Source organism: Cellvibrio sp. ARAG 10.3 (genome assembly GCF_051846955.1).
Classification (GTDB): domain Bacteria; phylum Pseudomonadota; class Gammaproteobacteria; order Pseudomonadales; family Cellvibrionaceae; genus Cellvibrio.
This window is the reverse complement of sequence record NZ_JBPYCU010000007.1, coordinates 115,097-172,767: the sequence shown is the minus strand read 5'-3', so window position 1 is coordinate 172,767 and position 57,671 is coordinate 115,097. Positions and strand designations below refer to the sequence as shown.

The following is a 57,671-nucleotide window of genomic DNA, read 5'->3' as shown; positions in this document are numbered from 1 at the left end:
ACCGGTCGCGTCACGACGCTTCAAGCCTCAGGAATACTTGCGCGGCGAGTTGGCCGGCAGAAGTCTGATGCCGCAAAACCAGCCGGTTCACCTTACCCTGGAACTGGTCGATCCGGGCTCCGAAGCGGTGAATTACCACGTATATATTCCCGAATAATCTACCGGCAATATTGACAAACCGCTCGCCTGCACCTGCTGCTGTCGAGCGCTCAAAAAAACGCCACTTTGCGCAATTTCCACGTTCCCATCAGCGATGCAAACAGGTATCATGGCGACCCTTTTACGCAGGTGCCTTAACGCAGAAAATCCATGGGCCAGAGGTTGTGAGTCCTAGTGCGGGATAACAGCTTTGGCACGACGCTGGCGACAGCGAGATCCTCCATCATTTTTTTGCAATCTGCTCATCCTGTGGAGCGCCATGTGTTCCGGATAGGTCCCTATCAGATCGACAGCCAGGTCATCCTCGCGCCCATGGCCGGGGTAACCGACCGCCCCTTTCGGCAATTGTGCCGCCAACTGGGTGCGGGGTTGGTTGTGTCCGAAATGGTGACCGCCAATGCGGAACTCTGGGGCAGTCGCAAGAGCAGTTTGCGCCTGGACCATCGCGGTGAAGTCGCGCCGATATCGGTGCAGATTGCTGGCGGTGATCCGGAGATGATGGCCGAGGCAGCGCGCCTGAATGCGGACAACGGAGCCCAGATTATTGATATCAATATGGGCTGCCCCGCCAAAAAGGTCTGCAAGAAAGCCGCCGGCTCGGCCTTGTTAAAAGATGAACAATTGGTAAACGATATTCTGCGCGCTGTTGTCTCAGCCGTGGATATTCCGGTGACGCTGAAGATTCGCACCGGCTGGAGTATGGAAGACCGCAACGCCCTGCGCGTTGCGCGAATCGCACAGGACAATGGTATCGCCGCCCTCGCCATCCACGGACGCACCCGCGCCTGTGGTTTTACGGGGGCGGCGGAGTACGACACGATAGCCGCCGTGGTGCAGGCTGTTGATATACCGGTGTTTTGCAACGGTGATATCGACTCGGCACCCAAGGCGCGCCAGGTGCTTGAGCATACCGGCGCGCAAGCGGTGATGATCGGACGGGCCGCTCAAGGGCGGCCGTGGATTTTTCGCGAAATAGCACATTACCTGCGTACAGGTGAACAATTACCTGAACCCTCTCTGACGGAAGTCAGGGAAATTCTTTGTAGCCATCTGCGTGAACTGTACGACTTCTATGGCGATGTAATGGGGCCGCGTATCGCTCGCAAACATGTGGGCTGGTATCTGCAAACCGTCGCCGGCAGTGAGTCGTTTCGCCAACAGTTCAATCGTCTCGACAACGCAGAAGAACAACATGCCAGCGTTCAAACGTTCTTTGAACAGCTGATTACGAAAGAGGATATAGCGGCATGAACACAGCAACTTTTATGACAGAAGCCCCAGCCACCACCAGCCCCGCCAACGGCTTTGCCCAGGCAGCGCAATCACAATCACTGCGCGGTTGCGTTGAACAAGCGATGGAAAATTATTTCCAGAACCTGGACGGCCAGCCGGTGAGTGATGTCTACGACATGGTGATGGCTGAAGTGGAGGCGCCCATGTTGGAGATCGTGCTCAAGTACACGCGTCACAACCAGACCCGCGCCGCACAAGTGCTGGGTTTAAACCGCGGAACCCTGCGTAAAAAATTAAAGCAATACGGCCTGCTCTAAGGCGGTATCGCGGAGCGCGAGCCAGCGTCTCCCATAAAAGGGGTGGAATAAAAACCACCCCTTTTGCTTTTTAACAGTTTGTCGATTTCTGTTTAACCATGGGGAAATACCACCAACATGTCCAGCGTTAATCTTGTTCCCGTCAAGCGCGCTTTGATCAGCGTCTCCGATAAAACCGATATTGTGGAATTCGCACAAGCCCTGCACGCCCAAGGCGTGGAAATTTTATCCACCGGCGGCACCTACCGCCTGCTCACCGACAACAAGATTCCTGCCATTGAGGTTTCTGATTACACCGGTTTTCCGGAGATGATGGACGGTCGCGTTAAAACCCTGCATCCCAAAGTGCACGGCGGTATCCTCGCCCGTCGCGGCATGGACGATGCGGTAATGAACGAACACGGCATCAACGCCATCGACATGGTCGTCGTTAATTTGTATCCCTTCGAAAAAACCGTGGCCAAGACTGATTGTTCTTTGGAAGACGCGGTAGAAAATATTGATATCGGCGGGCCCACCATGGTGCGCGCGGCGGCCAAGAATCATGCCTTCGTGAATATTGTTGTTAATGCATCGGACTATGCTGCCATCCTCGAAGAATTAAACACCAATAACGGCAACACCACTTACAAAACCCGTTTTGATCTGGCCATTAAAGCCTACGAACACACCGCTGCTTATGACGGTGCTATTGCCAATTATTTTGGTCGCCTGGTTGAGGGTGGTAGCGAAGATTTTCCGCGTACTTTTAATACGCAATTTATCAAAGCCCAGGAAATGCGCTACGGCGAAAACCCGCATCAGAAAGCGGCGTTTTATGTTGAAAAAAATCCGCAGGAAGTCAGCATCGCCACCGCAAAACAATTACAGGGCAAAGAACTTTCCTATAACAATGTGGCCGACACCGATGCTGCATTGGAAACGGTTAAATCCTTTACTGAGCCAGCTTGCGTCATCGTCAAACACGCAAACCCCTGCGGCGTAGCCATCAGCAGCAATATCAAAACCGCCTACGACCTGGCCTATGCCACTGACCCGGAATCGGCCTTCGGCGGCATTATTGCGTTTAACCGCGAACTGGATGCGGAAACCGCTAAAGCCATCATCGAGCGTCAATTTGTGGAGGTGATTATTGCACCGAGCATTGCCGCCGATGCTATTGAAGTTGTGAAAGCCAAACAAAATGTGCGCCTGTTAGCGTGTGGTGAATGGGGCACTGAACGCATTGGCGGTCTGGATTACAAACGCGTCAATGGCGGTTTGTTGGTGCAGGATCGCGACAATGGCATGGTGACTGAACGCGACCTGAAAGTTGTGACCAAACGTGTACCCACCGAAACCGAAATGCGCGATTTATTATTCGCGTGGAAGGTAGCCAAGTTTGTGAAATCCAATGCCATTATTTACGCGAAGAATAACCAAACCATCGGCGTGGGTGCGGGCCAGATGAGCCGCGTTAACTCTGCGCGCATTGCCGCCATTAAAGCTGAGCACGCTGGCTTGCAAGTCGCCGGTTCCGTGATGGCTTCCGATGCTTTTTTCCCCTTCCGCGACGGTATTGATAACGCCGCTAAGGTCGGTATCGCGGCGGTGATCCAGCCCGGTGGTTCCATGCGCGATGAAGAAGTGATCGCCGCCGCCGATGAACATGGCATGGCCATGGTGTTCACCGGCATGCGCCATTTCCGCCATTAAAATGTAGGTCGGATTAAGCGCGCAGCGCTGTAATCCGACAAGCGGCCTATTTAATAAAAAATGTCGGATTACGCTTCGCTAATCCGACCTACGGGTAGAGAAATAGCTTATGAACGTGTTGATTATTGGCAGCGGCGGACGCGAGCATGCGTTGGCCTGGAAAGCGGCGCAAAGCCCACAGGTTGAAAAAGTATTTGTTGCGCCGGGTAACGCCGGAACCTTGCTCGACAATAAACTCGCCAATGTGTCTATCGATATCCTCGACTTCTCCAGGCTCGCAGATTTTGCCGAAGCAAACGACGTGGGCTTAACCATTGTCGGGCCGGAAGTGCCGCTGGTGGCCGGTATTGTCGATTTCTTTAATGAACGCAAACTGCCCTGCTTTGGCCCCACCAAAGGTGCCGCGCAGTTGGAAGGCTCCAAAGCCTTCACCAAAGATTTCCTCGCCCGTCACAAGATTCCCACCGCTGAATACCAAAACTTTACCGAGGTTGAGCCAGCCCTGGCTTACCTGCGTGAGAAAGGCGCACCCATTGTGGTGAAAGCTGATGGCCTTGCCGCCGGTAAGGGTGTGATCGTGGCAGAGACCCTGGACCAGGCCGAAGCCGCGGTGCGCGATATGTTATCTGGCAACGCGTTTGGTGATGCCGGTTGTCGCGTTGTGATCGAAGAATTTCTCGCCGGTGAAGAAGCCAGTTTTATTGTGATGGTGGATGGCAAAAATATCCTGCCTATGGCTACCAGTCAGGATCACAAGCGCGTGGGCGATGGTGATACCGGCCCCAACACCGGCGGTATGGGTGCTTATTCTCCCGCGCCGGTTGTGACGCAAGCGGTGCATGATCGCGTGATGCAGGACATCATTCGTCCCACCGTGGATGGCATGGCTGCCGAAGGCAATGACTACACCGGCTTTTTGTATGCCGGACTGATGATTGATGCCTCCGGTGCACCCAAGGTAATTGAATACAATTGCCGCTTTGGCGATCCGGAAACCCAACCCATTATGCTGCGCCTGCAATCCGATCTGGTTGCGTTGTGTCTTGCCGCATTGAAAGGCGATCTTGATAAAGTAACCGCCGAATGGGATGAACGTGCGTCTATTGGTGTGGTGCTCGCGGCTGGCGGTTATCCCGGTGATTACAATAAAGGCGATGTGATTTCCGGTTTACCCACTGAAGAAGTCAGTGGTGAAAAAGTTTTCCATGCCGGCACAACCAACAAAGACGGCAAGGTTGTTACCAATGGCGGACGTGTGCTGTGCGCTACTGCCTTGGGTACAACCGTGTCTGAAGCGCAACAGCGCGCTTATGAACTGGCCGCGAAGATTCAGTGGGATGGCGTCTTCTATCGCAAGGATATTGGTTATCGTGCGATTGCGCGGGAGCAGGAATAGCACGCAACCGTGGGGTCGGATTACGCTGCGCTAATCCGACCTACTTGCGACTGAGGGTTATCCGTTATAGTCTGCGCATTCCCGACAGTGAGATGCACTCGTGTCCAACCACCTTGCCAATTACCGCCGCTTTATCTTCCTGACGTTAATCGTCTGGTTGTGTGCTATGTGGGGTGGTTTGCACGGGCATTTTTGTTTTGATGGACAGGAACCGCCCGTATCGGTCCACATGGATTTATTGAGTGGTCATCCCGATCATGAGCACAGTGATGAAATCCACATCGATGCCGACGCCGAACTCGTAGAATCCATTTTATTCAAACTCACTAAAATCGACCTGCCACTACTTATCACCGCGCTGGTTTACGCGCTGCTGTTGATTGGCCCCACCCTATCTTTTCCCCGCACAGCTCTTCAGCCGTTCACTAATAAATACTTCCTGTTACGTCCGCCACTGCGCGCGCCTCCTGCTTTCTCCAGCTAAGCCTTTTCTCTTCCCGTTTTTCTCACTGAAAACCGTGGCTCTTTGTATTTGCTGAAATTTCTATGCTGGAGTTTCTATGCGTAATGTATTACTGCACGGCGCGTTGATCGCGTTGTGCTCATTCATTGTGGCGTCGGCCAGGGCTGAACAGCCCAACCAACGTTTATTGTCATTGCAGGACGCACTGCGTCTCGGTCTGCAACAACACCCGCAGTTAACTCAATTTACACTGCGCGCACAATCCTTGGCGGGTGATCAGGAAAGTGCAGCCTTGTCACCTCCTCTGACGTTATCCGCCGAACTGGAAAATATCGCCGGCAGCGGTGCGTTCAAGGACACCCAAAACGCTGAACTGACACTGTCGCTGTCATCCGTTATTGAACCGCGTTATCAACGGGATGCACGCCAAGCGATTGTCACGGCCCGACAACAGGCCCTGGCGACTGAAGAAAACGTGTTTGCGCTGGACCTGCTGACGGAGATCACGCGCGGTTTTATTGCAGTGGTCGCCGCGCAGGAATTGTTGAATATTCATCAGCAAAGTCATCAACTCTGGCAACACCGTGTAACGGATTTACAGAAACGTGTCACTGCCGGTCGCTCCCCTGCCGCCGAATTACTGCGTGCACAAGCGGCACTTGCCCAAGCTGATATTGCCCGGCTCGACGCAGAAAACACGGTGCTGCTGGCAAAAATGTCGCTAAGTAAATTATGGGGTGAACCAGATGATTTTCATTTCACCGCACAGGGCAACTTGCAACACCTCGGCGCACCAGCATCCCGCGAGCACATCCTCAGCTTATTGGATCAGCACCCCGACCTGCGCTTATTGGCTGATGAAACGCGATTGCGCACTGCTGAACTGAATCTTGTACGCAGCCGTAGCTCGTTAACACCGGAGTGGCAAGCGGGCATTCGCCATATACGCGAAAGCGACGACACCGCATTAGTGCTGGGTATCAGTGTGCCTTTGTCCAGTGGAGCTCGCGCATCCGGTGAGATAAAAACCGCGCGCGCGCAACAACAATTGGCCATACAACAACAGGACAGCGCGATCCTCGAACTGCGCAGCCAACTCTTGCAGCTGGGGGAGCAGCAGCACCTCGCGTTGCAACGGGCAAAAATCCTGCGCGACGAAATTGTGCCCTTACTATCCCGCGCCCTTACCGAGGCCGACGATGCGTTTGCACGCGGTCGCTACAGTTATATGGAATGGAGCCTGATACAGAATGAGTTGCTGGATGCACAGCTTGCGTTAATTCATTCGGCGGCCCAAGTCCACTACTGGCGAACGGAGATTGACCGGCTCAGCGGCGCCATCCTGTTTAACCAAGACCCATCTCCATCAAAGCAAGGAGTCATGCCATGAAATTTTTATCTGCCATTATGCTGTTCTGTACAGCGCTGAATGCTTCGCTAGCACTGGCATCGTCAAATCACGACCATGATCACGACAACCACAACGACAATGATGCAGCCGAACACCGTGACCATGAACACACCGACAACCAGGTCAGCATTCCTGCCGCCCTCGCCAGTCAGGCCGGAATTCGCACCCAAACAGCGACCAGCGGTGTATTACAACAACAGGTATTGTTATTTGGTCGACTGAAACCCTATCCGCAACACATCAGCCACATCCGCGCCCGGTTTCCGGGACTGATCCGTCAGGTGAATGTTCAGATCGGCGAATCGCTAAAGACGGGTATGGTCATCGCCCGCATCGAAGCCAATGACAGTCTGCGCGTTTATGACATTACATCGCCGATTGATGGTGTGGTGATTGATCGTCACGCTAACGCTGGCGAATTTACCGGCGAAGACATTCTTTTTACTTTGGCTAACTACGACCAACTGGAATTGGATCTGAGTGTTTTTGCGCGCGACAGCCAACGCATTCGCATCGGCCAGGATGTCGCTATCTTTAAATCTGATTCCCGCACCGGGCCAGTCATTGCCCAAGGAAACATTACTTACATTACTGCCGGCGATGGAAATACGCCCACCGTCACTGCGCATGTCCCGCTCGATAATACAAAACAACAGTTAATGGCAGGCGCATTGGTTGAAGCGCTGGTCACTGTTGCACAAGATGAGGTTGCAGTACTGATAGAAAAACGTGCCGTGCAACGTCACGATGGGCAAGCTGTTGTGTTTGTACAAGAGGGCAATAACCACACCGCCCGCCCGGTTATATTGGGGCGAAGCAACGCGCAATCTGTTGAAGTATTGAGCGGTTTGCAAGCGGGTGAAGATTATGTCGTGGACAATAGTTTTCTTGTCAAAGCTGACCTGGAGAAATCCGGCGCAGCGCACGTTCACTAGGAGGCGTTATGTTGCAACCTGTATTGCGCAGCGCCATTGAGCGACGCGGACTCATTATCTTTGGTGTAGCGCTGTTAATTGGTTTGGGCCTTTGGAATTATCAGCGCCTGCCGATTGATGCGGTCCCCGACATTACCAATATACAAGTTCAGATCAACACCGAAGCTGCCGGTTATTCTCCGCTGGAAGTGGAGCAACGTATCACCTTTACCATTGAAAACAGTTTATCCGGATTACCGGGGCTGGCGTATACCCGGTCACTGTCACGCTACGGCTTATCACAAGTTACTGTGGTATTTGATGAAGGCACGGATATTTATTTTGCGCGTGCGCAAGTAAATGAACGGCTTAATCAAATTGCCAATCAATTACCCGATGGCATTGAGCCGGGCATGGGTCCGATTGCCACCGGCCTGGGCGAAATTTTCAGTTACACCGTCGATGCCACGGGCACAGCCGCACAGGAATACGATATAACCGCGCTTCGCGAAATACAGGACTGGATCATCCGTCCGCAGCTGATGCGCGTCAAAGGCGTGGTGGAGATCAACACCATCGGCGGCTATGAAAAGCAATATCACGTTACGCCCGACATACGCCAGCTACTGGCGTGGCGTATTACGCTGGAGGACATCAGCACCGCACTGCGCAATAACAACCGCAATCGCGGTGCGGGCTTTGTAGAGCATAACGGCGAACAGATTCTGGTTCGCTCGCCCGGACAATTGCGCGATATAGCAGACATCAGTGCCGTTGTTGTAGCTACTCGCGATGGCATTCCGGTGCGTATCGGCGATATTGCCGAGGTAGCTATTGGCAAGGAATTACGCAGCGGTGCGGCAACCCGCAATGGCCACGAAACGGTGTTGGGTACCGCCATGATGCTCATCGGCGAAAATTCGCGCACCGTTGCGCAGGATCTGGCAAAACAATTAACGCTGGTTAATCGTTCATTGCCGCCCGGTGTGGTCGCAGAAGCGGTTTATGATCGCACCACGTTGGTAGAAAAGACCATTCGCACCGTGCAAAAAAACCTGCTGGAAGGTGCCTTGCTGGTGATCGCTGTGCTGTTTATTTTGCTCGGTAATTTACGTGCAGCACTGATCACCGCCGCCGTCATTCCGATCAGCATGTTGATGACGATCAGCGGTATGGTTGAAACGGGCGTGTCGGCCAATTTGATGAGTCTCGGTGCGCTGGATTTTGGCCTGATTGTCGATGGCGCGGTCATTATTGTGGAGAATGCATTGCGTCGTCTCGCCGAAGCGCAACAACACACCACAGGTGCACTGCCGTTAAAACGTCGCCTTGAACTGACGTTTGTAGCCACTGATGAAGTGATCCGGCCCAGTTTATTTGGGGTGGGCATTATTACCCTGGTGTATCTGCCTATTTTTTCCCTGACGGGTGTGGAAGGGAAAATGTTTCACCCCATGGCCTTGACGGTGGTGATGGCGCTGGCCAGTGCCATGTTGCTCTCGGTTACGTTTATTCCAGCCGCCATTGCCCTGGTGATGCGCGGGAAGATTAACACCCGGGAAACGCGCTTGATGCAAGGATTAAAAGCGCGTTACCGGTGGCTGTTAACGCGCGCACTACAGCACCGCTACAGCATTATCAGCAGTGCGGTGCTGCTTATTATTTTTTGTAGCTGGTTGGCAACCACCCTGGGGCGGGAATTTATTCCGCAGCTGGATGAAGGTGATATTGCGCTGCACGCGTTACGTATTCCCGGCACCAGCCTTGAGCAAGCCGTGGCCATGCAGCATATGCTTGAGGAACGTATTAAAACCTTTCCGGAGGTGGATAAAGTATTCGCAAAAATGGGCACGGCTGAAATCGCCAATGACCCTATGCCGCCCAATGTTGCAGATAATTTTGTCATCCTCAAGCCGCGCTCCGAATGGCCTGACCCGTCGATGGATAAGGCAGACCTGGTCACGCGTATGGAGCATTCACTGCGCGAGCTGCCCGGCAATAATTACGAATTTACACAGCCCATCCAGATGCGGTTTAACGAATTGATCTCGGGTGTACGCACGGATTTCGCGGTCAAAGTGTATGGCGATGATCTGGACCAGCTGTTGCGTTCTGCCAATCATATTCTGGAGGTGTTAAAAAAACTGGATGGTGTTGCCGATCCTCGGGTGGAGCAGGTCACCGGCCTGCCGTTGTTAACCATTACGCCTAAACGCCACACCTTGGCCAGTTATGGCATGGATGCGGATTTTTTGCAGAATTGGGTTGCTACAGCAATTGCAGGTGAAACAGTAGGGCAACTTTTTGAGGGCGACCGGCGTTTCGATATTGTTGTGCGGTTGCCCGAAACATTGCGCCGTGATATCGCGCGCTTCGAACAACTTCCCATCCCATTGCCGTCAGGAAGTCCGACAGATCATGTTCCGCTGGGTGAGGTAGCCCAAATAAACTGGACCGAGGCGCCCAATCAAATCAGCCGTGAAAACGGTAAACGTTTTATTGTCGTAACCACGAATGTCCGCGGGCGTGATCTGGGCAGTTTTGTTACCGAGGCGCAAACCCGTATCACGCATGCGGTGCAATTACCGCCGGGTTATTGGCTGGATTACGGCGGCACGTTTGAGCAACTGGAATCTGCCGGCAAACGCCTGGCATTGGTGGTGCCCTTCACACTCCTGATGATCATCGGCTTATTGCTATTGGCCTTCGGTTCATTGCGCGATGCCTTGATAATTTTTACCGGTGTGCCGCTGGCCTTGACGGGTGGCGTCCTGGCGCTCTGGCTGCGCGATATGCCGCTGTCCATTTCCGCTGGTGTCGGCTTTATTGCGTTATCGGGTATCGCGGTATTGAACGGCCTGGTTATGTTGTCGTTTATTCGTAACCGGTGGGAAAACCAGCAGTTCACATTGCCAGCGTTGACGCCCTCTATCATGGAAGGCGCGCTGACTCGTCTGCGCCCTGTGCTGATGACCGCACTGGTTGCCAGCCTCGGCTTTATCCCCATGGCATTCAACAGTGGCACAGGTGCAGAAGTGCAACGGCCGTTGGCAACAGTGGTTATCGGCGGCATCCTATCTTCTACACTGCTGACGTTACTTGTTCTGCCGGCGCTGTATCAACAGGTGTATGAACGACGTGGATCGCCTTAACATTTGATTGCACTTCTTAATTAATTTCATGTTCAGGGAAGAACGTTTACTTACCGCCTGCTGTTTCCACAAAAAGTCTCCCGCGCTATTCACCAATACAATTGAATCGAATGCTTTTTCTCTTTTTTGTGTGTTAACGAACACTCTTTTTCTACGATTGTGTGCGACAGTGATCATCGTACTGCATTCGTTCGTATCAAAAATTTCTTCTCACCAATACACAGATAGAAAGCACAGAGAAAGTTTATTGCCATAACACCACGTATTTTTTGTCCCGTCAGATTTACTGCTGTGAACCAGCAGCAACGGAGGAAGTATGATTACCAGATTACCCCGCCAATCGACACTCGCTCTCGCCATTCTCTCTGCGCTACCCGGCGTGGCATTCGCCTCATCATTCCAGTTACTCGAACAAAGTCCTGCTCACCTGGGTAGCGCGTTTGCAGGTACAGCATCCAATGCGATTGATGCGAGCAGCGTTTTTTTTAATCCTGCCAGCCTCAGTGAATTGGAAGGCCGCCATCTCACCCTGGCAGGTAACCTTGTCTTTACCGAATCGGTTTTTCACGACCAAGGCTCAAATACCAACGGCATCGAAAGTGAAACCAAAGAAACTGGCGTTGTGCCAAATGTTTATTATGTGCATCCGCTGAATGATCGGCTCACGTTTGGCCTGGGATTAAATGGACCTTTTGGTTTAGCCAGCGACTATGGTCGGGATTGGATGGGACGCTATCTCGCCACCTACAGCGATCTTGAAGTGGCCAGTGTCAACACCACCTTTGCTTACGAAATTGCCGATAATTTTTCGTTGGGTCTGGGCGTCAGTTATCAACGCGCCGAAGTGATTCTGGAAAGTCAGGTGGACTCCACCTTGGGTGTTAATCCCAATCCGGCGACGGATAGCAGCGCCAGGATTGAAGGTTCTGATCACGCCTTCGTTGCCGATGTCAGTGCATTTTATCGTCCGACGGACAGTACCAGCCTCGGTCTCGTGTGGCGCCAGGGGGCCGATTTTGAACTGGACGGTGATGCACGTTTTGCGTTGAATGCCGCCTGCACACCCGGCGCGGGTTTTCCAACCGGTACACCGCCAGCACCCACCACCGGCACCATTTGTTCCGCCACCTTGAACACCCTGGATGGTGACGCAGCCGCTGATGTTGAACTGCCGGATACGCTCACCTTCAGCTTTTCCCAACAATTAAACACACAATGGGCACTGCATGGTGATATTGCCTGGACCCAGTGGAGCTCTATCGACACCATTAACGTGATGAACACCGACAATGGTGTGACCGTCGATCAGTTAGAACTGCACTATGATGACACCATGCGCTATGCATTGGGCCTTACCTATCAACCGGGAAATGCCTGGACCTGGCGTGCCGGTGTCGCTTTTGATGAGGCGCCGCAAACAGATCCGACCATTGTGAATCCACGCATTCCCGACCAGGACCGTACATGGTTAAGTGTGGGCTTTAATTATGCGGTCTCCCAGAACGTATCCATTGATGTGGGTTACGCGCATCTGATGGTTGACGATGCCAGCATCGCCAATGTCGATATGCAAACCGGTCATCAGGTTTACGGTGACTTCGACGCGCAAGTTGATATTGTCGGTGTGCAAGCCAATTTTCAATTTTAGAAATAGGGAGAGCCGGCAATACCCAATGCCGGCTTCGGCGCTTCCATCAACCGGAGCAATATACCGAATGTAAAAAAAGCTAAGCCTGCTTTATTTTGCCTAGCACCTGTTATACCGTTTTTGGCCTGATGTCAGTTCATTCTGGGAGAGCAGATTATGGAATACCGCCAACTCGGTCACTCCGGCCTTAAAGTTCCCGTGTTCAGTTTAGGCACCGCCACTTTCGGCGGCACCAATGAATTTTTCAAACACTGGGGACAAACCCAGGTGGATGAAGCCGCGCGCATGGTTGATTTATGCCTCGACCATGGCATTAATTTTTTTGATACTGCTGACATTTATTCGGACGGCGCATCGGAAGAAATTCTGGGCAAGGCACTACAGGGCAAACGTCAGCGATCATTAATTTCAACCAAGGCCACCTTCACCATGGGGAGTGGCCCCAATGATAAAGGGTCGTCGCGTTACCATTTGATTCGTGCCTGCGAGGCCAGTTTGAAGCGTTTGAACACGGACCACATTGATCTTTATTTCATGCACGGTTTCGACGCGCTGACACCGGTAGAAGAAACCTTGCGTGCATTGGATGATTTAATTACCAGTGGCAAGATCAGTTATATTGGCGCGTCCAATTTTTCCGGTTGGCACCTGATGAAAGCGCTTGCCACCTCGGAAAAATATGGCCTGGCTCGCTACGTGGCTTATCAAGGTTATTACTCGTTAATCGGGCGCGATTATGAGTGGGAGTTAATGCCCCTCGCTCTCGATCAAAAAGTCGCAACCATGGTGTGGAGCCCGTTGGGCTGGGGGAGGTTGACCGGCAAACTCAAACGCGGCCAACCCGCAACAACTGGCCGCATTGCCGCTGGAGGGAGTGATGGCGGGCCGACCGTTGACGATGATTACTTATTTAATGTGATTGACGCCCTGGAAGTGATCGCCAAGAATCGCAACAAAACGGTTCCGCAAGTCGCATTAAACTGGTTATTGACACGACCAACCGTTGCCAACGTTGTGGTCGGTGCGCGCAATGAGGAGCAGATGAAACACAATCTCGGTGCGCTGGAGTGGACCTTGACGAAGGACGAAATAGCCTATCTTGATAAAGCCAGCCATCAACGGCCGATCTACCCCTATTGGCATCAAACCGGCTTTGATGAGCGCAATCCCAAACCTACGCAGTGGTAAGGATTAACGAGCCTGGCGTCAGACAATGCGCGACTGGCGCTTCGCTTGTTTTCCCAATTAAGTAGAATTTGCTCTAAGCTATGATTTTCTTATGGCTGAGACGTGGGGTGTGGTGCCAATTTTTCGTTTTTTTAAATCATTTATTTATAACCAGATTGAGGCTATATAAAAACAATCTTAGCGATCTCTGTTCTTAGATTCCCATCACGCAGAAAGCGGATCTATCTCTCATAATCGTTATGAAAAATATCCGCTTCCGTGGTAATTCCTTTTGGTTATGCTCAGCTGATCGGTCATAGGCCCAGCTGCTCCCTCGTTATACTCCTGGGCCTGCCGCCTCGATTCACACCGATGAAGAAAAAAGCGGCGCCATTTTTTTCGCACATTTTATCATTTGAAACAGTTTTGAGAATTGCATCGCGTATTTTTGTGATGTTTTGTCAGCGCATGGTTATAAACAGTCCACCGCGTTTTTTGTGATCATATTTTTACGTGATGTCAATAGTCCACCTCATCGTGCCCATGGCTGAAGCCCGGTAAGCAAGAATTGACCAGCGGCAGCGACCTGTTAATCTATTCGTCAAGGGATGCCGGTGAGTCTGAAGATCCACCACAACTTTCACGGACATTTTTGCTTTACACATCGTTTTTTCAAGATGCTATTTCGCGGGTGAATGGAGTCGAATGAATGAATAGCTCAGGGTTACTTTCAAAATTTCCTATTCATTTTTTCGCTCGTTCCTGGTCGATAGCATCAGTCTGCATTGGTATGCCTATTGATACTTGATGTGGTCTTGTCATCAGGAATTAGCGAGTTTTTCGATAACTCCTGAGGCCGATATGACTTTTTCATCAAGCTCTACCCGTTACTTCCTTTTTGCAGTATCACTCGTCACATCACTGATTTCTTTTCAGGCTGTAGCCCAAACCAACCTGGCATTAAACAAACCCGTCATTGCTTCCAGCAGCGAAAGCGCAACCTATGGTCCGAATAAAGCGCTGGATGGCAATTCCTATACCCGTTGGGCCAGCTCTTTTTCCGACAGCAATTGGATATCAGTTGACCTCGGCGGTACTTACACTGTTGATAAAGTAAAATTGAATTGGGAAACCGCCTACGCGAAAGGCTATCAATTACAAGTTTCTCTTGATAACAGTAACTGGACAACAGTTTATACAACGACAAATGGAAACGGTGGAGTTGATGAGCTAAGCCTGTCCCAGGTTGCGCGTTATGTTCGTATGAACGGTACCAAACGCGCTACCGAGTGGGGTTACTCTTTGTGGGACTTTGAAGTTTACGGTTCCGCCTACACCCAGACGCCCACCAAAATTTCCTACAAGAAAACTGCAACGGCATCTACTTATGTTGGTGCAGATTACGCCCCTGCTCTGGTTCTGGATGGCAATAGCTCTACACGCTGGTCAAGCAATCATGCGGACAACAACTGGATAGCAATTGATTTGGGCTCAAACCATACCATTACCGGCGCAAAGTTACATTGGGAAGGCGCCTATGGAAAAAGCTACCAGATCCAGACATCAAATGACAAAAGCAACTGGACGACTATCTACTCGACAACAAATGGTGATGGCGGCGTCGACAATTTGAACCTTAATGGTACAGGGCGTTACATCCGCATGAACGGTATCAAGCGCGCGACTGAATGGGGTTATTCATTGTGGGAATTTGAAGTTTTTGGTTATCAATCAAATGGAACGTCAACCTCTTCCAGTTCCAGCAGTTCATCCAGTGTTCGTAGCTCGTCATCATCCAGTGTTTCGAGCAGCGTGAGTTCATCATCCAGTGTTAGCAATTCAAGCAGCAGCGTATCCAGTACCAATCAGTCTTCCAGTTCCAGCTCAGGCGGGTCGAATGTAGGTGGAGTAACGCTGGACTGGTACGTACCCACTGAACGTGAGAATGGTGCTTACCTGGAGCTTGATGAAATTGGCGGTTACGAAATCAAGTACAAGAAAGTGAGTGATTCCAAATTTACTGTGGTTCAGATTAATGATGGATCTGTGGACCGCTACTCCCTCGGAAATCTGTCAGGTACTTATGAATTCTATATCGCCACGATTGATGTCAATGGTGTTTACAGCGAGTTTATCGAAGTAAAGCCTTATTAATTATCGACAATTTAAGTGTGTGTAAGTCCGTTTAAGCCGCATTCTGATATGCGGCTTTTTTTATATTATGCGCTCCGATTTACTGCCCTGACTGGTCATGGAACAACGAACCGCCTACACTAGCCACCTTGAATAGGTGACGTAAAAGGCTGGACTATGGTCAAGATTGGTCAGATGAACCGCTTGCAAGCGGTTAAACAGATTGATGCCGGTATGCTGCTGGCGGGTGGGGAATTCGGCAATATACTGTTGCCGCGCCGTTACCTTCCCGACGCGGTCAAACTGGGTGATGATTTGGATGTTTTTATTTATCTGGATTCCGAAGATTGCATCATCGCCACAACCTTAACGCCCAAGGTGATGGTCGGCCAGTGTGCCCATTTGCAAGTCAAAGAGGTCAACGCGATCGGCGCTTTTCTCGACTGGGGCCTGCCGAAGGATTTATTGGTACCCTACAACGAACAACACAAACCCATGGAAGCCGGCCGCTCTTACGTGGTGACTGTTTACCTCGATAGCTACACCAATCGCATCACGGCGTCATCCAAATTAAGCCATCATCTGCAGGAACGCGCCGATGGGTTGAAGATTGATCAAGCGGTAGATCTGCTGATTTGCGGACGCAGTGACATGGGTTACAAAGCGGTAATCAACCATACGCACCTGGGCCTGATTTTTCGCGACGATGCTTTTCGCACGCTGGTCTATGGCGAACGCTTGCAGGGCTATATCAAAAATATTCGTCCGGACCGCAAGATCGGTCTCAGTCTCCAGCAACAATCCAGCAAAGGCAAAGATGAACTGGCAGGAAAAATTCTCCGGTTTCTCGCTGACCACAATGGTGTTTCCACCTTGACGGATAAGAGTGAGCCCGATGCAATCTATCGGCAATATCAGGTTAGTAAGGGAAAATATAAAAATGCCTTGAGCGCGCTGTACAAGCAACGGAAAATATTAATCGACGACGATAAAATCACGCTCGTGGAACAGGAAAAGTAAATGACCCGACAAATCATTCACTGGGGCATTATCGGTGCCGGCAATGTGACGGAAGTGAAAAGCGGCCCGGGATTTTATAAGAATCCCGATTCCCAATTGCTCGCCATCATGCGCCGCGATGCGCACAAAGCGCGGGATTTTGCTGAACGTCACCATGTTCCGCTGTGGTATACAGATGCACATGAACTGCTGGCCAATGCGGACATTGACGCAATCTACATCGCCACTCCGCCGCTGCAACATAAAGATTATGCCCTAGCGGCTTTGGCAGCCGGCAAACATGTCTATATTGAAAAACCCGTGACCATGAATGCCGCCGAATGTGATGCCATTATCGCTGCGCAATCTGCTACATCCCTGAAGGTATGCGTGGCCCATTATCGCCGCTTTGTGCCGTGTTTTTTAAAATTTTTTGAGCTTATTCAACAAGGTGCCATCGGCAAACCCCTGCTGGCCCGCATCGATATGCTGCGCTCTGCCAATGACAATTTAATTGCCAAAACCGATGAAAACTGGCGAGTTAATCCAATGATTTCCGGTGGCGGTTTATTTCATGACCTGTCGCCGCATCAGCTGGATCTATTGCTGCATTGGTTTGGGCCCGTGGTAGAGGCCCGCGGCTTTGGCACCAACCAGGCGGGGCTGTATCCAGCCGATGATTGTGTGCTGGGTTGGGCGAGGTTAAAAACGGGGGTGGAATTCCAGGGTCGTTGGCATTACGCCGTACCAGCGCATCTGGAGCAGGACTTGTGTGAAATTATCGGCACCGAGGGCAGCCTGTCGATCAATTTTTTTGGTGAGCAAGTGATTCGCCTGAACAATCGCGACGGCCAGCAAACGTTTCGTATTCCCAATCCACCTCACATCCAGCAACCGATGATTGAGCAGGTTAATCGTTACCTGCGCGGCGAGCGTGATAATCCCTGCTCCGTGGCGGAGGCGAAAGCGGTAATGTCTTTGATAGATTGTTTTACTCAGAAATAGAATGTTACTTTCTCCAAAAATATTAACTTGCTCCAAAAATATTACTTTCTGCCAAAATATTACTTTCTGCCACAATGTTACTCACTGCTGAACAGATACGGAAATAATTTACGCCGCTCAGCGTCCGACAGTGAGGCAACACGCTCGCGATTACGATCGGGAATTGCCTCTACATCGGGAAAAAATTCCAGCGCTTTGGCCAAGCTGGCTTCACGAATAATATGCAATATCGGGTAAGGCGCGCGGTTAGTCAGATTCTCCGGATCATCCGGCTCTGCACCGGCAAAACAGTAATCAGGGTGGAAGCTGGCAATTTGATAAATCCCTTGCCAGTTCATGCGTTTTAGCAACTGGTTAGTCCATTGCAGAAACTGCGTGTATGCAAAAAAATCCTGCAAACTATTCGGTACAATCACCAGCGTGGTTTCTATCTCCGTGGCGGGGTGTGCATCGAGCAACTCCATCTCCCGCTGCATATCCTCCAGCACACCCTCTTCGTCCTTCGCTTCGCTCACAAAAAAACGCACGCGGTTTTCACGCGTCGGCTTGGCTGAAAAAGGGCAGAGATGTAACCCGATCACCACCTCATTGAGCCAGTGGATAACCGCAACTTGCGCCGGATGCATAACCTGATTACCTTTTTTGACTTCTGTGACCGGCGATATCTTGCTAGACTTGCTGACACAAATCCAGCCTTATTAGCCGGGCCCTGCCTTGATTGAACTGACGCTTATCAATCCTTACGAACCTGAGCGACTTGCCGCACGTAAACGTGCAAAGCACTTGTGCCAGCAGTTGAACAATCTGCGCGCTGATCAACGCAAAGCCCGTCAACTACTCTACGCGCAATTGTTTGCGGAAGCCGATAATCCCTTTATTGAACCGGATTTTTATTGCGATTATGGCAGCCATATTTATCTGGGTGAAAATTTTTATGCCAATCATCATTGCCTGATGTTGGACGCTGCCGATATCCGCATCGGCAAACGTGTGAAGTTCGGGCCCGGCGTGCATTTGTACACCACTACCCACCCTATAGATGCGGCGCAACGTGCTACCGGACAGGTGCTAGCCGCACCGATTACCATTGGTGATGATTGCTGGCTCGGTGGCAATACGCTGGTCATGCCGGGTGTCACCATCGGAGAAAAAAGTGTGGTGGGTGCCGGCAGTGTCGTCACACGGTCCATTCCCGCCGGAGTGGTCGCCATGGGTAATCCCTGCCGCGTGGTGCGCGATCTGTAGCCCTTTATCCTCATCCATCCGGTTGATCTCACTTCTCATGACACAGAGGTTGATTCTATCATGACGCATTCCCGCCCGCTGATCTGGTTGATGGTTGTTGCCAGTACCTTTTTCTGGGGCAGCAATTTTAATGCGGGGCATGCGATAGCCGATGAAGTGCCTGCATTGACTGCAGCAGCCGAACGTTTTGCAATTGCACTGGTGGGGTTTTTATTGATCCGCTTATTTCAGGGCAAGGCGGAATCGTCATTGTGCCTGAGGGATATGCTGGTGTTATTTCCGCTGGGTATCGTCGGTGTCTTTGGTTTTAATTATGCATTTTTTACCGCATTGCATTCGACCTCCGCATTGAATGCGGCGCTGATCATGGCACTGTCTCCTATGGTGTCGCTGTTATTTTCTGCCTGGTTGTTGCCGATAAGGATTCGCTGGTTTCAATATGCCGGGATTGTGATTGCCTTTATCGGTGTGAGCCTGGTGATTACCGGGGGTAACTTCGGGTTGCTGCATATTGCGATCGGTGATGCCTGGATGATGCTCGCGTGCCTGGTCTGGAGTCTTTACAGTGTGGGCTCGAAAAAATTTGCCGGGCATATTCCACCCTTGCAGTTTGCGCGCTGGACGGTATGTATCGGGGCGGTTGCATTGATTCTTGCAGCCTTGGTGATTGAAGATCCGTTGGCCACTATTCCGTCGTTGAGTGTGGGTACGCATATTATCCTGGTGTATATGGCGACTTTCGGGGCGGTGTTTGCGTATATTTTTTGGTTGCGGGGTGTGTATTTGTTGGGGCCGGAGCGGGCGACGATTACGTTTAATCTGGTTCCGGTATTTACGTTGTTGGTGAATCTGGCGTTGGGGACTGTGCCCTTGCCGTTGCAGGTGGTGGGGATGGTGTTGGTGTTGGGTGGGGTGTTGATTTCGAGTGGTTGGCGACCTCGGTATTCACGGAGAATCGCTTCGTAGCCCGTTTGTCATTAGGTATGATGTGTTTCGAAAACGCATGTATACGTCCGTGTAGCTCCCGCAAGTCATCCATGACTTGAGGGTTTCGAAACACATCACACCTAACGCCAAACTCTTTTTTCAGTAAACGGCAGCAATAAATTTTAATCGGCAATAATATGCGGTAAAAACCGTGAGCTGTCTTTGGTAATCAGTGTGCTGTCTTCACGAATAGCAATCCCTGCTGCGCTGTCTCCCACCATCCAACTGCCGATCATGGTGTAGCTGTCGGCGTGGCGGTGGTTATCGCGGAATTTTGGTAGTGGGCATAAGGCCTGGCGAATGTAGCGGCCGTCGTTGTAGGGGCCGTCGGCGCTGATGTGTTCGCCTTGTTCGGTGATCAATTCCACGTTGGCGCCTTCGCGGGAAAACAGCGGTTTGCGTACCCAGCCTTTGGTTAACGCCTGGGTGGTGTCTTCGAAGAAGGCGGGGAGCAGGTTGGGATGGTCGGGATATTTTTGCCAGAGCAACGGTAGTATGCCTTTGTTGGAGAGCAGCATCTTCCAGCTGGGTTCCAGCCATTGGGTGTTGGAGGTGCGGATAGTTTTGCCGAAATCTTCGCGGACCATAAATTCCCAGGGATAGAGTTTGAATATGCCGGGGATGGGGTAGCCTTCGAGGTCGACGAATTGGCCGTCGTGTTCACCGACGTTTTCGATGGCGATGTAGCGCGCATCCATTCCCGCTTGTTGCGCGATGTCCATCAGGTAATCGACGGTGCCTTTGTCTTCAATATTGTCGCTGACGCTGGAAAAATAAAACGGTTGTGGCAGGGGCAGTGAGCGAAAGGCTTCTTCCAGTTTGTCTTGCAGGGAGTTGAATTGATCGGCTCCGCTCGGCAATTCACCGCGCTGGATTTTTTCTTCCAGCCACACCCATTGAAAAAATCCGGTTTCAAATAATGAGGTGGGCGTATCGTAATTGAGTTCCAGTAATTTAGCCGGGTCTTTACCGTCGTAAACCAGATCCATGCGGCCGTATAGGTGCGGTTCGCCGTTGGTCCAGCTGTTGTAGATGTGATTCCAGAATAATTCGGGGACGGCTAATTGCCGCAGCTTTTCCGCATCACGCACGATGTCGTTTACCAGGTCCATCGCCATGCCATGCAATTCTTCCGTGGGTGCTTCCAGATCGTCTTCAATTTGTTGCAAGGTAAATTGATAGTAAGCGGTTTCATCCCAATAGGGTTCGCCGTCGAAGGTGTGAAATTGAAACCCTACCCGCTCCGCGTAGTCACGCCACTGTGGGCGCTCGACTGTATCGACACGCTTCATCAATCAACCACCGTAGGAATTACGTGCGGCGGCTTGTGCACCAAAACCACCGCGTTGGGCGAACTGGCCAGCACGCGGTTGCACCTGGGACGGACGCACCGTCACCGGCCCGGTCTGCCGTGCGACCGGGGTGTTGGTGGCGGTGCGGAAGGTGCCGCGATCATCGCGGGACTTATACAAGGGTTGCGTACGAATACCGTTGCGTGGATTGGCAGCAGCGCCACTGGTTCCGGCAGCGGTGCGCTCTTCCTGTTGCGCTGGGTTTGGCATGGCGCCGCCCTGGCGATTAAACATTTGCCCGGCCATATAACCCATCATCATCGGCATAAAGAACGAACCGCCGGCGTGTTGTTGCGGTGCGGCTTCGCATTGACCTGAACCAAAATCATTCTCGCATTCCGCTTTATTCTGATACTTGGGCGCAACCTGGGGATGCAGCGCTTGTGCCGCACGATAGTCTGCATAGCATTGGTCCGCTGACGTGCTGGCGACCAGCGACGCACACTCTTCCGGACTGCTGAACACAACGGCTTCGGCGGGATCTTCACCACAGCCGGCGAGCATCATTGTGGTGGTAGGCACCATCAACATCAAAGCGACTTTTTTACTGCGTTTCATTTCAAATTCCTCAATACGTCATGCACGCGGCGTTTAATATACCCACCGCAATGGCACTGGCCGCAGCAAAGATACCGGCGGCCAGCTCACCTTTGGCAATCCGTTCCGGCAATTGTTTAAGCAACACACGCAACACCAGAAAGGTCAACACTTGTACAACCAGTGCCACCACACCCCAGATGGCACAATCAAGCAAAGACAACGAGTTGCTGATCGCGCTGGACAGCGGTAATGCAAAACCGACCAGGGCCCCGCCAAACGCGATAGCTGCCGCCGCATTGTCGGCGCGGATCAATTCCAGCTCGTTGTGCGGCGTAATCCAGGTATAAACCAGAGTGAACATACCCACCAAGGCGATAGCCAACACAAAATAAATCAAAAAGGCCGGCAAACCTGACAGTGATGAAAGCGCCGTTTCCAGCATAAGTAATCCTCGATTATTCAATTCAGCGGGACGATCCTGTTTAAGGGGGATGATCGTGCGCAACTTACATCCAAAAAACAAGGGGTATAAACAAAAAAGCGCGTTGGTAAATGCAGCCTGGGAGGCATTTGTTTAAATTACATTATATCAACCATGCTGATCTACATTTTGGTAAGAATAAGGCAAGCTATGGACCATATTTATCTTGATTTCGTCAGATGGTTACAAAGTCTCAGGACAGTTATCGCAGCAAAGCGGTTGATTGATGATGTAGGATCAACAATTTTTGCGAGCAAGAACAGTAAACGTATGCCAGTGCTTCATATTTCCCAATGCGGTTGTGGCAAGCTCATCCCTTTCATGCAACGCCAGAATTTCAAAGTCACAGAATAATGAACCCAGGATATCTTTAGTCACGGCGTGAACTGAGTGATTGGGGCTGTGGACCCAGGAGTCTTTAGGACCGACAAAGTCACCGAGAAAAATCCCGCTCGAAGCCAGATTGTCTAACATCTTATGGAGTGTTTCATCAAAGCGTTCCGGCTGGCAGAAAAACAAACTGTTACTGGCCAGGATAAGGCCTGCTTCGCTGAATGCAAACGCTTCCATCAAACAGACCGACGCACGAAAACCAGGGTTTTCGGAGAACCGGTAATTGCAAATATCGATGGCTCTTGCTTCCTTATCAAACGCAATTACCTCGTAACCCTGGCTTAACAAATAGGCTGCATCTGCGCCGACACCGCAGCCGCAATCAATGGCCGTTTTGAGGCCAGAGGTATTTTGCTGCACAGCATTTTCCAGGATTTCTCTGTGAGGTTTATCCGCGACGACATTAAAGTAATCCTTCCAGTCCGGTTTTTTATGATCCATAAGTGGGTAAATTCTCATCCGAGGAAATTATTTATAGTAGCTCCTGAAACGGAAGTTCCACTTCCTGCGCCTATTAAAAGTGCTCCCGTCCAACGATAGCCGAATATAGAGAAAATAAACCATAACACAACCCCTAATTCCACAACGACAGGTTATTTAAATTGTTTATTCACTTTTTCAGTGTCGCCTGAATACCTCTCACGGCTACGACAGAAGATTCATACTGAAGCTATACTTGAGCTGACAATTTAATGGATAAAAGATGTTATGTTCGACTCCCTGACATTCACCACGCTCATCATGGGCGAAATCATTTTCCTGCTGGTGGTGATCGCCGGATTGATGGGTTTGATCATCCGCAAGCAGCGGCAGCGACACCAGTTCCTGCTGGAGGAATACCGTAAGCTGCGCCAACATAATCATTCCGTATTTCATTCAGACTCAATGAGCGCACTGGATGTTGCCACCCCCTCCCCTGATGATCCTGTCGATCACTTCCTTCATGAAGCAATGAATGATTCCCTGGCTCGCTACCGGAAAACGGCCCAAGCTAACCTGCCCCGACTTTCTCCGGAGCTACCCTTCAGCGCGAAGGTGGCGGCGCTGCGTTATTTTTTTAATAAAGCTGAAGCTGAGGTGCGCAAGCATAAGACGGTACGCGAAGAACACTGGATGCAATTTGAAAAGCATTTGGCCGACGTTGCCCGCTGGGTAACAAGCCCTAAAAAGCTCTCCAAGCCCTTGCCCAACAATCGCCTTCGTCTGCTACAGGAAAAAATTGACGTACTCAAACCCTTTGAGAAAGAAAATGAGCGGTTACAAAGAAAACTGACGGCGGCTGAAGCCCGCTACGAACACCTGACGGAGTATGAACGCGAAAGCAAACAAACCCTGGCGAAGATGCACAGCATCATCCAGGCATTGCAAATGGCCAATGCTTACAAGGGAGAACATATGGATCAAAAGATCAAGGACGCATTGCAACCAATCGATAAAGACCACCATTGGACGCCGCCCCGCCAAAGCTACCAGAACAGCGTCAGTCAGCTGGATAATATTGCCGATATTTCGGAACGAAAATATTCACTGGTACGCAAGATGGTGGATGAACTTCCCTTTGCGTATACCGACCTGACTGACAGCCAGCGACAAAAGATGAGCAATTCGATTCGCGCGCTGGAGCTGGACCTGGTCAAGTCTGATCACCACATCACCAATCTGCAAAAGGAATTAAAGGCCGCCCGGGAAAGCATGAAGCAGCCGGCCGTCCTCGTCGAAGCCAAACCGATTACGCCGTTTAATAAATATGCTCCCGGCAAAGAAATGTTGGTTCATCCCTTACCCCAGGATGTAAAACAGCCCGCAGCAGATATCGCTGTCGAAGAGACCCTGACAATCATCCACAGTGGCACGCCCGAGGCTGAACCCAAGGCTGAATTACCGAACGACTGGATCAGCAGTGGCGGTCACAAGCGCACCTTTGCCGAGATTGAACAGTTACGCACCAACAACCAGAACCAACGCAATATCATCATTGACCTGGAGAAAGAGCTGCGCTCCTTGCGTAAGTCCATGCATGAAACCACCGACGAAGCGGAAAAAGAAGATAAAAGTAAGGACATCGAACGGCTTGAACGTTTGATCAAGGAATGTGAATACTGCATCGAAACCCTTGAAAGCGAGGTTGACTTACTGCACGAACAATTAAAACAGGGTACGCATCCGGATGCCGAACAAAGCAAACCCCAGGAAGAGGTAGAAAAATTAAACCGGGAACTGGAAAGTATTTCAGACAAGCTCCAACACACCATCAAACAGCATGCACATACCAGCATCATTAATCGCCTGGCGGTGGAAGCCCTGTCTACCCAAACCCTGGAAGATTTATCCAAATTACTGATTAAGGCCATCAAGGACCTGAACATTACGGCCGGCTTTTATTTGCAATCCCAGGCGGGAAATGCGGAGTACTACACAGGCAATAAATTCACACCTGCCGAACAAAAACTGTTGCGCCAGCCCGGCAATGTCGCCGCCGTGGCTTATCTGAATGAAGGCATCCTGTTTGCGCGCCCCAAAGCCCATATATTGCTGCGCAACCCGCCGGACGACGACGATGAACAGCTACAACTGGAAAATACCTTGAGTAATATTGTAAGTATCATCAGCGGACAAATTGATCACAAAGAAACCCACACTCAGTTACAAAAACAGTCGCGCAAATTGGATGTCTGGGTGGCAGAGACAAAAAAACAATTACAACAACTGGATATCCAATATGCCTATCAGTCGGAAGAAAGCCGGCGTATCGTCAATAATTTAAGTGATGAACTGAAACGCTCTATGGAGATGCTGGAGATGTCGGATAGCACACGACTGGTTTTTGATAACGCCATCAGCGAGTGTAATCAGCGCTTACATGTTTTACTCGACAGCGGCAAAATGATTGATCACACGGCATCCAAATTAATTGCCAGCCTTGATAATCTTCACAAGTAGATTTATTAATTTTTATTCACCACAGCCAGTGCGGCATGGACTTTATCGATCAACGCTTTACGATCAAAGGGTTTGGCCAGAAACATGGTTGCCCCAGCTGATAAGCTTTTTTCAATGGTGGCCTTATCATTCACGCCCGACACAATCACCACCGGTGTATGTTTAAAGATGGCGGTTGAGCGTAGCCGCCGCGTCAGTTGCAAGCCATCCAGGTCCGGCAGGTCAATGTCCAGCAAGATCAACAAGGGCCGCAGGTTGCGCAGTACCTTCATGGCCTCCACGGCGTTAGCGGCGGACACAATGGTGTAACCTTCCTCGCGCAAAATCTTGCTTTGAATACGGCGCTGAAATTCATGATCTTCCACAATCAGCACCGTGCCTTTGGCCTTGTCTGGCATTTTGCTCACGCTAGTCGTGACCTCAGGAAATAAATCCCGTCTTACCCGTTCATTCCACTCCGCTAACCACGAAGGCAGGGTTTCAGCACGCAGGGGTTTGGCAATGAAATAGCCCTGCGCGTAATCACACGGCGTTTGCCGCACAAAATCCCAATCGCGCTGGTTTTCGACTCCCTCTGCCACGACTTGCATATGTAATTGCTGCGCAAGGTTAAGGCTGGTGTCGAACATGACTTTGATACGCTTGTCCGCCCAGGCACCGTTGACAAAACTTTTATCAATCTTGAATTCGTCGAAGGGAATATCGCGCAGTTGTGCCAGGGAAGAATGGCCGGTGCCGAAGTCATCAATGGCAAGGATAAAGCGTTTCAACCGCAGGCGCGTCAACGTATCCAGTGTGACAGCCGGATCTTTCATGGCACGGCTTTCGGTGATCTCCAGCGTGATGTCTTTAGGTAATAATCCAGCCGCCATTATCTGAGCACTGAAACTGTCCGCAAATTCCAGTGAAGCCAGGTTTTCCATGGAGATATTAATGGCCAGGGGTAGGTTGATGCCCTGCTGGGCCCACTGAATATGCTGCTTTAGTGCCTGGTCCAGTACCTTGTGCGCCAAGGCATCAATTAACTGGTTATCTTCGGCTAACACAATAAAGGCATCCGGCATGACTACACCGTCGGTCGGGTGATGCCAGCGCACCAACACTTCCAGACCGGCCACACGACCCGTACTGAGCACAACCTTGGGTTGATAATAATTCACCAGTTGGCCCAGCTCGATCGCCTGCTGTAATTCGGCAGCCGTGTATTGTTTTTTGACCAGAGGCACCTGTTCCAGTGACGGTTCCCAACTGGCCAACATCGTGGCGATAGATTCCGGGGTCAGGGGTTTTTGCAGGTGGCCGACAATCGCAATGCGATGGGCTTCGACCAAACGCTGGGCGGCGCTCAACATCCGCAAATCTTCACCGCTGATCAGAATCAAATGGCCGGCAAACTGTCGTTGCACCAGATGACGCACAAATTCAATGCCGTCCATCTCCGGCATATTCAAGTCGAGGAAAATCAGCGCGGGGTGATGCGGTGCATTATCAAGAATATCCAGTGCACTTGCGCCACTGAGGCAAGTAGTGATTCGATGGTAGCCTTGCACCGAGAGAATGCGCTGCAACAACTTGAGCATAAAGGGATCATCGTCAACCACCAGGATATCGGCGGCGGATTTACTCCCTGGAGAGGTGCTGGTCATGATTTGCCTCATGCGAAAAGTAACGCGCTATAGAGTAGGAACCCGGGAAAATCGGCTGCGGTCATCAGCTATCCGGTAGCAGCGCATCCACACAGCCATTAACCGCCGCCAGCTCGCGTTCAAACTCCTGTAACGAGTCTATCAAAGATACTTCCGGTTGCTGATTACAGAGCATTTCAAGCTGCGCACAACATTCACCCAGTTGTAGCGCACCCACAGAACGCGCCGATGATTTTAATTTATGAGCAATAGATGCAATCAACCGCCGGTCATTGCGCGCACCGGCTGCGCGCAGATCTTCTGCCATGATCAAGGCACCCACGCGGAAGTCCTGCAAAAACTCACGCACCACCGCCGGCTCGTTACCCACCAGATCCTGAAGAATGCGAATATCAATCACAGCATTCGTATCGCTGGAAAAGATCGCTTCCTTCGCGTCAGCAGGCGGAAGCGTTGGGTGAGTGTCGGCGGCGGGTAGCCATTGCTCCAATACACTTTGCAACTCTGCCAATGACACGGGTTTGGTGAGATATTCATCCATGCCCACCGCATGACAACGTTCTGCCTCACCCCGCACCGCATTCGCACTCAGCGCCACAATCGGGATATACGCGTAACCATTTTCCTGATCGCGCACGGCCTGGGCCAGCGCGTAACCATCCATCTCGGGCATATGCAAATCCGTCAGTAACAGCGCGTACTCACCGCGCTGCCAATACTGCAGGGCTTCGCGGCCATTGCTCACCACATCAGCGGCGTAACCCAACAACGCCAGTTGCCGCAGGATGACTTTTTGATTGGTTTCGTTGTCTTCCGCTACCAGAATCAAACGCTGCTGTTGCAGCGCCTGATCGCGCGGTGGCGGTAAAAAAGCGCTTTCTTCTTTGCCGGATAACAAGGGTGGTTTTTCTTCTTCGGCTTTGCCGAGGGCAATCGCTATCGCATGAAGAAACGTGGGATAGTCGAGCAGGTTGCCATCCACCATCACGTGGTTATAGGCATCGCGGCGCGGTTTGCGCCGCTGGCCGCGGCCGATGATGACGTAACGGATATCCTGTTGCGGCCATTGTTGCGCGCTAACCGTTACTATTTTTTCGCGGGTATGCACATCATCCCGCGTATCCACTACCCACACCCAGGGGCCGGACGGGGGTGCGGATAACACCGCTGATGTCAGAAACTCCTTACTCGTTAGCAGGGTTACCTGCGCCCCCGCCGCACGCAAATAATGGGCAAGATCCTCTACAAGGCTGTGTTCATCACCCAGGGCGACACAGGACAATCCGGCCAAAGATACCGGCTCCGTTTCATCAGTCAGATGCGGAATACAATCAAAGGGTAAGCGCACAATAAATTGTGATCCCTGGTTCGCTTGACTCTCCACCCGGATATCGCCGTGCATCAATTCGACCAGGTGCCGCGAGATAGTCAGCCCCAATCCGGTGCCGCCAAATTGGCGCGTCGTGGATGCATCGGCCTGCGTAAACGGACTGAATAAACGCGCCAGCGTATCGGTAGACATACCAATGCCGTTATCAATGATATGAAACTCCAGCGTAACGGTATGAGAGCCTTGTTCTGCCAGGCAGGTGCGAACCATAACCCGACCGGCCCGCTCCAGACCCGCCGAAAATTTAATGGCATTGTTGATCAGGTTAACCAATACCTGACGCACCCGCAGGCCATCGCCAAGCAACATATCGGGGATCGCCGGGTCTGTGAATAACGTTAATTCAACGCCTTTATTTTCGGCAAACCGATCAAGCATCAGGCATACACCTTTAACGAGATTCATCATGGATATCGGCGCAGATTCAATATCCATCTTGCCCGCTTCTATCTTGGAGAAATCCAGGATGTCATCAATGATCCCCAACAGCGAGTAGGCGGAATCGCGAATAATATCGAGCATCTCCACCTGGAAATTTTTAAGGCTGGTTTGGTGCAAGACATCCACCATACCGATCACACCACTGATTGGGGTGCGAATCTCGTGGCTCATGGTGGCAAGGAAATTGGACTTCGCCTGGCTGGCTAACTCGGCCACCTGTTGCGCGTGTTTTAATTCATTGATGCGCGCGATCTCCACCTCGGCCCGTTTACTCGCGGTTAAATCGGTCATGCCGCCTAACATGCGTATGGCTTTGCCATCCGCTCCACGCATCACGAAGCCGCGATCCTGCACATAGGCGTATGAACCGTCTTTGCATATAAATCGATACTCGCTGGTCCAATGGTCCTCCATACCGTTGATCGTGGAAAAAATACTGCTCATTACCCGTTCTTTATCATCCGGATGAATACGCGTCGTCCACGAACGGCTGTCTGGCTCCAATTCAGCCGGAGCAAAACCAAACAGATTTGCTACGCCGTCTCCCCACCAGAGGCTGTCGGTCAATAAATCCCAGTCCCAGATCGCATCCGCGGTTGCGCGGGCAATCAATTTAAACCGCTCTTCACTCTCCCGGATTTTTTCCTGCGCTTCGCGTTGGGCATTAATATCCTGAAAATAGATCGCTAGGCCTTCCGCCGAAGGATAAGCGTTTACCCTGAACCAGGCATTCAGCGGCGGATAGAAGGCTTCGAAGGATATCTTATGGCCTTCCGCCATTGCTTGCCGATAGTTGTATTCAAACGGTGTTCCTACCGCTAACGGAAATTCCTGCCAGATGCTTTTTCCGATCAGCTCTGCTCGCTGACGCTGCAACAGTCGTTCCGCTTCGCTGTTCAGGTACATAAAGTTCCATTCGCTATCCAGCATGAAGAAGGCGTCGGTAATATTTTCCCAGGTGGTCGTGAGGCGCTGGGCGAGTTGTACAACCTTTTGTTCCGTTTCCTTGACATCGGTAATGTCGCTGGTGACCGCTATCATGCCGTCGACCACCCCATCCTCCCGGTGCGTTAACGAGACGCTGGCACGCATCCAGATTATTGTTCCATCGACGCGACGGCAGCGCGCTTCATGAATAAAGCTGATCCGTTCTCCATTTATCAACGTGCCGATCAAACGAAGCGCTTCGGGTAAATCGTCGGGATGGAGAATATCCATGAACGGCTTATGTAACAGTGCTTCTTCCGTCACACCCAACATCGCACAATAGGCAGGATTTACAGCGAGAAAATGTCCTGTCAGATCGACCATTGCAATACCGGTGGCCGCCGCAGAAAGAATGTTGCGCAGCCGCTGTTGCGTTACTTTTTCAAGTCGATAACCCTGGCGCCGCCATTCCAGATGGCGCATAACTTGCCAGGCAAGTGTCTGTAATGCTTCGCATTGATCTGCATTCAGGTTACGCGGTTGAACGTCCATGACAGCTAAAGTACCTAGTGCAAATCCCTCTTGGGAGACTAAAGGAATGCCTGCATAAAAACGCAAATAGGGAGGGCCGATAACTAAGGGATTATGTTTGAATCGGTCGTCCAGCCAGGTATCAGACACAATAAACGGCTGTTCATTTTTAATGGCTTCGGCACAAAACGCTATTGAGCGATCTGTGGAGCGGACTTCAAGACCATAAGCAGATTTAAACCACTGACGCGCATCATCAACCAGGCTGACAACCGCAATGGGAGTTGCGCAAACCATGGCTGCCAGTTGGGTCAATCGGTCATAGTCCACCTCGGGAGGCGTATCCAGGATACGATAGTCATCGAGCGCGGCAAGCCGATCCTGCTCATACATAACCCTATGTCCATCATGAAGTATCTACCCTATTCTCTTTGAGATTAGCACATAAAACCGCACGTATTAGAACAACGCAGAACGTCGTGACTACTCCGATGAAACGGACAATTCTATCGGCAACCTGGACTGTTCAAGCCGATCCAACCAGGTTTGTGGATCGTGCCGGGTAAGCAGAGCTTCGAAGGCTTCCGGCGACACCGGTTTTGAAAACACATAGCCTTGTAACAAGTCAGCGCCATATTCACGGCATAACCGCGCTTGCTCCCAGGTTTCGACGCCTTCGACGATGGTCGTTAAATCCAGCCGCTTGGCGAATTCGAGCATGGCGCGCAGGATGCGACAATCGGCAATGTTATCGGGAATACCCTGCACAAAGATGCGATCGAGCTTTAAGGTTCGGGCTGGTAACTCCTTGAGATAAGCCATCGACGAGTAACCGGTACCGAAATCATCCACAGAAATTTCAACCCCAAATGCCTGGATCTGCTCAAGCAGTTTTGCTGTGCGTTCAAAATTTTCAATCATGACCGATTCGGTAATCTCCAGGCCGACACAGTGACCCGGCACCTTGCAGCTGAGTAAGTCATCCTTGATATCCTGATGGAAATCGTCATCGGTCAGCAGTTGGGCGCAGACATTAAATTTCATCTTGAAGGTGTCGCTGATCCGCTTTTCTTCACGCCAGCGAGCCAATTGGCGGCAAGCTCTCAAGCGGCTTTTTGAATCGATTTCGGTAATCAAACCGATCTCTTCGGCGATATCAATAAATTCACTCGGCGGCAAAATTCCCCGCGTCGGATGCTGCCAGCGTACCAATCCCTCAGCACCACTGATAACCATCGTGTGGGCATCCACAATCGGTTGGTAAAACAGTACAAAATGGTCCGTGGGCACCTGCGCGCGCAACTCCTTTTCCAGTCGAATACGCTCCTGCATTTGCGCCTGCAAGGCTTGCGAGAAAAAGTGGTAGTTATTGCGCCCGTCGCGCTTGGCACGATACATGGCCAGATCCGCAGCGCGCAGCATGTCCACCGCGTTATCTGCCGAGTCCGGAAAGGTGGCAATACCGATGCTGACAGAAATTGTGTTCTCGATATTGTCCACTACAAAGGGTTGTCGCAAGTCATTAAGAATTCGCTGTGCCAGTTGCGCAATCCCCTCCTGCGACTCGAAATCGTAAGCCAGCACGGCAAACTCATCGCCGCCGAGCCGGCACACAATGTCACCGTTACGCACCACGGCTAACAAACGGCGGGCGACTTCCTTAAGCATCTGATCACCGATCAAGTGTCCCTGGCTATCGTTGATCATCTTGAAGTTATCGACATCAAGGAATAGTAATGCTAATTGATCATTCAGACGTTTTGCGCGGGGAATCGCCGAGCGTAAGCTTTCATCAAAAAAATAACGGTTAGCCAAACCGGTCAGTGCATCATTTTCTGCCAGCATGCGCAGCCGTTGATGGCTTTCCTGGAGTTGTCGTTCCAACAGGTGGCGAATACGCGCGTGCACAATGGCGCGTGTCAAATGCTTGTGGGCGATTTCCGATTTAAACAATACATCCTGCGCACCGGCTTCAATGCATTCGCGCTCCAGATTTTCATCTTCCGTCGCGCCGGTCAGGATGATAATCGCGGAATGATGATGCGGATGACCATTCAGGATTTTTAACGTCTGCAAGCCATCGATATCCGGAAGGCGATAATCCAGCAGCACTGCATCAAAGTCATCTTTGTCAAATTGCGCCAGGCCTTCATTGGCAGAACTTGCCTGTACAATATCAATGTCCCAGGTGCTGCGTTTAAAGGTGCGAATAATCGCCTGCCGATCCAGCTCATCATCATCAATCAACAACAGCTTCATGCCAGTACCTCGTGTCTCCGTGTTATTTTTCCGTTAGGGGCAATTCAATAATGCGCCAGTAATGATCCAACAAACTGATAACCTGCATAAAGTCGCTGTCCATACGCTGTTTGAGCAAATAGCCAGCAACATGTTCGCGATAGGCAGCCATGATATCTTCATCGGATTTCGAGGTGGTCAGTACAAAAACCACCGTGGGTGTTAATTCCGGGTCGGCTCGTAATGCCTCCAGGAATTCCAGGCCGTTCATGCGCGGCATATTGATATCCAGCAAGATAATATACGGCTTGGGTAACTGGCCCGAACGCAACAGCTCCATCGCCTCGATACCATCGCGTGCGCGATAAAGCGGATTCAACAGTTTCAATTTATGCAGCGCGCGCTTTAATGCCATCGCGTCAATGTCGTCATCATCCACGATTAACAAGCTGACGGTTTTCGTGGCTGTGAGTATGGCGGGTGGTTCCAGGAAATCAGACATCGGGCGTTCTCCATTGTTTGGGCCAGGTGAATGTGAAACAGGTGCCCCGCCCTACTGAATAGACATGGATTTCCCCGTTGTAGTTTTCGACAATTTTTTTAATTAATGCTAATCCCATTCCGCTGCCCTCCAGTTCATCCCGTGGCTTGAGGGTCTGAAACATACCAAAGATCCGCTGCTGATATTGCTCGGGAATACCGGGGCCATCATCGCAGACACTGAATTCAAAATAATCATTCTTCAGCTCGCGATACGTCAGTCGGATCAAGCCCTCATCCTTGTCGTGATGTTTAATGGCATTGGAAAAGAGATTGCGCAACACTTGCTCGAAAGCTACTGCCGGTGTAACAAAGACGGGCAAACTCGCCTCGACTGTTAAACGCAAACCGGGTTTGAGGTTCTGCATCTCAAACAAATCCATAGCCATGCGTTTTACGTCAACCAGCCGTTGATTGGTGTCGATCTTGCCTGCGCGGTAAAAGGCCAAGAGGTCGTCCAATAATTTTTCCATACGCAAGATGCGACTGCGCAACAAGGTGGTGTGACCGGCTACCCCTTCATATTCCTTCGCTTGCAGGTCTTCATCAATCCAGTTGGATAATTGCGCAATGCCGCGCAAGGGCGATTTAAGGTCGTGAGACGCGACGTAAGCAAAGGTCTCCAATTCTTTATTGATGCGCACCAGTTCGCGATTGGATTTTTCCAGATCGCGCTGATGCGCCAATAATAATTGGGCGGATTTTTTGCGTTCGGTAATATCAACAATGGAGGCCAGTACCTTCATGCCTTCATCGGTGGTAATCGGAGCCAGTCCAATTTCTACCGGAAATTCCTTGCCGTCTTTGCGCAATCCAAACAAGTCACGACCGGCACCCATGGCGCGCGGCGCAGGGCGGGAAAAAAAAATCGGCCCGGTGTTGCGGATGATGATTGACGGATGGCGCCGGTATTAATTTTTCCACCGGTTGGCCAAGCAGCTCTGCGCGGTCATAACCAAAAATATGTTCCGCCTGGCGATTCACAATTTCCATCACCCCGGCCTCATTTACCATCACAATCCCGTTGGGTGCGGCCTCTATGATTTGCCGCATCCGCTCTTCCATACGCCAGGTCGCCTGGATATTCGCCGCGAATACCGCTAGCGCCCGCGCCATATCACCCACTTCCTGCATGTTGTTTAAAAACGGAATCTTTACGCCTTCGCGCTTATGCGCAATATCCAGCATGGCCTGGCGCAATTGTTGAAGTTGATTACTCAGCCGGTGCGTAATCAGGTAAGCCACCAACAAACCCAGGCTTAAAAAACCGGCAAGGCTGACCACAATTAACCGTTTTGCATCCGCTTGGGTCCCTGGATGTAAACTTGAGTCGGATTGATTCAGCACGGCTGCCAGGTTGTCGACCTGGGCCAGCACAACAGAACCGGTGCCGATAAACACCAGCGCCATAAAACCAAAGGCCACGACAATATGGCCGAAGAAACTTAACTGCTTAAACGCCGCCATCAGCGAGGGATATCCATAGATCAGCAGCGCTATTGTCACCAGGATAAATGCCAGGGCTGTGGGAATAGCCATCTTCACGCCCAACCATTCAAAGGCAGGCAGTTGACCAATCAGGTGGACGGATAAGGCAATGATGGCGATAGCGATGACAACAACATGAAAGAACAGCGCGACGATCATCGCGATAGCGCGTGGCGCCGATTCACTGAGTAATAACAACGCGCCCGCTGTGAACGTAAAACTGATTGCCGTAGTGAGCGCCATGGGTACCGGCGTGGGGGGGATGTCGCTGACCAGCCACATCAATTGACGATTTATCGCCAGATCAGGAAACCAGAAAATATCGGCCAAGGTGAGTGCGGCCAGAAAAAATAACGTCACCGCTGCCACGCGCATAATAGCCAGGAGCCGCCAACTCATGGCAAGCATGGCGACGGCCACCAATAAAAAACCCAGCGCGGTGCTGTAAGCCATCGCACGCAGCGACATAAAGGCCGGTGTGGTGCGTTGTGCATCATGCCAGGCAAGCACGACGGTGATCGCGAGTATCAAGAGAATGGTTGCGATTATTCGTACGGCGAACACCGCCGTCAACGCACTGGCTTTTGTGTACATCAACGCTACTGTCCCTAACCTCTGAAATGACCACCATGCTTCGCATTTTTGTCGACACGGCTTCCGATGTGCCGCTTTTTAATGCGGTGCGATCCAAGTGTAGTTGAAAAAAATACGCACGGATTTAAGCTGGATTTAATGCGCCACGGCATAACAGAAATGCTAGCTGAGACACAATTGTGGGCAGGGGAAACGGCGTTATGCGTATGGATGTAATAGCTTCTACTAAAACGCGCGCCATTAACATAACAGGATATTACCTAACGCAGTCTGAGCAGTATCTTGAATGGATAAGGAATGAGAAATTTTTTTCTTAAAATTATTTTCAAGGATGATATGCAAAAAAGCGCGGAGGATTCAGGGGCGTTATAAAAGCGAGCGGTGTTTGGCAGAGCATATCGGTGATCGCCGCAGCGACCACCGATATAACATGGTTAATCCAGAGCGAGTACCACAACTGACTTGGCCGGCAGGTTTACCTCAACTTTCCCTTTGTTGATCGTCGCACGGTAAGCTACCGGCTTGATTGCCTCCGGGTTGGCAAAGGTGTTGTGCGCATCCATGGTATCTGCTGTCAGTAAGCGTCCACTGGCAGACGACGGATTAACACCTTGCAATGCAACGCTGATGTCAGCGGCCGAGCGCGGGTTGATATTCACCAACGCCAGGTACACCTTGCCATCTTTACCCCGCGCGGCAGACGCACTGATCGCCGGTACGGATTGGTCACCCAGGGTGTAGGTGGGTGATTTGAAATCCACCGGGATGGAAGTAGCGTCCTGGAACGGAATAAACATATGGAAGGCGTGATAGGTCGGTGTCAGCACCATCTTTTCCTTATCGGTCAGGATCATGGCCTGTAACACGTTAACCATCTGCGCAATATTCGTCATGTGCACGCGGTCGGCGTGGGCATGGAAAATATTGAAGTTAACCGCAGCCACCAGCGCATCGCGCAGGGTGTTTTGCTGACGTAAAAAGCCAGGGTTAGTACCGGGTTGCGGATCGTACCAGGTGCCCCACTCGTCCACGTAAAAGCCGACGCGTTTTTCCGGATCATTCTTGTCCATCACCGCTTTGTTGTTGCGAATAAATTCGTCCATCCGCAGGGTCTGGGCAAAGGTAGAGATCCACTCAGCTTCAGGGAAATCAATCGCGGCACCTTTAACCTCCCAATCGCCCTTGGGCAGGGTGTAGTAATGGAAGCTCACCGCATCCATCTTCAGGCTCCAGGTAGGTTCCACATTGCCGGTCAGATGCTCTGCCCATTCGGTGTCTTCTGAATGGCCACCACTGGCAATAAACTTGGGCGTGTTGTCCTTGGGCGCCTTCAGGAAGGTCGCGTAGTGTTTGTAAAGATCGGTGTAGTACTCCGGCCGCATATTGCCACCGCAACCCCAGGCCTCGTTGCCAATGGCAAAGTAATGGACGCGCCAGGGTTTATCCCGCCCGTTCTTGCGGCGCAATTCGGCCAGGGTAGATTTGGTATCTGAGGTCATGTACTCCAGCCACTCCGCCATTTCCTGGGGTGTGCCGGTACCGAGGTTGCCGTTTACGTAAACTTCTGCGTCGAGCATCTCGGCCAATTCAAAAAATTCGTGGGTGCCGAAGGCGTTGGTTTCTTCCACGCCACCCCAGTTGGTGTTGACCTTCACCGGACGTTTGTTGCGCGGGCCAATGCCGTCACGCCAGTGGTACTCGTCGGCAAAGCAGCCGCCAGGCCAGCGAATCAGGGGGACCTGAAGGTCTTTGAGTGCGGCAACTACATCTTTGCGAAAACCGCGCGTGTTGGGGATCTTTGATTTTTCGCCGACCCAGATGCCCTCGTAAATACCGTGCCCCAGATGTTCAGCGAACTGACCATAGATATTTTTATTGATCACCGGACCCGGCTGCGCCGCGTTAAGGGTCAAGTCCACCGGGGCGGCCAATGCCGTGGTGGCGACCAGGCTGCTGGCAGCAAACAAGGTTCGCAGGTGTTTTTTAAAGCGCTTCATGGCGTAATCTCCTCAGCTGTTTATTGTTATACCGATCCGGATCTTACCTGATAAGGTCATATTGTCATACAAGTTAACAGAATTTTACCCTTATAAAAAACGGCCCTGCCCAAGCACACCAGCGCCGTATCACCTTCATGCACCAGTGTTTATTGCGCCCGGGTAGGAATAGCATAAACCCCGGAAATATCGCGGTTGAACGCGGTAAAGTCATCGGCATAAAAGGCCTGGAAATCTGCCAGGGTACCGTTGCTGACATTCTCCATTCGATTGGTAGGAACCCAGTAGTGAGGCACCGGCTGGCCTTCCGGTCCTGGAACACCTTGGGGCGCATTGCGCCACACCAGCAGGAAAGCGACACGGCGTGCCTCGGGATCGGCCTTGAGCCCACTGATCAGCTTGCGGTACCACTGGTTGTCGAACTTACCCGCTTCGATATCCGGCGCCCGGATGCCAATCTCGGAAATAGCCGCCACCTTACCGCGCGCTTCCGCCATCCGCACGACCAGCGCAGCATTGGCTACCACATTGGCAAGCCAGTCCGCGTTATCGGCAACCGGCCCGTAGGTGTCAAAACCCAATACATCAACCCAGGCATCGCCCGGGTAACGCTCCAGGTATTGTGCCTCTGTCGCTTCCGGGAAGTTATTGGGTGAATAGGCAAACAGGAAATTATTCACACCCTTGGTATCACGCAGATATTCCACGGTAAACCGGTACAGCGCCTTGTATTGCTCCGGTGTAGACTGCTCCGCGCCCCACCAGAACCAGCTGCCGGTATTTTCGTGCAGGATGCGAAAAATCACGGGAATCAGGGTACCGTCATCCGCGCGCAGGTTATGGGCCCACTCAGCCACCTGGTCGAGATACCCCACGTAGGTCGCGTGAGCCTCGCCACCCGGTAACGAGGCGACAACGGCCGGCGTTTTATCCCAGGAAGTACCCACTGGCCAATTACCCGGGTTTTTCTGGGCATCAGTGAGGGGATTATCGGGATGCGTGCTGACCGTAATGATGCCGCCGCGCGCGTAAGCTTTTTTAACCGGCTCAACAATGTCACCTTCCGGCTTGGGTGCAATAATCGATAAAGTATCCCAGCCGTATACCGCCGCAAAATCTCCCACCGCATTCACGGTATCCGATTCGCTGCCATCCGCCTTCTGGATGGTCAACCCCTGGGTGGTTTCATGCTGGTGACCGAACATAATTGATCGTCCGGCCTGTGCACGCATAAACGCAAACAGCGAACGGGTCTCAGGGGTTGCGTTGTTATTTACCAATTTGACCACAACCGGGTGCGGACGCGTGGTTTCTGATGTTTCCGGGGGCGTCTTGAGTTGGCAGCCCAGCACAAATAATGCGGTCAGGACACAGAGTAATCGTTTCATTTTTACCTCTTGTTATAGGAAATTGCAGCACATCCCTTATAATCCGCGCCCGCTTGAATCTAATGCTCGAACCGGGGGCGGTTGGTATTTTTCGCGTCACAAGGTAGACTGGTACACTAGCTGCAGCATAGCAGCGATACCGCCTGCACGCGTTTTAACAGGCGGGTTACATAATGACAAGAATAGGGGAACAGGCTGCAAACTGGCCTAACCTGCGTCAGCGACTTTCCAGCGCCGACGTATAAAAATCAACCATGGAATCACCTGTAGTTTGTGAAATGTTCGTTGAAATGCACGTTGAGAGGTGCATGTTGAGGTTTATTAATATCCTGGCAGATAAACCCCTTCAGCAATAATTCACTTCCGGTTATAAAAAAGCCGAAGTGACGTATTGGCGAATGATGTAGTGGCAAACTATTGGCACGATTCCTAAATCGACTTATACGGTGTTATATCCAGCAGGCTTGCGTGGCTAGAGCACAGGTATATTGTGAGGAACTGAGAGAATGAGCTTTATTCATGACGATTTCTTGCTCGATACCGAGCAGGCGCGTGTGCTCTATCACGACTACGCGAAAGACTTACCCATCATTGATTACCACTGTCACCTCCACCCGGAGCAGGTCGGTAATAACAAACAATTTAAAAACCTCTATGAAGTCTGGCTGGCCGGCGACCATTACAAATGGCGCGCCATGCGCTCCAACGGAGTCGACGAACGCTACTGCACCGGTGATGCCAGCGACTGGGAAAAATTTGAAAAGTGGTGCGAGACGGTGCCTTACACCTTGCGCAATCCGTTGTATCACTGGACCCATCTGGAGCTGCGCAAGCCTTTCGGCATCACCGATCGCCTGCTCGATAAATCCACGGCAAAACGCACCTGGGACGAGTGTAACGAAATGCTTGCGACACCGGAATTCAGCGCGCGCGGCTTGATGACCCAGGCCAAGGTTAAACTGGTGTGCACCACCGACGACCCGATCCACGACCTCGCCCACCACAAAGCAGTTGCCGCCGATAAAACCTTTGGCAGCGCGATGTTGCCGACCTGGCGCCCAGACCGCGCCATGGCGGTGGAAAGTGCAACAGATTACAACGCCTACCTGGATCGTTTAGCCAACGTCAGCGACACCCAGATCAGCACCTTTGATGACCTGATGACGGCGCTTAACAAACGTCACGATTACTTCCACGCAAACGGTTGCCGCCTGTCTGACCACGGCCTGGAAACCGTTTACGCGGCGGATTACACCGAAGCGGAAATCAAAGCCATTTTTGCCAAAGTGCGCGGCGGCAGTGAATTAAATGCAGAGGAAATTGAAAAATTCCAATCCGCCATGATGGTGGAATTTGCGCTACAGGATCACGCCAAAGGTTGGGTACAACAATTCCACATCGGTGCGATTCGCAACAACAATCCGCGCCTGTTCCGCACCCTGGGCCCGGACACCGGTTTCGATTCCATTGGCGACCACAACTACGCCAAACCCCTGGCCAAATTCCTCGGCCGGCTCGACAGTGAAAACCGTCTGGCCAAAACCATCCTGTACAACCTGAACCCGCGCGACAACGAAATGATCGGCACCATGATCGGCAACTTCCAGGACGGCTCTGCCGCTGGCAAGATCCAGTTCGGCAGTGGCTGGTGGTTCCTCGATCAAATGGACGGCATGACGCGTCAGATTGAAGCTTTAAGTCAACTCGGCTTACTGAGCCGTTTCGTCGGTATGCTGACCGACAGCCGCAGCTTCCTCAGCTATTCACGCCACGAATATTTCCGTCGCATTCTATGCGGAATCCTGGGGCGCGATATGGCTAAAGGTTTAGTGCCCAACGATACCAGGATGGTCGGCAAGATGATCAGCGATATCAGCTTTAATAATGCGAAGGAATATTTTCCGTTTGTTGTGCCGGAATAATGTGGGCAGCTTAACGAGGAAAGGTACTCCGTAATCCGTTTGTCATTAGGCTTTTGGTTTCGAAAACGCATGAATACATCCCTGTAGCTCCCTCAATTCATCCCTGAATTGAGGGTTTCGAAACCAAAAGCCTAACGCCAAACTCAGTTAGCGCAAGCGTCGAATTTTTCAGCTTCTTTTAGCGTTTCACTAAAGCGCTTTAAACTTCGGTTGGAAACGAAACCCGATCGCCAAGCGATTCCAGGCATTAATCGCCATAATCATACCTGTCAGATTCACCAATTCCTGCTCATTAAAATGCGCCGCTACCGCCTCGTAATCTTCATCGTGAACAGCGTGTTGTGACAAGCGCGCCAGTGTTTCAGCCCAGCGCAATGCAGCCTGCTCCCGTTCCGAAAACACACCGACTTCTGCCCATGAAGCAACCACGTCCAAACGCTCTTGTTGCTCGTCATCGTGGCGTGCTTCAGCGGCGTGCATGTGTTGGCAAAATGCACAGCCATTGATCTGCGAGGTGCGTATTTTTACCAGATGTAAAAGCCTGGGCTCCAGACCGCTGCGAACTGCCTGGTCAAATACCGCGAGGGATTTCAGCAGAGCCGGTTGTAATTCGTAAACACGAGCGGGGGTTAAACGTTCTTTCATGACAGTCTCCTTGATTGGGTAGAGACATCATGATGCCCGTGGCAGCTCAGCGAGGATTGTACTTTTGCGACAACTTTTTCTTGCGGTACTGGCCTGGGGTCAGGCCCGTTAACTTTTGAAATTGGCGAATAAAATGGGCCTGGTCATAAAAGCCAACATGATGAGCGACGTCTACCAGGGAGACATGCGGTTGATCACTGATGAGTTTGCGCGCCAGCTTGATGCGACCAAACTGTTTGATCTGCCCCGGTGACAGCCCTACTTCTTCATGAAATTTGCGCTCCAGTTTGCGGCGGCTCATGGCGATTTGCTCGCACACAGTTTCTATTGAATCAGCGCCATATATCAATTTAGGTAACAGGTATTGCAACACACCCGGCTGTGCTGAACATTGTTCCATCCGGGCCAGCAGCCATTGTTCAACAAGCGTTATGCGCTGCTGCGTTGTGGACAAATCGCCGAGGCGCTTTTGCAATTCGTGTAGCGGATGGAATCCGAGATCGAGAGCAGAAAATTCTCTGCCGATCCATTCCGGCATCGATATACCCAACAATTGCGCAGCACCGCCGGGGCGAAAACGAATACCCAGACAATCCTGCTCACCACTGAGGTGAACCCGGTTAAGGATCTGGCGGGTGTAAAAAGAAAGGCGGGGTTCCTGATCCGGCGTAAAGTAAAAATTGATATTGGTGCCGCCGTCCGGATACAGGGTTTCGGTAGAACCTTGCGCCGTAAGGCGGGATCGTATTGCCCAATAGCACTGCACCCAGGGACGCAGTGCGACATGCGGCATAAATCGTTGAAACCCCAGATGCCCGAGGTTGCCGATAAAGATGTCCGCCGAAGGCTCAAAAACCGGAGGGTGCATACTCACCTGTTAGAGATGAACAGCCGTTACAGATTATCTGTCACAGAAACAAGATTTGATTATAGTGCCAGCTGGCGAACAGCGTAAGCTGAACCTATCGAACTCACCCATCCATTGGAGGAACAGTGTCAGACGCGTCGGCTATCAGCACATTCAGTTTCGCCTTTTCCGTCACGGCACCGATTTTTCTTATGGTACTGATCGGCATGGCGTTAAAGCGCCTGCGGATGATCACCGAAGAGTTTATCGATACCGCATCCAAACTGGTGTTTAACCTGGGCTTGCCCACGCTGTTATTCACCAGCAGTGCAGCCACCGATTTCTCTCGGTTGGCTGATTTGAATTTATTAGTGGCCATGGGCCTGATGACATTAACCGTCTTTACCTTAACGCAATTGACCGCGCGCTGGCACGTGCAGCAAACACGCGATGAAGGTGTGTTTGTCCAGGGAGCGTTTCGCGGCAACCTGGTTATCACCGGCCTGGCATTTTGTGCCAACGCTTACGGCGAGCAAGGCTTGGCCATTGCGGCGCTACCCGTGGCCATGACCGTCGTGCTGTACAACTTGTTATCGGTTTACACCCTGAACCGCAGCCTCAATCAAGGCAACGGAAAAACCTGGCACAAGACCTGGCGCGGCATCCTGCGCAATCCGTTAATTCTGGCAATTGTGGCAGGCTTTGCGTTCAATGGCCTCGGTGTCGGCTTGCCGAGTGTGATCCTCGACAGCGCCAATTACCTTGGTCAAATGGTCTTGCCGCTTGCATTAATCTGTATCGGTGGTGCGCTGGATTTGAAACAATTGCGGCGTATTGATCAGGCCGCTTTTATGGCGACCTTGTGGAAATTAATTCTTTCGCCTTTACTCGCCTGCGCTATCGCCATCGGTTTGGGAACACGCGGAGAAAGTCTCGCCATTATTTTTTTACTCGCCGCCTCGCCATCCGCCACGGTCAGTTTTGTGATGGTGCAAGCCATGGGCGGTAACGGAAAACTGGCAGCGAATATCATTGTGCAAACGACGTTAATGGCGATGATCAGCGTAACAGCGGGGTTATGGTTGTTGCAGTGGTCAGGCTTGGTGTAAAACCGGCTACAGCCATTTTTGCCAAAACAATGCTTTACCCATCTGCGGGTCCAGTTCATAGCTCGCAAAGCCGAATTTTTTATACGCCGCTTGTGCGGCGGTGTTGCCTTCCAATACTTCGAGCGTAATTTTGCAGCAATCTTTTTGCCGCGCGATACGTTCAACGTAGGTCAGCATGGCATGACTGAGGTGACGGCCGCGATAATCCTGCCTTACAACAATATCGTGGATATTGACTAAAGGGCGTGCCTTAAAGGTAGAAAAACTTTCAAAACAATTGACCAGGCCCACTGCCTGGCCATCCAGATAACACAACACGGTAAATGCAAAGGATCGCTCGGCAAGTTTATCCACAATGGATTGCGCTACCGCGTCATCCAGCGGCTCGCCGCCGCCCATCGGGTCACGCGCGTAGTGATCCAACAATGCCACGATGTCGCGCGCGTGCCGGGGGTTGGCGTAGTCGGCGAGAAAAACGTCAGGGGTCATAACACGGCGCCTGATCGATGTCGGAAGGTGCTGGTATCACGTACTTGGCGCGCGTGCGGCGCGGGTTTTAATTTTAAAGAGAATGCGCTCGCCATCATCACCATCGCTGTTGATCGCAGCGCCCAGCTTAAAGCAGCCGTTGCCAATTAATGGTGTGGACTCATTCTGGATGCGAAAACTTTGTGACAGGGACAGTTGAATAAAGGTGCCGTTGCGGCTGAAATCACGCAACATAAATTTGCCGCCATGAAATTCGACAGCACAGTGTTTGCGCGATGCAAATTCAGAACTGACTGACAGGCCGGCACTGGTGTCGTTGCGTCCGATTTCGAAGGGTGTCTCTTCGGGAGAAACCATCACCGGAAAACCGTGATAGTAAAGCTCCAATACAATTTTGTCCGACTCCGGATAATCCGTATTCAGCACAGTGGATTCCATAACACGCTTCTCCAAGGTCTTGTCGGTTAGCAGGGTTTCGCCGGAAACACTACCCTGCCAGACCGAATATTACAAGGGACCAGAACTCACTCGGGCCGATACCAGGCTTCTGGCAATCCGCACACATCAGTCTGGTAAATAAACAAAGCACCGGCGTGCGGCTGGACAGACAACTGTGAACTATTGAGCCCCTTGCGCGCGCTGGTAATAAAAAGCCAGTTCATCTCAGGGCCACCAAGTGCCACACAGGTTGGCTGCGTAATCGGTAAATTCAGGATGCGGTCAACCTCGCCATCGGGCGAATAACGCACAACGCGGCCACCGCCCCACTGCGCATTCCACAGGTAACCTTCGGCATCAACACAAGCACCATCCGGCTCAATACCGGGCGGTACTTTTGCAAAGATTTTTTTATTACTGAGCTGCCCCTGCTGCGCATCAAAATCATAGACATCTATCTGGTAATTCGGTGAATCAGCGTGATATAGCTTGCACGCATCCGGACTCCAACACAGGGCATTGGAAATGCGCAAACCCTCCAGGTGTCGGGTCACGCCTTGCTGCCGGTCAAGACAATAAAGCGCCGCGGCCTGATCATCCGATAATTGCTGTTCCACGGTGGTACCCGCCCAGAACCGCCCTTGACGGTCTACCCTGCCATCATTGAAACGATTGCCGGGTAATGCCAGCTCGGGCCGTGCGATCCAATCACACCGCCCGGAAGTCAGATCAAACCATGCAAACCCGGATGCGAGCGCGAGCAACAATCGCGAATCACCTTCAACAAACGCAAAACTACCCACCGGCTCCGGCGTCGTCCACTGCTCCAGTTTTTTTTCAGCAGGCGCATAGCGATACAATGTTGCGGCATGAATGTCCGTCCACCACACACTTTGGTCGTGCTGGTTCCACTGAACCCCCTCACCGAGAATATTTTCGCAAACAATTTTATCGAGCAGCTGAAACCGGGACATGAGTTACCAGGATATTATAAGTACTACAGAAACGCCCCTCGAAAGGGGCGTATGGGATTACCACCAGGCAACATAAAGGGCGATGAGAATCATAATTACGCCCACAGTTGCAATATTGAAAGATGTTTTGGTTTTAAATTCTATACCCTGTAAATCAACAGCTTTTTCCTGATCCTTACCATCGGTAAGCAAGCTGATGGCGATGGCCAATGCCGCGCACAGAATAAAGACGAGACCAACACGGTCCATAAAAGGTAGCTCAGGCCAAAGGAAATAAAATAAAGTAGAGAGAATAAAGGATCCGAGCGCCGCCGCTAACGCTGATGAGGCAGTTGCTTTTTTCCAAAAGAAGCCTAACAGGAATATCACGACAATCCCCGGCGTGAAAAAGCCGGTAAATTCCTGGATATATTGAAATGCTTGATCCAGATTGCCCAATAACGGCTTGGCAACAACGACAGCAATAATCATGGAGAGCAACGCAACCGAGCGACCAATCAGAACCGTTTTCTTATCGGAGGCATTTGGATTAATCATTTGTTTATAGATATCCATGGTGAAAATAGTCGAAATACTGTTCGTCATGGAACCCAGCGATGAAGCAATAGCGGCGACCAATGCTGCGAATGTAATGCCAAGCAATCCATGCGGAACAAGTTTCATCATTTCCGGATACGCCTGGTCAGGTTTGGAAAGATCAGGTGCCAGCATAGCTGCAGCAATGCCTGGAACAACTACAATAATCGGCATGAGCAGTTTCAGGTATGCCGCAAATGCGATCCCTTTCTGCGCTTCCGCAAGACTTTTCGCCGCCAATGCACGTTGAGTAATGTATTGGTTGAAGCCCCAGTAAGAAAAATTCATCACCCACATTCCACCAAGCAGTACAGACAGTCCGGGTAAACTCACATAGTTGGGGTTGGATTCATCCAGAATCATGTCAAATTTCTCAGGCATCTCAGCGAGTAAAATCGAGAAACCTTGCCACGCACCGTTACCCTCTGCAATTTTATCCAGCGCAAGATAGGACACTAAAAACCCACCGAATACCAGCAACACCACCTGGATAATATCGGTCAGGGCAACCGCTTTCATGCCGCCGTATATGGAGTAGCCAATTGAAAAGACTGCCAGAAAAACGAGCCCATAAACCATATCAAAACCGGTAATCGCATTAATAGCCAAGGCGCCCAGCCAGAGAATGGAGGTCAGGTTGACCAGTATATAAACACCGAGCCAAAACACCGCCATAATAATGCGCACGCGATGATCATAACGATCCTCCAGGAATTGCGGCATGGTATAGATGCCTTTAGCAAGGAAGATTGGCAGAAAATATTTGCCGACAATAATCAGGGTAATCGCGGCCATCCACTCATAGGAAGCGATTGCCATACCGATGGCAAATCCCGAGCCGGACATACCGATAATTTGTTCAGCAGAAATATTGGCCGCAATCAGCGAGGCACCGATTGCCCACCAAGGGAGAGACTTACCGGCAAGAAAATAATCTTCAGCATTTTTTTGATGGCCGGCTTTTTCGCGGGATACCCACCAGGCAATAAAGACCAGTGCGATGCCATAAAGGCAAAACACCGCCATATCAAGCGAATTCAGATTCACGTCTTTTCCTCGTTAGTTGTTTGTTGACATCACTGTGTATTTTTTTATTTCCCTTGCCTCGTTATTGCTCGGATACTGGTGCATCCTTTCTTTTTTATAAATTTTTAAGCGCGACCGCCATCAACTACAAATTGTTGGGAGGTGATCATCGCGGCATCATCTGAAGCAAGAAACAACGCCATCTTGGCGACGTCGTGCGCACCGAGACGTTTTTTCAGGCACACCCGCTTCATCCATTCGTGTTCCTGCTCCGGCGTCAACCATTTTTCCAGTTGTTTGGGTGTTGCGACCCAGCCGGGCAAGATCGAATTCACGCGAATATTATCTCCGCCAAAATCCGTGGCCAGCGCTTTGGTGATACCCAACATACCGGCTTTGGCGGTGATATAACTGGCCAGGTTCGGCGGACCGAACTGGGTATTGATTGAACTGATGTTCAGGATCGCCCCACCACCCTGGGCAATCATCATGGGCTGCACGGCTTGTGCCGCAAAAAACGCCGGATGCAAGTTTACCGCCAGGCCGTCCAGCCACTGTTGCTCTGTCAGAGTACGCACGTCGTAACGTTGGTCATCAGCCGCGTTGTTAATCAGAACGGTTATGTCCCCGAGTGCCTGTTGCACTGCGGCAATACTGGAACGTAGCGCGGCAATATCACTGACATCACATCGCATAAACCAAGGGCGCTTGAGCCCCTTGGCCTCGATCTCATCACACAGTGTATCGGCGGCTTGCTGATCAATATCCACAAAGGCTACCGCGGCATCCTGTACGGCAAAGGCTTCCACCAGACTGGCACCTATACCGCTGGCACCACCGGTAATAAATACCTTGCGCGATGCCAGGCTGGCATAGCGCGTATAGCCCTGATGGGTCGAATAGCTGTACATGTCATTAAACTCCCGCGACGTTCAGTCGCCGCTGGCTTGGCTGAAACCGGGGTTTCAATCCAGTGGAGGAACCGGTTAACCCCGGCGCTGTGTCCTGTGAGACTGGCGCCATTTTACCTATGTTCCCCTGTGCATCATTTATATCTCCGACAACCATCTTCCAGGCTCCCGTGCACTGCAGGGGAGCATAGCGGACCGGCACGACTTTACCATAGGCACTTCGGGTGCTGCGCGAGTCCTTCCGACAAAGGGAGCGCATCCTGCCAGAATTCAGGGCGCGGGTTCAAGGTAAGTGATTCCTTGACCAAGGCCCTGTCTTTATGGCGGAAACGTGAGGTACCTCAGGATTTACGGCTATTGATAGAGTTGTTGATCAACTGCTGGGCCTCTACCAGCAGTGAACGGACTGCAGCGTTAGCCGCGTCGGGTTTGCCCGCGCAGATCGCATCGTAGATCTTCTTGTGATCGTCGTAGTTGGCATTGAGCACCCCTTTTAATTGATTGGTGCTCGCAATACTTACCCGCAGTGCGACCTGGATGAAATCGCGCAATTGGAAGAAAAACCGGTTGTTGCTGGCGGCGAGGATCGAACAGTGGAAATCGATATCCGCTTCTAGGGGATCATCTTTGCCTTCATCGGCACTTTTCATACGCGCCAGGGCAACGCCTATGGGTTTAATCCGGTCTTCATCCTGACAATTCTCTGCGGCCAGGGCAGCCGCTTCCGGTTCAATCGCCAGGCGCAACTGGGTGAATTCTTTCAGAAGTTCCAGCGAGGGTCGGGAGTTCAGCGTCCAGGTCAACACATCGGGATCAAACATATTCCAATGGGTGCTGGGCATTACCCGGATGCCTTGACGCGGGCGGGATGCGATCAGCCCTTTGGCGGTCAACATCTTTACCGCTTCACGGGTTACGCTGCGGCTGATATTAAATTGCTGGGATAACTCGGCTTCCGTGGGAAAGGTTTTATCGACAGCGTATTGCCCCTGAATAATGGCAGCGCCTAATTGGTGGGTGAGTTGGTAAGTAAGATTACGCCCGGCATCTAACATGGTCTTTTAGCCTATTAATATTATGTATGTGCATTATATCCGCAGGTAGTAGCCAAGGATAGCTACATGATCGAGGAAAAAACGACCACATTATGAAGAGCTAAACGACAGCAAGGCAAGCCTGGCGCCTTGTTCAAGGTCACAGGAGTGGAAAAAGTTATAACCGAGATGGGCGGACCGGACCGGGAATTCACCCGATCCGATCACGCAAAATCACACGACTTATTCAGAGTCCTGGATTTGTTCGGCAATGTCATCCAGGCTGGTGTGGCGAACATCCTGCCCCTTGATCAGGTAAATGACATATTGGGCCAGATTACGCGCGTGGTCGCCGATGCGCTCCAGCGCGCGCAGCGACCACATGATGTTTAATACGCGCGTAATGCTGCGCGGATCTTCAATCATAAACGTGATCATCTCGCGCATGGCGGTGCCGTATTCCATATCGACCACCTTGTCGGTCTGCACAACGTGCAGCGCCATGTCCATATCCAGCCGCGCGAACGAATCCAGTGCGTCCTGCAACATCCGCGATACATGGCCGCCGATATGACGCACTTCCACATAACCGCGCGGCGCCACACCATCGCGATTTAATGCGATGGCCTGGCGAGCGATCTTGCTGGCTTCATCGCCGATGCGCTCAAGATCGGTGATCGCTTTGGTTACCGCAATCACCAGACGCAAATCACTGGCTGCCGGTTGGCGACGCGCCAGAATGCGCACGCATTCTTCGTCGATGGAAATCTCCATCTGGTTGACGCCCTTATCGCCGCGCACAACCTGTTCTGCTTTTTCCAGATCCGCATCAATCAACGCCTGGATAGCATCATTCACCTGCCGCTGGGCCATGCCGCCCATCTCCGACAAATGCTTTCTGATATCGTCCAGCTCGATGTTGTATTGCTGGGAAATATGGTGAGTATGACTGGTGATGTCCATAACCATCTTGTGTCTCCGCCTTAACCGTAACGACCGGTAATGTAATCTTCAGTTTGTTTCTTCACCGGATTGGTAAAGAGCGCATCCGTTGCCCCATGTTCCACCAGGTCACCCATATACATAAAGGCTGTAAAATCCGAAACCCGTGCCGCCTGTTGCATATTGTGGGTCACAATAACAATGGTGTATTTGTTCTTCAGTTCGTAAATTAATTCTTCGATTTTTAATGTGGAAATCGGGTCCAGTGCTGATGCAGGCTCATCCAGCAGAATAACTTCCGGCTCAATTGCAATGGCACGCGCAATAACCAGACGCTGCTGCTGACCACCGGATAAGCCGAAAGCATTATCGTGTAAACGATCTTTCACTTCTTCCCACAATGCAGCACCGCGCAATGAATTTTCCACCACGGTATCGAGAATGCGCTTGGATTTAACGCCTTGCAGACGCAATCCGTAAGCCACATTTTCGTAGATGGATTTGGGAAATGGATTAGGCTTTTGAAACACCATGCCCACCTGACGGCGTAATTCAGGGACATCCACATCTTTAGCATAGATGTTTTTTCCACCCATCAGAATCTCGCCTTCAATGCGGCAGCTATCAACCAGATCATTCATGCGATTGAAGCAGCGCAATAGCGTGGATTTTCCACAACCTGATGGACCGATAAAAGCCGTCACCTTTTTTTCTGGAATGGCCAGGCTGACATCATTCAATGCCCGCTTTTGATCGTAGTACAAATTCAGGTTTTTAACTTCCAGTTTGATGGTTTCATCAGTCAATGACATAGTCGTGTTTGCCTGTGAGTGAGGTCGGGTGTTGGCCATATTAATGGTGGTATCAGGCCGAGTCCGCTCAGCCGGTTGGTTAGCGGTGGACGAGGTAATTTCCAATTCGGACGTTTCTAGCATGATTGTGCTCCGCTTATCAATCGGACGCGCTGCGATATTTTTCACGCAGATTGTTCCGGATTTTGATGGCTGCGATATTCAGGATGACGATCAACATCACCAGGACCAGGGACGTGGCGTAAACCAACGGGCGCGCTGCTTCGACACTGGGGCTTTGAAAACCAACGTCATACACATGAAAACCCAAATGCATGATTTTTTGATCGAGATGCAAGTAGGGGTAATTGCCGTCGACCGGCAAGGTCGGCGCCAACTTCACCACACCCACCAACATCAGTGGTGCGACTTCTCCCGCTGCGCGTGCGATAGCCAGGATCAAACCGGTCATCATCGCTGGCGTTGCAAGGGGTACAACAACTTTCCATAGGGTTTCCGCTTTGGTAGCACCCAATGCCAGGCTACCCTGACGAATGGTACTGGGGATACGCGCCAGACCTTCCTCGGTTGACACAATGACCACCGGCAAGGTGAGCAATGCCAGGGTTAATGAAGCCCAAAACAATCCCGGGGTTCCGAAGGTCGGTGCGGGCAAGGATTCGGGATAGAACAGTTGATCAATGTTGCCCCCGAGGAAGTACACAAAAAAGCCAAGGCCGAACACACCGTACACAATGGACGGTACACCCGCGAGGTTGTAGACCGAGATACGGATCAGCCGCAGCACTGTGCCCTGGCGAGCATATTCGCGCAGGTAAATCGCCGCCAGTACCCCAAACGGCGTCACCATGATGGACATGACGATCACCATGGTTACCGTACCAAAGATTGCAGGGAAAATACCGCCTTCGGTGTTTGCCTCGCGCGGCTCGTCAGTCAAAAACTCCCAAAAGCGTTCCAGGTACTGACCGCTTTTGGCGATCACACCCATGTCATTTGGCCGGGTGATTCGCACAATTTTTTCAAAGGGTATGACGACTTCTTTGCCGTCTGCCGTGGTCGTCAGCAACTGATCGCGTTTGGTGCGCGCCAGCACTTCATCACGCTCGGCTTTGATCGTCAGGTATTGTGCATCCAATTCGGCCCGCCGCTCAGCAATCTCCGCCTGCGCGTTGGCCAGAGCTTCGCCACTGACGCCATCCAATTGCAACCGCCGCTCCCGTAAACGCAAACGCTCCAATCCATTGTTGATACGCCCAATGTCGACTTTCTCAATGTGCCGCAATTCGGCAAACAAGGTCACACTGCGCTTAGCTCGTGCAGCCAGCTCCTCCCAAAAATCATTTGCACCATAACGGCTGACCGTTTTACCGTCTTCACGAATTTCCACCGGAAAACCGTAATAATTTCCCCACTCGCGACGCTCGATCACAATTGCCGCATCGGGATATTCCCACTCGTCCATGCCGGTTTCGAGGTACCACATAAAGTCTCGCGAGCTAACATCGCGGTTGCCCTGTTTGATCAGGTGACGCGTTACCAATTCCACATTGTCGGGCACGGTGTACCCGTTATCCCGTGCGACCGCGGCCGGAATCACTTCATTGCGCACCGCCTCGCCCATCACCGCATAGCGATTGCCTTCACGGTCCACAATGCTGGTATGGAGGATATCAGCGGGCCAGAAGTGGCCGAAGCCGCGCACCGCAATCAAGGCTAACAACCCGATCACCATGACCATGGAGAGCGCAACGGCGCCGCCGTTTAACCAGATCCAGGGTGCTCCGCTTTTGTACCAACTGGTGATGCTGTTTGATTTGGTTTTCATAGTCATCTCTCCAGACATCACAGGCTGCTGTAACGTTTACGCAAACGCTGACGCACAATTTCAGCAAGGGTGTTCACAATGAAGGTCAGTGCAAGCAGGGCCAGGGCAGCAAGGAACAACACCCGGAAGTGGCTGCTGCCGACGGCAGTTTCAGGCAACTCCACCGCAATATTGGCCGACAAGGTCCGCATACCCTCAAAGATATTGAAGTTGACGATAGGGCTATTACCCGTGGCCATTAATACAATCATGGTTTCACCCACGGCGCGGCCGAAGCCCATCATCACCGCCGAAAAAATACCGGGACTGGCCGTGGGCAGAACAACACCCACCATGGTTTGCCAGCGAGTGGCGCCCAGAGCCAGGGAACCTTGGGTCAAGTGACGCGGCACGTTAAATAATGCATCTTCCGCGATGGAAAAGATGGTTGGAATAACCGCAAACCCCATTGCGATCCCCACCACCATCGCATTGCGTTGATCGTAGGTAATGCCGTTGTCGGTAAACCATTGACGCATGCTGCCGTCAAACAACAACACTTCCACATGAGGGCTGGCCGCCACGCAGGCCCAACCGGTCAGCAGTATCGGAATAACCAGAATGACCGCTTCCCATCCATCCGGAATCCAGGTGCGAATGGCCGCCGGTAAACGGCTCCAGATAAACGCCACGATCAGCATCATGAGGGGCATCAGAATAAGAATGCTGAAGGTGGCCGGGAGGTGGTTTTCAATAAAGGGTGCGAGCCATAAACCCGCAAGGAAACCTAAAATAACGGTAGGCAGGGCTTCCATAATTTCAATGGTGGGTTTGACGTAGCCACGCAACTTCGGGGTCATGAAATAGGCGCTGTAGATCGCACCCATAATGCCCAGCGGGATCGCAAATAGCATGGCAAATATGGCGGCCTTGATAGTCCCTATCGAAAGAGGAACCAGGCTCATCTTGGCTTCCGACGCATCGCTGCCTGAAGAGGCCTGCCAAATGTATTCGGGCTCCGAGCGACCTTCGTACCAGACTTTTTGCCACAGGGAGCTGAAGGAGATCTCCGGGTGTTTGTTCCAGACATCCGCAACCAACACCTGTTGCTTGTCATCCATGGCCAGCAGACGGCCGTTGATGGGAGAGATCGCCAGATGCTGGATGGCGCTATCGGCAAGTGGCTCAACCAGTAACGTACGGGATGATGTTCCGTAGTAAGCGCCCACCGTTCCCCGGTCATCACCTACCCAGAAGCCGCGACGATTATGTTCGGGGGTAATCGTCGTGATCTTGCCGGGAAGTGATTCAAAATCTCTTACGGGTTTTAGGTGATAGAGGTTGTCCGCGTCGCGTACCAAAAACCACTGGCTGACATGACCGGTATCAGTGCCTATAGCGAGAGAGCCGGTACCGATCAAAAACTGCATTGCGGTAACCTGACCCCGCTCAGTCGGTACCGTTTCGCCGAGTTGGACATTCCCAGGTTTGGAAATATCAAATAGATAGAGGTTGGCCCGGTCATCAGCAACAACCAGATGCTGACCGGTCCTGCCTACCTGAATCGCTGTTGCTGATGCGCCCCCCGGCAAGGCGGGAAGCGGATAGATATTTTGCGTCACCCGTGTCACACCCAGGATGCTTGTGCGTGCGGAAAAGACACCCAGCAATAATCTTTTATCTTCGGTCGCTGCGACGACGTACACCGCGTTTGAACCTTGCTGAATCGCGAGCTGGCGTAACGCAGCACCCTGCTCGTCCAAGACTATTGGTTGTTCCCCCAACGGGTATCCCAGGCCGGGGGTCACCAGGCGCTTATCATTCGGATAACTCAGTGCGTATTCCGGCTTCGCAACACCAATCTGGCCATTGGAAAAACCGTACACAACCAAACCGTCTGCTGCGGTGCCGGTTCCGATAGCCGTGAGCTCTGCCTGTTCCGGCACCGGCATGGTTTCGGTCAGGATCACAGCACCGTCATCGGCTCGGAAAAAATTGACGCTGCCCTGCTGATTAAAGCTGGCTCCGATTTCTTCGTAACGCTCCAAAATCAAATGGGCAGTTCGATCTGCGGGAGTAGACGCGGATGAGGTGTAGGTTTTAGTGACATCCACCGAACTGCTGCGCAGTAGGGGGAAAACTTCAGAAAACAGATAGAGGAAGATAAGTCCTAATGCACCGACAACTGCCATACCGGCAGCGGCCACACCGTAACGCGACACAGCGTCGCGAATATTGCGAACTTTACGCAAACGTGCCCGTTGTTGTGCATCTGGCATCAGGCTGGTGGGGGCCTGCTCTGCGGTGGAGAGTAGCTCTGACATGATCAAAAAGTCCCGGGCAAGAAAATTTCTGGGCGCCTGTCTGATGGCGTGAGAATCCTAACAACCGAAAATGACACTTTTGTTACAAAAGCGTAATACTACAAAAATGTTTCAATTTAATTACCAGTGGTGATCGCCTTATCACTCACAAACAAAAACCGCCGGCATATGCCAGCGGTTTCGTTCAACCATGAACCATCGGGAATCACAGTTGCAGGTCTTTCATTGCCTTGGCAGATACGGCCGCCGGCAAAGGAATGTAACCATCCCGCACCACGACTTCCTGACCCTGCCTGGAAAGTACCATCTTCAGGAACTCAGCTTGTAGCGGATCAAGTTTACGATTGGGATGTTTGTTGATGTAAACAAACAGCGTCCGGGACAGCGGGTAAGAACCATCCAGCGCGTGCTCAGCGTCCGGAGGAGAAAACTCATCGCCGTCTTTTGCAGCCATAGGAACAGCGCGCACGCCGGAGGTGATGTAGCCGATACCTGAGTAACCAATACCGTTGATAGATTCTGATACACCTTGTACCACAGAGGCTGAACCAGGCTGCTCGTTAATGCTTGCCTTGTAATCGCCACCACACAGAGCTACATCTTTAAAGTATCCATAAGTGCCAGATACAGCGTTACGACTGTAGATTGTGAAATCACGATTCGCCCAGGCACCAGTCAAACCCAATTCACCCCAACGGGTAATATTTTTGTCGTAACCACATTTGCGCGTTGCGGAGAAAATGGCATCCGCTTGGGCAATCGTCAAACCTTTAATGGGGTTGTCTTTGTTGACATATACCGCCAGTACGTCGATCGCAACCGGAACAGCCGTAGGCTTGTAACCATGCTTGGCTTCAAACGCTTCAATCTCGGAAGACTTCATCTCACGGCTCATCGGGCCAAAGTTAGAAGTACCTTCAGTCAGGGCTGGTGGCGCAGTAGAGGAGCCGGCACCCTGAATCTGGATGTTCACGTTGGGATAAAACTTGGCGTACTCTTCTGCCCACAGCGTCATCAGATTATTCAAGGTATCGGAACCGATACTGTTAACATTACCGGATACGCCGGAAATTGCCTTGTATTCGGGCAGATCCGGATCAACCGCTGCTTGCACCACTGCTGCACAAGCCATAGAACCGACCAAAGCCAGTCCTGTTAAAAATTTCTTGGCGTTCATTGAGCGCTCCTGAATTTATTTGGACAAAAGACTTAAAAACTCGTCTGTTAGCAGGTGAGATATCTCGACCCTGCGATGCACTCTAACGATGCTTTGTTACAGTTATGTGACCAAGCCAAATTTGTTTCATAAAAACGTCACATGTCAATTTTGTGAATACCCAATGAAAAACGGGCGGCCTAAGCCACCCGTTTCAGATCACCACTCTGGAACATGAATCAGTTAGTGTAGACCGGCCCGAAACCCGAACCCCACACAATAACTGTTGCCACCAACACAACTACTGCCAACACCAGACCCACCGTGATAACCGAGCTGGCATAAATAAAGCCGCGTTCTTTAGGGATGTTCATCAGGATCGGAATACCTTCATAGATCAGGTAAACCGAATAACAGGCCGCCACAATAAACACGCTGGCAACAACCCACAACTGGGGATAAAGCAAGATGATACCCGCCAACATCATGGGCGCCGATGAATACACGGCCAAGGCAGTACCTTCATAGTGACGCTGGCTGGCATCATCGGCAACACCGAAGCTGCGCGACATCCAATTGATGTATTCACCCAAAATATAAACCGCTGCCAACTGTGCCACATAGGCACCCACACATAACCATAAAGCGCTTTGGGCAGTGAGTTTGACCACGCCGCCATTCCCCACGCTCCAGCCGATCTGCGTCACACCGAAATAGGCCGCGATGACAGGAATCAATGCCAACAAAGGTGTGTGAACCAGAAATACGCGAATGAATGAGTGACGCTCATTGCGAATTCTTTGCCATTCACGGTCAGGATTAATAAAGACACCGAGGGTATGCTGCAACATCGCCATAAAAATACTCCAGATAATTCATTTTTATTAGAACGTCTTTAGTATCAGCCAGTTATTTGAGGCCTACAAAGAAGTTATCGAGATATTAGAAAAGCGGTAATCAACAATAGTTCTAATAAATAGCACTTAGGTCTAAGTGCTATTTCATTTAGATCAACAATACTGAAGCCAATGAGCAGCAGTTAACGATTAGTAACAATAAGGCCACATCATTGTTGGCCTTGGTAACACGGCTCATTTAACAACGCGCAAACTGGGGCGTTTTTGAGAGGGATCACCACCGCCCACCGGTGTCGGTTCGGGTGGCGATGGGGGACGGGTATTGGATTCTGCTTCAAACATCATCCCCTGACCATTTTCCCGAGCGTATATACCTAACACAGCGCCACAAGGAATAAACAAGTCAAACGGCACACCGCCGAACCGGGCGCTGAATGAAATAGCTTCCAGTCCAATAAACAGATCTTTCAGTGCCGATGGCGCAATATTTAAAATAATCTGGCCATCTTTATTCACGTATTGCTGAGGCACCTCGACACCTTGAACATGGGCGTCTACCAGAATATAGGGCGTGCAATTGTTGTCGACTATCCATTCATACAACGCACGGATCATGTAAGGCCGACTGGATGTCATGGACATGGATGACTCACTCCATTGTTACGTATCGTTTAGTGCGGGCTGCCAGGTTCAGAGGCTAGGCACTCAAGCCTTGAACATCTCTCGCTCCGGCTCTGTCAGGCTGGCTTGAAACGCGTCGCGCTCAAACAACCGTTCCATATAATTCAGGAGAGGTTGAGTTTGTCGCGTCTTGGGCAGTTCAATTTCCATCAGTGACAGGCGCCAGAGAATAGGACCAAGGCAGCAATCTACGATCGTAAAATCATCGCTCATAAAGAACGGTTTCTCGGAAAAAATTGGGGCAATACCGACAAAACTTTCTTTTAGCTCTTTGCGCGCCCGGGCAATATGTTCCTTGTTTTTACTGCCCA

48 protein-coding genes (2 of these 48 running past the window's edge) are annotated in these 57,671 nt (G+C 51.4%); 19 read left to right on the top strand and 29 right to left on the bottom strand.

Annotation, left to right across the window (positions count from 1 at the left end; all coding sequences use genetic code 11):
- From ACSV5M_RS11200 to ACSV5M_RS11135, 14 genes are all read left to right on the top strand, one after another.
- A protein-coding gene (locus ACSV5M_RS11200) for a DUF3426 domain-containing protein (protein ID WP_439176278.1) crosses the window boundary here: on the top strand, positions 1-157 show its end. 1,352 nt of this gene lie to the left of the window's left edge; the window shows 157 of its 1,509 coding nt (coding positions 1,353-1,509); the start codon falls outside the window, past its left edge; it ends in the stop codon at positions 155-157.
- A gap of 263 nt (positions 158-420) precedes the next feature.
- On the top strand, positions 421-1,410 hold the full coding sequence (dusB, locus tag ACSV5M_RS11195) for a tRNA dihydrouridine synthase DusB (RefSeq protein ID WP_439176277.1): 990 nt from the start codon (positions 421-423) through the stop codon (positions 1,408-1,410).
- A complete protein-coding gene (fis, locus tag ACSV5M_RS11190; protein ID WP_087468612.1) occupies positions 1,407-1,709 on the top strand; it encodes a DNA-binding transcriptional regulator Fis in 303 nt (100 codons plus the stop codon). Before dusB ends, fis begins: the two co-directional genes overlap by 4 nt.
- Positions 1,710-1,826: 117 nt before the next feature.
- Complete coding sequence (gene purH, locus ACSV5M_RS11185; protein ID WP_439176276.1) at positions 1,827-3,404, top strand: bifunctional phosphoribosylaminoimidazolecarboxamide formyltransferase/IMP cyclohydrolase; 1,578 nt, start codon at positions 1,827-1,829, stop codon at positions 3,402-3,404.
- A 109-nt stretch (positions 3,405-3,513) separates the two neighbouring features.
- Entirely contained in the window at positions 3,514-4,800 is a 1,287-nt protein-coding gene (purD, locus tag ACSV5M_RS11180; protein ID WP_439176275.1) for a phosphoribosylamine--glycine ligase, read from the top strand.
- Positions 4,801-4,900: 100 nt separating this feature from the next.
- The gene (locus ACSV5M_RS11175; protein WP_439176274.1) at positions 4,901-5,284 is read left to right on the top strand and encodes a hypothetical protein; all 384 of its coding nucleotides are present in this window, start codon (positions 4,901-4,903) and stop codon (positions 5,282-5,284) included.
- A gap of 76 nt (positions 5,285-5,360) precedes the next feature.
- The gene (locus tag ACSV5M_RS11170; protein WP_439176273.1) at positions 5,361-6,653 is read left to right on the top strand and encodes a TolC family protein; all 1,293 of its coding nucleotides are present in this window, start codon (positions 5,361-5,363) and stop codon (positions 6,651-6,653) included.
- The gene (locus tag ACSV5M_RS11165) at positions 6,650-7,609 is read left to right on the top strand and encodes an efflux RND transporter periplasmic adaptor subunit (protein WP_439176272.1); all 960 of its coding nucleotides are present in this window, start codon (positions 6,650-6,652) and stop codon (positions 7,607-7,609) included. The genes ACSV5M_RS11170 and ACSV5M_RS11165 overlap by 4 nt, the downstream gene beginning before the upstream one ends.
- Before the next feature lie 8 nt (positions 7,610-7,617).
- Positions 7,618-10,740 (top strand): efflux RND transporter permease subunit, encoded by a 3,123-nt coding sequence (locus tag ACSV5M_RS11160; RefSeq protein ID WP_439176271.1) that lies wholly within the window; start codon positions 7,618-7,620, stop codon positions 10,738-10,740.
- 316 nt (positions 10,741-11,056) lie between these two features.
- A complete protein-coding gene (locus ACSV5M_RS11155; RefSeq protein WP_439176270.1) occupies positions 11,057-12,388 on the top strand; it encodes an OmpP1/FadL family transporter in 1,332 nt (443 codons plus the stop codon).
- Positions 12,389-12,544: 156 nt separating this feature from the next.
- Positions 12,545-13,576, top strand: coding sequence for an aldo/keto reductase (locus ACSV5M_RS11150; RefSeq protein WP_439176269.1), 1,032 nt, complete (start codon positions 12,545-12,547; stop codon positions 13,574-13,576).
- Positions 13,577-14,416: 840 nt separating this feature from the next.
- Positions 14,417-15,709 carry a discoidin domain-containing protein gene (locus ACSV5M_RS11145; protein WP_439176268.1) on the top strand — a complete coding sequence of 431 codons (1,293 nt, stop codon included), beginning with the start codon at positions 14,417-14,419 and terminating at the stop codon, positions 15,707-15,709.
- A 156-nt stretch (positions 15,710-15,865) separates the two neighbouring features.
- Positions 15,866-16,708, top strand: a complete 843-nt coding sequence (locus ACSV5M_RS11140; protein WP_439176267.1) for a CvfB family protein — start codon at positions 15,866-15,868, stop codon at positions 16,706-16,708.
- Positions 16,709-17,692, top strand: coding sequence for a Gfo/Idh/MocA family protein (locus ACSV5M_RS11135; protein ID WP_439176266.1), 984 nt, complete (start codon positions 16,709-16,711; stop codon positions 17,690-17,692).
- A gap of 77 nt (positions 17,693-17,769) precedes the next feature.
- Here the strand turns inward: ACSV5M_RS11135 and ACSV5M_RS11130 are convergent, their stop codons facing one another.
- Positions 17,770-18,318, bottom strand: coding sequence for a DUF1415 domain-containing protein (locus ACSV5M_RS11130; RefSeq protein ID WP_439176265.1), 549 nt, complete (start codon positions 18,316-18,318; stop codon positions 17,770-17,772).
- 88 nt (positions 18,319-18,406) lie between these two features.
- Between ACSV5M_RS11130 and ACSV5M_RS11125 the strand changes: the two genes are divergently transcribed.
- Both ACSV5M_RS11125 and ACSV5M_RS11120 read left to right on the top strand, forming a co-directional pair.
- A complete protein-coding gene (locus ACSV5M_RS11125; RefSeq protein WP_439176264.1) occupies positions 18,407-18,937 on the top strand; it encodes a sugar O-acetyltransferase in 531 nt (176 codons plus the stop codon).
- Positions 18,938-18,997: 60 nt separating this feature from the next.
- Positions 18,998-19,903, top strand: coding sequence for a DMT family transporter (locus ACSV5M_RS11120; protein ID WP_439176263.1), 906 nt, complete (start codon positions 18,998-19,000; stop codon positions 19,901-19,903).
- A 143-nt stretch (positions 19,904-20,046) separates the two neighbouring features.
- On the opposite strand, the gene ACSV5M_RS11115 is transcribed toward ACSV5M_RS11120, so the two are convergent.
- The 4 genes from ACSV5M_RS11115 to ACSV5M_RS11100 all read right to left on the bottom strand — a co-directional run bounded on the left by ACSV5M_RS11115 (position 20,047) and on the right by ACSV5M_RS11100 (position 23,131).
- On the bottom strand, positions 20,047-21,216 hold the full coding sequence (locus ACSV5M_RS11115) for a glutathionylspermidine synthase family protein (RefSeq protein ID WP_439176262.1): 1,170 nt from the start codon (positions 21,214-21,216) through the stop codon (positions 20,047-20,049).
- Between the two features lie 3 nt (positions 21,217-21,219).
- Positions 21,220-21,834, bottom strand: a complete 615-nt coding sequence (locus ACSV5M_RS11110; RefSeq protein WP_439176261.1) for a DUF1190 domain-containing protein — start codon at positions 21,832-21,834, stop codon at positions 21,220-21,222.
- Positions 21,835-21,844: 10 nt separating this feature from the next.
- The gene (locus tag ACSV5M_RS11105) at positions 21,845-22,258 is read right to left on the bottom strand and encodes a DUF350 domain-containing protein (RefSeq protein WP_439176260.1); all 414 of its coding nucleotides are present in this window, start codon (positions 22,256-22,258) and stop codon (positions 21,845-21,847) included.
- A 276-nt stretch (positions 22,259-22,534) separates the two neighbouring features.
- Entirely contained in the window at positions 22,535-23,131 is a 597-nt protein-coding gene (locus ACSV5M_RS11100) for a methyltransferase domain-containing protein (RefSeq protein ID WP_439176259.1), read from the bottom strand.
- Between the two features lie 267 nt (positions 23,132-23,398).
- Between ACSV5M_RS11100 and ACSV5M_RS11095 the strand changes: the two genes are divergently transcribed.
- Complete coding sequence (locus ACSV5M_RS11095; protein ID WP_439176258.1) at positions 23,399-25,630, top strand: hypothetical protein; 2,232 nt, start codon at positions 23,399-23,401, stop codon at positions 25,628-25,630.
- Positions 25,631-25,635: 5 nt separating this feature from the next.
- Here ACSV5M_RS11095 and ACSV5M_RS11090 read toward each other — a convergent pair whose 3' ends face one another.
- From ACSV5M_RS11090 to ACSV5M_RS11055, 8 genes are all read right to left on the bottom strand, one after another.
- Positions 25,636-27,276 (bottom strand): EAL domain-containing protein, encoded by a 1,641-nt coding sequence (locus ACSV5M_RS11090; protein ID WP_439176257.1) that lies wholly within the window; start codon positions 27,274-27,276, stop codon positions 25,636-25,638.
- 64 nt (positions 27,277-27,340) lie between these two features.
- Complete coding sequence (locus tag ACSV5M_RS11085) at positions 27,341-30,958, bottom strand: PAS domain S-box protein (protein WP_439176256.1); 3,618 nt, start codon at positions 30,956-30,958, stop codon at positions 27,341-27,343.
- Between the two features lie 90 nt (positions 30,959-31,048).
- Positions 31,049-32,824 (bottom strand): putative bifunctional diguanylate cyclase/phosphodiesterase, encoded by a 1,776-nt coding sequence (locus tag ACSV5M_RS11080; protein ID WP_439176255.1) that lies wholly within the window; start codon positions 32,822-32,824, stop codon positions 31,049-31,051.
- Positions 32,825-32,846: 22 nt separating this feature from the next.
- Positions 32,847-33,305 (bottom strand): response regulator, encoded by a 459-nt coding sequence (locus ACSV5M_RS11075; RefSeq protein ID WP_439176254.1) that lies wholly within the window; start codon positions 33,303-33,305, stop codon positions 32,847-32,849.
- Positions 33,298-34,182: a sensor histidine kinase gene (locus ACSV5M_RS11070; RefSeq protein ID WP_439176253.1), complete on the bottom strand. Its 885-nt coding sequence runs from the start codon at positions 34,180-34,182 to the stop codon at positions 33,298-33,300. Before ACSV5M_RS11070 ends, ACSV5M_RS11075 begins: the two co-directional genes overlap by 8 nt.
- Complete coding sequence (locus tag ACSV5M_RS11065; protein ID WP_439176252.1) at positions 34,166-35,425, bottom strand: PAS domain S-box protein; 1,260 nt, start codon at positions 35,423-35,425, stop codon at positions 34,166-34,168. The genes ACSV5M_RS11070 and ACSV5M_RS11065 overlap by 17 nt, the downstream gene beginning before the upstream one ends.
- 434 nt (positions 35,426-35,859) lie before the next feature.
- On the bottom strand, positions 35,860-37,422 hold the full coding sequence (locus tag ACSV5M_RS11060; protein WP_439176251.1) for an alpha-N-arabinofuranosidase: 1,563 nt from the start codon (positions 37,420-37,422) through the stop codon (positions 35,860-35,862).
- A 149-nt stretch (positions 37,423-37,571) separates the two neighbouring features.
- Entirely contained in the window at positions 37,572-38,810 is a 1,239-nt protein-coding gene (locus ACSV5M_RS11055) for a glycosyl hydrolase (RefSeq protein WP_439176250.1), read from the bottom strand.
- Between the two features lie 506 nt (positions 38,811-39,316).
- Between ACSV5M_RS11055 and uxaC the strand changes: the two genes are divergently transcribed.
- Complete coding sequence (gene uxaC / locus ACSV5M_RS11050; RefSeq protein ID WP_439176249.1) at positions 39,317-40,732, top strand: glucuronate isomerase; 1,416 nt, start codon at positions 39,317-39,319, stop codon at positions 40,730-40,732.
- A gap of 189 nt (positions 40,733-40,921) precedes the next feature.
- Here the strand turns inward: uxaC and ACSV5M_RS11045 are convergent, their stop codons facing one another.
- Together ACSV5M_RS11045 and ACSV5M_RS11040 are read right to left on the bottom strand one after the other, a co-directional pair.
- Entirely contained in the window at positions 40,922-41,377 is a 456-nt protein-coding gene (locus tag ACSV5M_RS11045; protein ID WP_439176248.1) for a carboxymuconolactone decarboxylase family protein, read from the bottom strand.
- 46 nt (positions 41,378-41,423) lie between these two features.
- The gene (locus ACSV5M_RS11040; protein ID WP_439176247.1) at positions 41,424-42,245 is read right to left on the bottom strand and encodes a helix-turn-helix domain-containing protein; all 822 of its coding nucleotides are present in this window, start codon (positions 42,243-42,245) and stop codon (positions 41,424-41,426) included.
- A 125-nt stretch (positions 42,246-42,370) separates the two neighbouring features.
- On the opposite strand from ACSV5M_RS11040, the gene ACSV5M_RS11035 reads away from it, so the two are divergent.
- A complete protein-coding gene (locus tag ACSV5M_RS11035) occupies positions 42,371-43,333 on the top strand; it encodes an AEC family transporter (protein ID WP_439176246.1) in 963 nt (320 codons plus the stop codon).
- A gap of 6 nt (positions 43,334-43,339) precedes the next feature.
- On the opposite strand, the gene ACSV5M_RS11030 is transcribed toward ACSV5M_RS11035, so the two are convergent.
- From ACSV5M_RS11030 to ACSV5M_RS10965, 14 genes are all read right to left on the bottom strand, one after another.
- Positions 43,340-43,822, bottom strand: a complete 483-nt coding sequence (locus ACSV5M_RS11030) for a GNAT family N-acetyltransferase (RefSeq protein ID WP_439176245.1) — start codon at positions 43,820-43,822, stop codon at positions 43,340-43,342.
- A gap of 36 nt (positions 43,823-43,858) precedes the next feature.
- Positions 43,859-44,260: an FHA domain-containing protein gene (locus ACSV5M_RS11025; RefSeq protein WP_439176244.1), complete on the bottom strand. Its 402-nt coding sequence runs from the start codon at positions 44,258-44,260 to the stop codon at positions 43,859-43,861.
- Positions 44,261-44,346: 86 nt separating this feature from the next.
- Entirely contained in the window at positions 44,347-45,234 is an 888-nt protein-coding gene (locus ACSV5M_RS11020; RefSeq protein ID WP_439176243.1) for an SMP-30/gluconolactonase/LRE family protein, read from the bottom strand.
- Between the two features lie 57 nt (positions 45,235-45,291).
- Positions 45,292-46,857 (bottom strand): sodium/sugar symporter, encoded by a 1,566-nt coding sequence (locus tag ACSV5M_RS11015; RefSeq protein WP_439176242.1) that lies wholly within the window; start codon positions 46,855-46,857, stop codon positions 45,292-45,294.
- 104 nt (positions 46,858-46,961) lie between these two features.
- Complete coding sequence (locus ACSV5M_RS11010; RefSeq protein WP_439176241.1) at positions 46,962-47,747, bottom strand: SDR family NAD(P)-dependent oxidoreductase; 786 nt, start codon at positions 47,745-47,747, stop codon at positions 46,962-46,964.
- Between the two features lie 341 nt (positions 47,748-48,088).
- On the bottom strand, positions 48,089-48,802 hold the full coding sequence (locus tag ACSV5M_RS11005; protein WP_439176240.1) for a FadR/GntR family transcriptional regulator: 714 nt from the start codon (positions 48,800-48,802) through the stop codon (positions 48,089-48,091).
- 222 nt (positions 48,803-49,024) lie between these two features.
- Positions 49,025-49,744 (bottom strand): phosphate signaling complex protein PhoU, encoded by a 720-nt coding sequence (gene phoU / locus ACSV5M_RS11000; RefSeq protein WP_439176336.1) that lies wholly within the window; start codon positions 49,742-49,744, stop codon positions 49,025-49,027.
- A gap of 20 nt (positions 49,745-49,764) precedes the next feature.
- Complete coding sequence (gene pstB, locus ACSV5M_RS10995; RefSeq protein ID WP_439176335.1) at positions 49,765-50,535, bottom strand: phosphate ABC transporter ATP-binding protein PstB; 771 nt, start codon at positions 50,533-50,535, stop codon at positions 49,765-49,767.
- A 139-nt stretch (positions 50,536-50,674) separates the two neighbouring features.
- Positions 50,675-52,363: a phosphate ABC transporter permease PstA gene (gene pstA, locus ACSV5M_RS10990; RefSeq protein WP_439176239.1), complete on the bottom strand. Its 1,689-nt coding sequence runs from the start codon at positions 52,361-52,363 to the stop codon at positions 50,675-50,677.
- A 17-nt stretch (positions 52,364-52,380) separates the two neighbouring features.
- Positions 52,381-54,666: an ABC transporter permease subunit gene (locus ACSV5M_RS10985; protein ID WP_439176238.1), complete on the bottom strand. Its 2,286-nt coding sequence runs from the start codon at positions 54,664-54,666 to the stop codon at positions 52,381-52,383.
- 205 nt (positions 54,667-54,871) lie between these two features.
- Entirely contained in the window at positions 54,872-55,843 is a 972-nt protein-coding gene (locus ACSV5M_RS10980; protein WP_439176237.1) for a PstS family phosphate ABC transporter substrate-binding protein, read from the bottom strand.
- A gap of 218 nt (positions 55,844-56,061) precedes the next feature.
- Positions 56,062-56,679, bottom strand: a complete 618-nt coding sequence (locus tag ACSV5M_RS10975) for a Yip1 family protein (protein WP_439176236.1) — start codon at positions 56,677-56,679, stop codon at positions 56,062-56,064.
- A gap of 234 nt (positions 56,680-56,913) precedes the next feature.
- Complete coding sequence (locus ACSV5M_RS10970; protein WP_439176235.1) at positions 56,914-57,321, bottom strand: ClpXP protease specificity-enhancing factor; 408 nt, start codon at positions 57,319-57,321, stop codon at positions 56,914-56,916.
- A 63-nt stretch (positions 57,322-57,384) separates the two neighbouring features.
- On the bottom strand, positions 57,385-57,671 hold the final stretch of the coding sequence (locus tag ACSV5M_RS10965) for a glutathione S-transferase N-terminal domain-containing protein (protein ID WP_439176234.1). Its footprint extends 352 nt past the window's final position; the window shows 287 of its 639 coding nt (coding positions 353-639); its start codon lies off the right edge, out of view; the stop codon is at positions 57,385-57,387.

Excerpts from the sequence above, each read along its gene's own strand:
- ACSV5M_RS11045 (WP_439176248.1), bottom strand. The coding sequence starts at position 41,377 with ATGAAAGAACGTTTAACCCCCGCTCGTGTTTACGAATTACAACCGGCT.
- ACSV5M_RS11130 (WP_439176265.1), bottom strand. The coding sequence starts at position 18,318 with ATGCATCCGGCGCAAGTTGCGGTTATCCACTGGCTCAATGAGGTGGTG.
- ACSV5M_RS11155 (WP_439176270.1), top strand. The coding sequence starts at position 11,057 with ATGATTACCAGATTACCCCGCCAATCGACACTCGCTCTCGCCATTCTC.
- pstB (WP_439176335.1), bottom strand. The coding sequence starts at position 50,535 with ATGTCATTGACTGATGAAACCATCAAACTGGAAGTTAAAAACCTGAAT.
- phoU (WP_439176336.1), bottom strand. The coding sequence starts at position 49,744 with ATGGACATCACCAGTCATACTCACCATATTTCCCAGCAATACAACATC.
- purD (WP_439176275.1), top strand. The coding sequence starts at position 3,514 with ATGAACGTGTTGATTATTGGCAGCGGCGGACGCGAGCATGCGTTGGCC.
- ACSV5M_RS11095 (WP_439176258.1), top strand. The coding sequence starts at position 23,399 with ATGTTCGACTCCCTGACATTCACCACGCTCATCATGGGCGAAATCATT.
- ACSV5M_RS11075 (WP_439176254.1), bottom strand. The coding sequence starts at position 33,305 with ATGTCTGATTTCCTGGAACCACCCGCCATACTCACAGCCACGAAAACC.
- ACSV5M_RS11170 (WP_439176273.1), top strand. The coding sequence starts at position 5,361 with ATGCGTAATGTATTACTGCACGGCGCGTTGATCGCGTTGTGCTCATTC.
- ACSV5M_RS11160 (WP_439176271.1), top strand. The coding sequence starts at position 7,618 with ATGTTGCAACCTGTATTGCGCAGCGCCATTGAGCGACGCGGACTCATT.
- ACSV5M_RS11010 (WP_439176241.1), bottom strand. The coding sequence starts at position 47,747 with ATGTACAGCTATTCGACCCATCAGGGCTATACGCGCTATGCCAGCCTG.
- ACSV5M_RS11100 (WP_439176259.1), bottom strand. The coding sequence starts at position 23,131 with ATGGATCATAAAAAACCGGACTGGAAGGATTACTTTAATGTCGTCGCG.
- ACSV5M_RS11135 (WP_439176266.1), top strand. The coding sequence starts at position 16,709 with ATGACCCGACAAATCATTCACTGGGGCATTATCGGTGCCGGCAATGTG.
- fis (WP_087468612.1), top strand. The coding sequence starts at position 1,407 with ATGAACACAGCAACTTTTATGACAGAAGCCCCAGCCACCACCAGCCCC.
- ACSV5M_RS11090 (WP_439176257.1), bottom strand. The coding sequence starts at position 27,276 with ATGACCAGCACCTCTCCAGGGAGTAAATCCGCCGCCGATATCCTGGTG.
- ACSV5M_RS10980 (WP_439176237.1), bottom strand. The coding sequence starts at position 55,843 with ATGAACGCCAAGAAATTTTTAACAGGACTGGCTTTGGTCGGTTCTATG.
- ACSV5M_RS11005 (WP_439176240.1), bottom strand. The coding sequence starts at position 48,802 with ATGTTAGATGCCGGGCGTAATCTTACTTACCAACTCACCCACCAATTA.
- ACSV5M_RS10975 (WP_439176236.1), bottom strand. The coding sequence starts at position 56,679 with ATGGCGATGTTGCAGCATACCCTCGGTGTCTTTATTAATCCTGACCGT.
- ACSV5M_RS11140 (WP_439176267.1), top strand. The coding sequence starts at position 15,866 with ATGGTCAAGATTGGTCAGATGAACCGCTTGCAAGCGGTTAAACAGATT.
- ACSV5M_RS11065 (WP_439176252.1), bottom strand. The coding sequence starts at position 35,425 with ATGTACACAAAAGCCAGTGCGTTGACGGCGGTGTTCGCCGTACGAATA.
- pstA (WP_439176239.1), bottom strand. The coding sequence starts at position 52,363 with ATGAAAACCAAATCAAACAGCATCACCAGTTGGTACAAAAGCGGAGCA.
- ACSV5M_RS10985 (WP_439176238.1), bottom strand. The coding sequence starts at position 54,666 with ATGTCAGAGCTACTCTCCACCGCAGAGCAGGCCCCCACCAGCCTGATG.
- ACSV5M_RS11020 (WP_439176243.1), bottom strand. The coding sequence starts at position 45,234 with ATGTCCCGGTTTCAGCTGCTCGATAAAATTGTTTGCGAAAATATTCTC.
- uxaC (WP_439176249.1), top strand. The coding sequence starts at position 39,317 with ATGAGCTTTATTCATGACGATTTCTTGCTCGATACCGAGCAGGCGCGT.
- ACSV5M_RS11085 (WP_439176256.1), bottom strand. The coding sequence starts at position 30,958 with ATGTATGAGCAGGATCGGCTTGCCGCGCTCGATGACTATCGTATCCTG.
- ACSV5M_RS11110 (WP_439176261.1), bottom strand. The coding sequence starts at position 21,834 with ATGAAACGCAGTAAAAAAGTCGCTTTGATGTTGATGGTGCCTACCACC.
- purH (WP_439176276.1), top strand. The coding sequence starts at position 1,827 with ATGTCCAGCGTTAATCTTGTTCCCGTCAAGCGCGCTTTGATCAGCGTC.
- ACSV5M_RS11055 (WP_439176250.1), bottom strand. The coding sequence starts at position 38,810 with ATGAAACGATTACTCTGTGTCCTGACCGCATTATTTGTGCTGGGCTGC.
- ACSV5M_RS11120 (WP_439176263.1), top strand. The coding sequence starts at position 18,998 with ATGACGCATTCCCGCCCGCTGATCTGGTTGATGGTTGTTGCCAGTACC.
- ACSV5M_RS11150 (WP_439176269.1), top strand. The coding sequence starts at position 12,545 with ATGGAATACCGCCAACTCGGTCACTCCGGCCTTAAAGTTCCCGTGTTC.
- ACSV5M_RS11030 (WP_439176245.1), bottom strand. The coding sequence starts at position 43,822 with ATGACCCCTGACGTTTTTCTCGCCGACTACGCCAACCCCCGGCACGCG.
- ACSV5M_RS11040 (WP_439176247.1), bottom strand. The coding sequence starts at position 42,245 with ATGCACCCTCCGGTTTTTGAGCCTTCGGCGGACATCTTTATCGGCAAC.
- ACSV5M_RS10970 (WP_439176235.1), bottom strand. The coding sequence starts at position 57,321 with ATGTCCATGACATCCAGTCGGCCTTACATGATCCGTGCGTTGTATGAA.
- ACSV5M_RS11145 (WP_439176268.1), top strand. The coding sequence starts at position 14,417 with ATGACTTTTTCATCAAGCTCTACCCGTTACTTCCTTTTTGCAGTATCA.
- ACSV5M_RS11025 (WP_439176244.1), bottom strand. The coding sequence starts at position 44,260 with ATGGAATCCACTGTGCTGAATACGGATTATCCGGAGTCGGACAAAATT.
- ACSV5M_RS11070 (WP_439176253.1), bottom strand. The coding sequence starts at position 34,182 with ATGGGTGCCGGTCGTGACTTGTTTGGATTGCGCAAAGACGGCAAGGAA.
- ACSV5M_RS11105 (WP_439176260.1), bottom strand. The coding sequence starts at position 22,258 with ATGCTGGAAACGGCGCTTTCATCACTGTCAGGTTTGCCGGCCTTTTTG.
- ACSV5M_RS11115 (WP_439176262.1), bottom strand. The coding sequence starts at position 21,216 with ATGAAGCGTGTCGATACAGTCGAGCGCCCACAGTGGCGTGACTACGCG.
- ACSV5M_RS11060 (WP_439176251.1), bottom strand. The coding sequence starts at position 37,422 with ATGAAGCGCTTTAAAAAACACCTGCGAACCTTGTTTGCTGCCAGCAGC.
- ACSV5M_RS11165 (WP_439176272.1), top strand. The coding sequence starts at position 6,650 with ATGAAATTTTTATCTGCCATTATGCTGTTCTGTACAGCGCTGAATGCT.
- ACSV5M_RS11080 (WP_439176255.1), bottom strand. The coding sequence starts at position 32,824 with ATGAAGCTGTTGTTGATTGATGATGATGAGCTGGATCGGCAGGCGATT.